The 57,671-nt window shown below is 60.9% G+C and carries 29 protein-coding genes and 1 riboswitch (1 of these 30 running past the window's edge); of the genes, 14 read left to right on the forward strand and 15 right to left on the reverse strand.

Annotation, left to right across the window (positions count from 1 at the left end):
- Positions 1 to 348: 348 nt before the first annotated feature.
- Genes exaC through pedF form a run of 4 tightly spaced genes read right to left on the reverse strand, consistent with a single transcriptional unit; the run spans position 349 to position 4,040 of the window.
- The gene (exaC, locus tag KL786_RS22785; protein ID WP_215519040.1) at positions 349 to 1,869 is read right to left on the reverse strand and encodes an acetaldehyde dehydrogenase ExaC; all 1,521 of its coding nucleotides are present in this window, start codon (positions 1,867 to 1,869) and stop codon (positions 349 to 351) included.
- A 27-nt stretch (positions 1,870 to 1,896) separates the two neighbouring features.
- On the reverse strand, positions 1,897 to 2,823 hold the full coding sequence (locus tag KL786_RS22790; protein WP_215519041.1) for a quinoprotein relay system zinc metallohydrolase 1: 927 nt from the start codon (positions 2,821 to 2,823) through the stop codon (positions 1,897 to 1,899).
- Positions 2,820 to 3,575 carry a quinoprotein dehydrogenase-associated SoxYZ-like carrier gene (locus KL786_RS22795; protein WP_215519042.1) on the reverse strand — a complete coding sequence of 252 codons (756 nt, stop codon included), beginning with the start codon at positions 3,573 to 3,575 and terminating at the stop codon, positions 2,820 to 2,822. The genes KL786_RS22790 and KL786_RS22795 overlap by 4 nt, the downstream gene beginning before the upstream one ends.
- A 3-nt stretch (positions 3,576 to 3,578) precedes the next feature.
- Positions 3,579 to 4,040 (reverse strand): cytochrome c-550 PedF, encoded by a 462-nt coding sequence (gene pedF, locus KL786_RS22800; protein ID WP_029298463.1) that lies wholly within the window; start codon positions 4,038 to 4,040, stop codon positions 3,579 to 3,581.
- Positions 4,041 to 4,294: 254 nt separating this feature from the next.
- On the opposite strand from pedF, the gene exaA reads away from it, so the two are divergent.
- Positions 4,295 to 6,187 (forward strand): quinoprotein ethanol dehydrogenase, encoded by a 1,893-nt coding sequence (exaA, locus tag KL786_RS22805; protein WP_215519043.1) that lies wholly within the window; start codon positions 4,295 to 4,297, stop codon positions 6,185 to 6,187.
- 59 nt (positions 6,188 to 6,246) lie between these two features.
- A complete protein-coding gene (locus KL786_RS22810; RefSeq protein WP_090291438.1) occupies positions 6,247 to 6,894 on the forward strand; it encodes a pentapeptide repeat-containing protein in 648 nt (215 codons plus the stop codon).
- A gap of 20 nt (positions 6,895 to 6,914) precedes the next feature.
- On the opposite strand, the gene KL786_RS22815 is transcribed toward KL786_RS22810, so the two are convergent.
- Positions 6,915 to 7,541 (reverse strand): response regulator, encoded by a 627-nt coding sequence (locus tag KL786_RS22815; protein ID WP_154842929.1) that lies wholly within the window; start codon positions 7,539 to 7,541, stop codon positions 6,915 to 6,917.
- Between the two features lie 275 nt (positions 7,542 to 7,816).
- Here KL786_RS22815 and KL786_RS22820 point away from each other — a divergent pair, with 275 nt between their 5' ends.
- On the forward strand, positions 7,817 to 8,371 hold the full coding sequence (locus tag KL786_RS22820; protein WP_215519044.1) for a PQQ-dependent catabolism-associated CXXCW motif protein: 555 nt from the start codon (positions 7,817 to 7,819) through the stop codon (positions 8,369 to 8,371).
- 27 nt (positions 8,372 to 8,398) lie between these two features.
- Positions 8,399 to 9,064, forward strand: a complete 666-nt coding sequence (locus tag KL786_RS22825) for a response regulator transcription factor (RefSeq protein ID WP_215519045.1) — start codon at positions 8,399 to 8,401, stop codon at positions 9,062 to 9,064.
- Positions 9,065 to 9,123: 59 nt separating this feature from the next.
- On the opposite strand, the gene cobF is transcribed toward KL786_RS22825, so the two are convergent.
- A complete protein-coding gene (gene cobF / locus KL786_RS22830) occupies positions 9,124 to 9,882 on the reverse strand; it encodes a precorrin-6A synthase (deacetylating) (RefSeq protein ID WP_215519046.1) in 759 nt (252 codons plus the stop codon).
- Between the two features lie 47 nt (positions 9,883 to 9,929).
- A complete protein-coding gene (locus KL786_RS22835) occupies positions 9,930 to 10,496 on the reverse strand; it encodes a histidine phosphatase family protein (RefSeq protein WP_215519047.1) in 567 nt (188 codons plus the stop codon).
- 379 nt (positions 10,497 to 10,875) lie between these two features.
- Between KL786_RS22835 and KL786_RS22840 the strand changes: the two genes are divergently transcribed.
- The 5 genes from KL786_RS22840 (at position 10,876) to dkgB (ending at position 19,896) form a co-directional block, all read left to right on the forward strand.
- A complete protein-coding gene (locus KL786_RS22840; RefSeq protein ID WP_215519048.1) occupies positions 10,876 to 15,291 on the forward strand; it encodes a hypothetical protein in 4,416 nt (1,471 codons plus the stop codon).
- A gap of 66 nt (positions 15,292 to 15,357) precedes the next feature.
- Positions 15,358 to 15,562: riboswitch (cobalamin riboswitch) on the forward strand.
- 91 nt (positions 15,563 to 15,653) lie between these two features.
- Positions 15,654 to 17,594, forward strand: coding sequence for a TonB-dependent receptor plug domain-containing protein (locus KL786_RS22845; RefSeq protein ID WP_252193826.1), 1,941 nt, complete (start codon positions 15,654 to 15,656; stop codon positions 17,592 to 17,594).
- A complete protein-coding gene (locus KL786_RS22850) occupies positions 17,594 to 17,953 on the forward strand; it encodes a (2Fe-2S) ferredoxin domain-containing protein (protein ID WP_215519050.1) in 360 nt (119 codons plus the stop codon). The genes KL786_RS22845 and KL786_RS22850 overlap by 1 nt, the downstream gene beginning before the upstream one ends.
- Complete coding sequence (locus tag KL786_RS22855) at positions 17,950 to 18,864, forward strand: ABC transporter substrate-binding protein (RefSeq protein WP_215519051.1); 915 nt, start codon at positions 17,950 to 17,952, stop codon at positions 18,862 to 18,864. The genes KL786_RS22850 and KL786_RS22855 overlap by 4 nt, the downstream gene beginning before the upstream one ends.
- A gap of 228 nt (positions 18,865 to 19,092) precedes the next feature.
- The gene (gene dkgB, locus KL786_RS22860; protein ID WP_215519052.1) at positions 19,093 to 19,896 is read left to right on the forward strand and encodes a 2,5-didehydrogluconate reductase DkgB; all 804 of its coding nucleotides are present in this window, start codon (positions 19,093 to 19,095) and stop codon (positions 19,894 to 19,896) included.
- Between the two features lies 1 nt (position 19,897).
- On the opposite strand, the gene KL786_RS22865 is transcribed toward dkgB, so the two are convergent.
- The 5 genes from KL786_RS22865 to KL786_RS22885 all read right to left on the reverse strand — a co-directional run bounded on the left by KL786_RS22865 (position 19,898) and on the right by KL786_RS22885 (position 27,425).
- On the reverse strand, positions 19,898 to 20,332 hold the full coding sequence (locus KL786_RS22865) for a chemotaxis protein CheY (protein ID WP_215519053.1): 435 nt from the start codon (positions 20,330 to 20,332) through the stop codon (positions 19,898 to 19,900).
- Between the two features lie 121 nt (positions 20,333 to 20,453).
- Positions 20,454 to 24,092: a transporter substrate-binding domain-containing protein gene (locus KL786_RS22870; RefSeq protein WP_215519054.1), complete on the reverse strand. Its 3,639-nt coding sequence runs from the start codon at positions 24,090 to 24,092 to the stop codon at positions 20,454 to 20,456.
- A gap of 1 nt (position 24,093) precedes the next feature.
- Positions 24,094 to 24,720 (reverse strand): response regulator transcription factor, encoded by a 627-nt coding sequence (locus KL786_RS22875; RefSeq protein ID WP_032857524.1) that lies wholly within the window; start codon positions 24,718 to 24,720, stop codon positions 24,094 to 24,096.
- Positions 24,721 to 25,046: 326 nt separating this feature from the next.
- Positions 25,047 to 25,763, reverse strand: a complete 717-nt coding sequence (locus KL786_RS22880) for an MgtC/SapB family protein (RefSeq protein WP_032857526.1) — start codon at positions 25,761 to 25,763, stop codon at positions 25,047 to 25,049.
- Between the two features lie 324 nt (positions 25,764 to 26,087).
- Positions 26,088 to 27,425 carry a lysine N(6)-hydroxylase/L-ornithine N(5)-oxygenase family protein gene (locus KL786_RS22885; RefSeq protein WP_215519055.1) on the reverse strand — a complete coding sequence of 446 codons (1,338 nt, stop codon included), beginning with the start codon at positions 27,423 to 27,425 and terminating at the stop codon, positions 26,088 to 26,090.
- 626 nt (positions 27,426 to 28,051) lie between these two features.
- On the opposite strand from KL786_RS22885, the gene KL786_RS22890 reads away from it, so the two are divergent.
- From KL786_RS22890 to KL786_RS22910, 5 genes are all read left to right on the forward strand, one after another.
- Entirely contained in the window at positions 28,052 to 28,675 is a 624-nt protein-coding gene (locus KL786_RS22890) for a LysE family translocator (RefSeq protein ID WP_215519056.1), read from the forward strand.
- Between the two features lie 271 nt (positions 28,676 to 28,946).
- On the forward strand, positions 28,947 to 29,084 hold the full coding sequence (locus tag KL786_RS29905; RefSeq protein WP_286675761.1) for an SDR family oxidoreductase: 138 nt from the start codon (positions 28,947 to 28,949) through the stop codon (positions 29,082 to 29,084).
- A gap of 458 nt (positions 29,085 to 29,542) precedes the next feature.
- Positions 29,543 to 30,715 carry an efflux RND transporter periplasmic adaptor subunit gene (locus KL786_RS22900; protein ID WP_215519057.1) on the forward strand — a complete coding sequence of 391 codons (1,173 nt, stop codon included), beginning with the start codon at positions 29,543 to 29,545 and terminating at the stop codon, positions 30,713 to 30,715.
- Positions 30,716 to 32,689: a MacB family efflux pump subunit gene (locus KL786_RS22905; RefSeq protein WP_215519058.1), complete on the forward strand. Its 1,974-nt coding sequence runs from the start codon at positions 30,716 to 30,718 to the stop codon at positions 32,687 to 32,689.
- Between the two features lie 7 nt (positions 32,690 to 32,696).
- Positions 32,697 to 34,091 (forward strand): efflux transporter outer membrane subunit, encoded by a 1,395-nt coding sequence (locus tag KL786_RS22910; protein ID WP_215519059.1) that lies wholly within the window; start codon positions 32,697 to 32,699, stop codon positions 34,089 to 34,091.
- 41 nt (positions 34,092 to 34,132) lie between these two features.
- Here KL786_RS22910 and KL786_RS22915 read toward each other — a convergent pair whose 3' ends face one another.
- The 3 genes in view from KL786_RS22915 to KL786_RS22925 are tightly spaced (at most 47 nt apart) and all read right to left on the reverse strand, a layout consistent with a single transcriptional unit that may run on beyond the window.
- A complete protein-coding gene (locus KL786_RS22915) occupies positions 34,133 to 35,092 on the reverse strand; it encodes an alpha/beta hydrolase (RefSeq protein ID WP_215519060.1) in 960 nt (319 codons plus the stop codon).
- Between the two features lie 47 nt (positions 35,093 to 35,139).
- Positions 35,140 to 50,085 (reverse strand): non-ribosomal peptide synthase/polyketide synthase, encoded by a 14,946-nt coding sequence (locus tag KL786_RS22920; RefSeq protein ID WP_215519061.1) that lies wholly within the window; start codon positions 50,083 to 50,085, stop codon positions 35,140 to 35,142.
- Between the two features lie 13 nt (positions 50,086 to 50,098).
- Positions 50,099 to 57,671, reverse strand: the 3' portion of a protein-coding gene (locus KL786_RS22925) for a non-ribosomal peptide synthetase (protein ID WP_215519062.1). 281 nt of this gene lie beyond the right edge of the window; the window shows 7,573 of its 7,854 coding nt (coding positions 282–7,854); the start codon falls outside the window, past its right edge; the stop codon is at positions 50,099 to 50,101.

A 57,671-nucleotide genomic window follows, 5' to 3' on the forward strand; every position in this document is an offset into this window, starting at 1 on the left:
GATGAAGATCAAAGGTGGGAGCTGTCGAGCCCCGGCGAGGCTGCGATAGCGGTGGGTCAGGCGACATCTTCAGTGCCTGTGTCGCCGCCATCGCAGCCTCGCTAAAGCTCGACAGCTCCCACAAGGGATTGGCTGTGGATCCGGGATTTTGGGCTGAATGAAGGTCAAATGTGGGAGTCCCCACTAATCAGCTTTTAGAGGTAATGTTTAACCCTTTAAAATCAGTAGCTTATTTTATATTTGATAAGAGCGGGCTTGCTCGCGATGGCGGTGTGACAGCCAGCAACCCTGTCACTGCTTCACCGCTATCGCGAGCAAGCCCTCTCCCACTTTTTTGACCGCGTTAGATCAGAAGAACCCCAGCGGGTTGATGTCGTAGCTCACCAGCAGGTTCTTGGTCTGCTGGTAATGATCCAACATCATCTTGTGGTTCTCACGCCCCACGCCCGACTTTTTGTAGCCACCAAACGCTGCATGCGCCGGGTACAGGTGATAACAGTTGGTCCACACCCGCCCGGCCTTGATCGCCCGGCCCATGCGGTAGGCGCGGTTGATGTCGCGGGTCCACAGCCCGGCACCCAGGCCGAATTCGCTGTCGTTGGCAATCGCCAGGGCTTCGGCTTCGTCCTTGAAGGTGGTCACACCCACCACCGGGCCGAAGATTTCTTCCTGGAACACGCGCATTTTGTTGTGGCCCTTGAGCAGGGTCGGCTGGATGTAATAGCCGCTGGACAGGTCGCCCTCCAGGTGCTCGGCGGCGCCACCGGCCAGCAGTTCGGCGCCCTCCTCCTGGGCGATGGTCAGGTACGAGAGGATCTTGTCGTACTGCTGCTCGGACGCCTGGGCGCCGACCATGGTCTCGGTGTCCAGCGGGTTGCCGCGCTTGATCTTGACGATCTTCTTCATCACCTCGGCCATGAACGGTTCGTAGATCGACTCCTGCACCAGCGCCCGCGACGGACAGGTGCACACCTCACCCTGGTTGAAGAACGCCAGCACCAGGCCCTCGGCGGCTTTTTCGATAAAGGCCGGTTCCGCCTGCATGATGTCTGCAAAGAAGATATTCGGTGACTTGCCGCCCAGCTCGACGGTAGACGGAATAATGTTCTCCGCCGCCGCGTGCATGATGTGCGCGCCCACCGGGGTGGAGCCGGTAAAGGCGATCTTGGCGATGCGCTTGCTGGTGGCCAGGGCCTCGCCGGCTTCACGGCCAAAGCCCTGGACAATGTTCAGCACGCCGGCCGGCAGCAGGTCGGCGATCAGCTCGGCAAATACCATGATCGACAATGGCGTCTGCTCAGCAGGTTTGAGCACGATGCAGTTGCCGGCGGCCAGGGCCGGGGCGAGTTTCCAGGCGGCCATCAGCAGCGGGAAGTTCCACGGGATGATCTGCCCGACCACACCCAGGGGCTCGTGGAAGTGATAGGCGGTGGTCAGTTCGTTGATCTCGGCGGCGCCGCCTTCCTGGGCGCGGATGCAGCCGGCGAAGTAGCGGAAGTGGTCGGCGGCCAAGGGTACGTCGGCATTCAAGGTCTCGCGTACGGCCTTGCCGTTGTCCCAGGTCTCGGTCACGGCCAGCACTTCCAGGTGCTGCTCGATGCGGTCGGCAATTTTCAACAGCACCAGGGAGCGATCCTGGGCCGAGGTTTTGCCCCAGGCGTCGGCGGCAGCGTGGGCAGCGTCCAGGGCCTTGTCGATATCGGCGGCACTGGAGCGCGCAAATTCAGCGATCACTTCCCCGGTGACCGGCGAGGTGTTGGTGAAGTACTCACCGTTGACCGGGGCCACAAACTCGCCACCGATGAAGTTACCGTAGCGCGGCTTGAAAGTGACGATGGCGCCGGGGGTGCCAGGTTGTGCGTAGATCATGATAAGGCCTCTTTCGGTGTGATGTTGTTATTGATCTATCCGTTGCATCTGCCCGCGTTCGTAGCGGGGATACAGGTGGCTGACACTGCGGATCAGTTCGTAGCGGCTCAAGCTGATGGCCGCGAAACGTTCGGGGATGGGGCTGCGGATCATCTCGCCCATGGCGCTGCCGTTGGCGGCACCGGTGGCCATGAGCTGGTCGAGCCAGCCCAGGTAGTCACGCATTTGCGCGAAGGGTTGGGTGTCGGTTGCCACTGGGCCATGACCGGGCACGATCACCTTCCAGGGCAGGCCTTGCAGGGTGGCGATATCCGCCAGCCATACCGACAGGCCCGGGGTATTGGGGGTGGTCAGGGCGCGCTGGTAAAACACCAGGTCACCGGCAAACAGCACGCCGGTTGTTTCATCGAGAATCGCCAGATCGGCACCCGTGTGCCCACTCAAGGCCAACAGGCGCAAACGATGATTGCCGAAGGTCTGCACGCCGGGCGTGATGGTTTGGCTCGGCAGCAGCACTTCGGTGCCGCGCATCCAGTCGCCGACCATGCGGTACATATTTTGCGCCATGACGTCGCCCTGCTCGCGCAGCAACGTGATGGTGCCTTGCAGGGCACCAATGGGCACGTCCTTGAACGCCTGATTGCCCAGCACATGGTCGGGATGGTGATGGGTCAACAGGACCTGGATCACCGGTTTGTCAGTGACCGTGGCAATTACCTGGCGCAATGCCTCGCCATAGCGCCGGGACGGCCCGGTGTCGATCACCACCACCCCGGCCTGGGTGACGATAAACCCGGTATTGACGATATTGCCGCCGTTGTCCCTGGCGAAATTATCGGTGCTGCCTTCCAGCAGCCAGGTATCGGCGGCGATTTGCCGGGGTTTGAGGGCGTAGTCCAGATCAGCCAGCGCCGGCAGGCTCAGGCCGAGCAATAGCCACAGGAGCAGTCTCATGGGATCGCCCCTTCGAATTGGCTGCCGCTGGTGTCGCGCAGCAGCAGGCGCACCGGCCCTGGGCTTTGCAGGTCAAACGCCAGGTCGGGGTTCTCGCTGACCGCCGCAAACAACTCCAGGCGTGCCAGCACCCGATCCTGGGCGTCGCGCAATTCGGCATGGTTGATATAGAACTCAGGGATGCCGCTGACCATGCCATTGTCCATCGGGTGCGCCACTTGCAGGCGCAACCGGCTGAAGTCGCTGCGTGGGTAACGACCGCCCAACACCTCGCCCAAATGCTCTTCCCAGCCCGGCTGGCTGCGCACCACGCTGGGCGCCGTGCAGCCACCGCCGGCGGCGTCGATCAGGGTCGAGCCGACATGCCACAGACCATCCTTGGTCAATACGGCGGCGCGCAGCGGCGTGGCCTGTTCGATACGAATGCGGATCGCCAACCACGGCAACACGCCCTCTCCCGGCTGGAAATCGACAATTTTCGGCAGTGGATTGAGTTCGGCCCAGGCGATGATTTTCACCACCTCGTCCTTGAAGGCGCGGGCGTCGATTTCCAGCGGTACCTGGCGTGCATCCTCGGCAAATGGCGGCGCCAGCAACTTGACCCGCTCATCAAAGACGAACGGAGCATTGTCCAGATACTGCTTGTGGTAGTAGCTCCACATCACCGACGGCACCGGGTCTTTGCCGGGGTCCATCCCGTAGGCGGCCAGTGGCAACCAGCAGGCCAACAGCCAATGTGCGCGCCAGCCCATGGCTTACTCCTCGACGTGCACGCTATCAAGATAAGTGCGCACCGCCCACAAGGCTTCCTGGCTCAGGTAGTCGGCCATCTTCGGCATATACACCCGGCCATCGCGCACTGCGCCATGGCGCACCCGCTCCACAAACCATTCGTCCCCGGCATCGCCCTCATCAAGCATGCGCAGGTCAGGCGCGATCCCACCGGACTTGGCTTCCAGGCCGTGGCACGCGGCGCAGTTCTGGTTGTAGGCCGAAGCGCCGACTTCCACGGCCTTGTCGCGCTGCGGCGACTGGCGATACGGGTTCACCGCCGCCCAACCATCGGCATCCAGTGTCACGCCGGCATCCTTGACCGGCGTCAGTCCCTTGGTTTCCACGGCCGTGGGTGTCACGTTGCCATGGGCCCAGACGGAGCCTGTACCGATCACGCCGGCCAAGAGGCCAGCCAGCAGCAAGGCGTTGCGTTTTGTTGTCATTGTTTTTCCCTCAGGATTGCACGCAAAACCCCTTTGCAGAGGCTATGGCAACCATCTTAGGAACGCCTCGCCAAGGGCCGTATGCTGCTTTGGTGGCCGGGGTCTACTCCCTTGGTAGTAAGGCTTGCGAGGCACTGCTAAATCAGATGCGGTTCGGGAAATTGTCCCGGCCACACCGGGACATTTTCCGTATCCGGGCGCCCCGTCCACGCAGCAACCTGTGCAGGCCAAAACCTCCACTGGGAACTGCAACCATGACAATAAGATCGCTACCCGCCCTCTCGCCGCTGAGCCTTGCCGTGCAGGCTTTCCTGCTGGTCGGCAGCCTGTCCTTGAGTGCGGCGAGCTTCTCTGCGACCGAACCTTCGAAGCAGACTCGCAACATCACCTGGGAAGACATTGCCAACGACCACCTGACCACCAAGGACGTGCTGCAATACGGCATGGGCACCAATGCCCAGCGCTGGAGCCCGCTGGCTCAGGTCAACGACAAAAACGTATTCAAGCTGACGCCGGCCTGGTCCTACTCGTTCGGCGATGAGAAGCAGCGCGGCCAGGAATCCCAGGCCATCGTCAGCGACGGCGTGGTGTATGTCACCGGTTCCTACTCCCGGGTCTTCGCCCTCGACGCCAAGACCGGCAAGCGCCTGTGGACCTACAACCACCGCCTGCCCGACAACATTCGCCCGTGCTGTGACGTGGTCAACCGCGGTGCGGCGATCTTCGGCGACAAGATCTACTTCGGCACCCTCGATGCACGCCTGATCGCCCTCGACAAAAACACTGGCAAAGTGGTGTGGAACAAGAAATTCGGCGACCACGCCGCCGGCTACACCATGACCGGCGCCCCGGTGCTGATCAAAGACAAGGTCACCGGCAAGGTCCTGCTGATCCACGGTAGCTCCGGTGATGAGTTCGGTGTGGTCGGCCAACTGTTTGCCCGCGACCCGGACACCGGCGAAGAGGTGTGGATGCGTCCGTTTGTCGAGGGCCACATGGGCCGTCTCAATGGCAAGGACAGCACCACCACCGGCGACGTGAAAGCGCCTTCGTGGCCGGATGATCCGACCACCGAAACCGGCAAGGTCGAGGCCTGGAGCCACGGTGGTGGTGCCCCTTGGCAGAGCGCCAGTTTCGATGCCGAGACCAACACCATCATCGTCGGCGCCGGCAACCCCGGCCCGTGGAACACCTGGGCGCGGACCTCCAAGGACGGCAATCCCCACGACTTCGATAGCCTCTACACCTCAGGCCAGGTCGGCGTCGACCCAAGCACCGGCGAAGTGAAATGGTTCTACCAGCACACGCCAAACGATGCCTGGGACTTCTCCGGCAACAACGAGCTGGTGCTGTTCGACTACAAGGACAAGGACGGCAAAGTGGTCAAGGCCACCGGCCACGCCGACCGCAACGGGTTCTTCTACGTGGTGGACCGCAACAACGGCAAGCTGCAGAACGCCTTCCCGTTTGTCGACAACATCACCTGGGCCAGCCATATCGACCTCAAGACCGGGCGCCCCGTAGAAAACGAAGGCCAGCGGCCGGCCAAGCCATTGCCGGGCGAAACCAAGGGCAAGCCGGTGGAAGTCTCGCCGCCGTTCCTCGGTGGCAAGAACTGGAACCCCATGGCGTATAGCCAGGACACAGGCCTGTTCTATATCCCGGGCAACCAGTGGAAAGAGGAATACTGGACCGAAGAGGTGAACTACAAGAAGGGCTCGGCGTACCTGGGCATGGGCTTTCGTATCAAGCGCATGTATGACGACCACGTCGGCACCTTGCGCGCAATGAACCCGACCACCGGCAAGGTGGTGTGGGAGCACAAAGAAGCCCTGCCGTTGTGGGCCGGCGTGCTGGCGACCAAGGGCAACCTGGTGTTCACCGGGACGGGGGATGGTTTCTTCAAGGCCTTCGATGCAAAAACCGGCAAGGAGCTGTGGAAGTTCCAGACCGGCAGCGGCATCGTCTCCCCGCCGGTTACCTGGGAACAGGATGGCGAGCAGTACATCGGCGTGACCGTAGGCTACGGCGGCGCGGTGCCGTTGTGGGGCGGCGACATGGCCGAGCTGACCAAACCGGTGGCGCAAGGCGGGTCGTTCTGGGTGTTCAAGATCCCGAGCTGGGATAACAAGACCGCCCAAAAATAATCCATCTGATGGCAAGAGGGGCTGCTTTGGGCAGCCCCTTCCACCTTCGAGGTCTTGTGATGAAATACCTGCCTTTATTGCTACTGCTCGCGTTGCCCCAGGCCTACGCCGACGAGGGTGACGACCAACCGCTGGTCATCAACGGTTGCACCATCGCGCCCCACAGCCAATGCCCCGGCGCCAACCTCAAGGGCGCCAACCTGCGCAACCAGGACTTGAGCAAAATGAACCTGGCCGGGGCTGACCTGCGCGAGGCCGACCTGCGCCACGCCAACCTCGACTTGGCCAACCTGGAAAAAGCTCAACTGCAAGGTGCCAACCTGACCCGCGCGAGCCTGCAACAAGCCAACCTGCGCCTGGCAGATTTCAGCGGCGCCACATTGATGGCGGTGCAAGGCTGGGGCATGTTCGCCCAGGGCGCACAATTCGAAAACGCCAACCTCAGCGGCGCTTACCTGCAATTTGCGCGCTTGTCCGGGGCCAAGCTGCACAAGGCCAACCTGCGTGCGGCGGACCTGGAAATGACCTGGTTGAGCAAGGCCGACCTGCAAGGGGCGGACCTGAGCGATGCCAACCTGCAAGAAGCCAAGTTCGGTGAAAGCAACCTGGAACGGGCCACCCTCAGTGGCACCCGCCAGCACTATGCCAATTTCCAGGATGCGAACATGGAGGGCTGCAAGGACTGCCCCACCACTTGGGATCGCTGACCGCCAGTGGGCGGTGTGGATCATCCCGCCGCCCGCACCACCCCCAGGTCAATCCCCACATGTACCAATTCGGCATGGGACGTAACCTGCAACTTGCTCTTGAGCAACGTCAGGTAATTGGACACGGTCTTGCTGCTGATACTCAGTTGATCGGCGATCGAACGGGTGGGCGTGCCCTTGGCCAGCATCAGGAAAATCTCTAGCTCACGGGCCGTCATGCCCTGCAACCGATGATCACTCGGATGAAAGGCCAACTCCGTGGCCAGGGCCTGCTCGATATAGGTATGGCCGTCGAGGAGGCGCTGCACTGCTTCATTCATCACCGCAGGCGTTGCGCCCTTGGTGATATAGCCCGATGCACCGGCCTCCAGGGCCTGGCGCACCAGGGGCAACTCATCGTGCTGGCTGAAAAACAACACGCGCAATTGCGGCAGGCGCTGGCGCAGGCGGCGGGTGGTTTCCAGGCCGCTGATGCCTGGCAGGCCGACACCTGTGATCACCAGGTTCGGCACTGCTTCCTGCACCCGCAGCAGTGCATCTTCACCACTGCCCGCCTCGCGCACTTCGACGCCCGGCAACTGCGCCCGCAACAGGCTGGCGTAGCCGAGCCGCACCACCGCGTGTTTGTCCACCAGTAGGATATTCATGGTGCATGCACTTGCATCATCGCAGTGGGCGACGGTCGCGGGCCGTGGAGCTTGTCGACCCCGATCAGGCTGAGGATCAGCAAAAACGGCAAGAGCAGCGCCTTGAGGATTCGCATGATCGTACAACTCCTGGGGATGAGCATTGCGTTCATGCTAGAGCCCTCAGGCAACAGGCGATTTACTACTTTGGTACTGGTTTTGCTGTCTATCGTCGCATTCCCAAGGCAGCTCGACTGGCATGTAATGGGCGCATAACTATAAGGATCGAACCTGCCATGCTGCCCGCCCGCCTGACTCTGGTTGCAGTGCTGTCGCTGACCCCGCTGCTGGCGGCTGCCCAACCGCCAACCGCGCTGTTTTCCCGCGACGGCTACCGCATCAACTTCTACCGCAGCCCCACCCCAGAACACTTGCCGGGCGCGACCATCGTCGATACCCAGGCCTTGCAAACCCTACTGACACAACAGCCGCGCCCGGTGCTGATCGACGTCTACCGCCGGCAATGGCTGCACGGCCAGTTCATCGAAGACCAGCCCCATGCCAACCTGCCCGGCAGCCACTGGCTGGCCAATACTGGCGATGGTGAGCTGACGCCCGAGTGGCAAAGCTATTTTGCCCGCCACCTGTATGCCTACAGTGGCGGTAACCTGGCACAACCGTTGGTGTTCTACTGCCGCTCCGATTGCTGGCTGAGTTGGAACGCGGTAAAACGGGCCAATGCCTTGGGCTATACCGCTGTGTATTGGTATCGCGAGGGCCTGGACGCGTGGGAGGCAGCCGAGCTGCCAGTCGCCGCAGCACACCCTGAGCCCTTTGAACTTGTCCACTGAACAATCACAATAAAAAGGTGAACGGCCATGTACAAAATTCTGATTGCCGACGATCACCCGCTGTTTCGCGAAGCGATCCATAACGTCATCAGCGACGGCTTTGCCGGTAGCGAAGTGATGGAAACCGCCGACCTGGACAGCGCCCTGGCCCTGACCCAGGAACACGACGACCTCGACCTGATCCTGCTGGACCTGAACATGCCCGGCATGCACGGCCTCAATGGCCTGATCAACCTGCGCAACGAAGCGCCGACCATTCCAGTGGTAATTGTCTCGGCCGAGCAGGACAAGCAAATCGTGCTGCAAGCCATTACCTATGGCGCGGTCGGTTTCATCACCAAATCCTCGCCACGGGCGCAGATGACCGAGGCGATCCAGCAGATTCTCAATGGCAACGTCTACCTGCCGCCAGACATCATCCGCACCCAGAAAAACCTCGGCCAGCGGCGCATGCACGACAATCCGGCCTTCGCCCCGGAATTGCTCCAGGCCCTGACACGCAAGCAGTTGCTGGTCCTGGAGCGAATGACCAAGGGCGAGTCGAACAAGCAGATTGCCTACACCCTGGAGATTGCCGAGACAACGGTGAAGGCCCATGTGTCGGCGATCCTGCGCAAACTGAATGTGCACAACCGGGTGCAGGCGATCCTCAGCGCCGGGGATATCGATTTTGGCTCCTACCTGCGGCGCTGATTCCCCTGAGCAGTGAGCTCAATGTGGGAACGGGCTTGATGACCGCGTTCCTACAGCAATCAGGGCTTGCGTAGCAAGTAAGTGTCCATGATCCAGCCATTGGCCTGGCGCGCCGCCTTGCGCACGCGTTCGATTTCCTCGGCCACTTCGGCCACCTTGCCGCTGATCAGGATTTCGTCCGGGGTGCCCAGGTACGCACCCCAATAGATGTCCATCTGCTGATCCGCGACGCGGCGGTAAGAGTCCTCGGCATCCAGCATCACCACCAGCGTATCGGCATCACCGACCTGCCCCGCCGCGAGCCGACGCCCGGTGGTGATCTCGATGGAACGACCGATGCGGTTCAGTGGCACCTTGTGCTGGGCCGCCAAGGCCTGGACGCTGGTGATTCCGGGGATGACCTCAAACTCAAACACACTGCTGCCACTGGCCAGGATCGCCTGCAGGATGCGGATGGTGCTGTCGTACAACGCCGGGTCGCCCCAGGCCAGGAAGGCCCCCACTTCGCCGTCGGCCATCTGTTCGTTGATCATCCGTTCGAAGGTCTGTTGCTTGTCGCGGTTCAGATCCTGCACGGCCGTGGTGTAGTCGATCTCGCCACGCACACGCTCGGGGCAGTCGGCCTCGACAAAGCGGTAGGCATGCCCGGCGTCGATATAGGTCTGGCAGATCTCCCGACGCAGGTCGATCAGTTTGTCCTTGCTCTGGCCCTTGTCCATCAGGAAAAACACATCGGTGCGGTTCAGCGCCTTCACCGCCTGCATGGTGATGTAGTCGGGGTTGCCGGCGCCAATGCCGATGATCAGGATCTTTTTCATGAAGGTGTTCTCAGTGCGGGGCCGGGATTTTGCCATGTTCGCGTGGCTCAGGTCTCGCGCGTTTCCAGGCGCAGGCGCCAGACGTTGTTGAAACGCAGCTCGGTGGAGGACAACGGCTCCACATCAATCCGATTGAACATTGCCAGCGGGCCCTGCGTGACGTATAGCAACGCGGCGCGGATCACAAAGGGGTGGGTCACCGCCAATACATGGCCCGCGGTCTGCTCCAGGGACTGTAGCCACTGCCCTACCCGCTCGCACAGTTGCTCAACGGACTCACCACCATGGGGGGCCGCCGTAGCATCCGTCAGCCAGGCCTGCAAGGCGTCAGGCTCAACCTGCTGGACCTCATCGAGGCCTTGCCCGCGCCATCGCCCCAAATCACAGTCGCGCAAGGCCTCTTCCACCTGCGGGTGCTCGCCAAACAGCAGCGCAGTCTGCCAGGTTCGGACCTCGGGGCCGCAGAGCAAATGGGGGGCGCGCTTGAAACGCTGTGCCCGGGACAACTGCGCCTGCTGCCAAGCCATTTGCAACGGCTCATCCAAGGCAAAACGTGCGCGTTTGCGGTCCTGGATGCTGGCGTGGGCAATCAGGGTCAAGCGAGTGGCCGGCATGGAAAACCCCACGAGTTTCAGGATGAAGGAAGCGTAGACCGGCGAAGTGATTTGAATATGTCACAGCGATCCTGGCACAGAACGCCGACTCAACGCCGGCGCAGCCACGCCACTGTATTCGGCACGCACGCCGTAAGCCAGACCCGGTTACGGTCAAGCTGCTCTCCATTTCTGGAGGTGTAGACCCTGGCTTACATCGCTACAACTCATTCCAAACGTTCACTACCGGCCCCGCACGCCCAGCCTTTGCTGGCCGCTCTTGAAAATACTTACAACCTGCATCGGAACTGATGCTCCTTTCTGCTCACCTACTCATGGCATTGACTGCTGAATAACGCCGTTCAAAAAATCATCCTGCGTTCTCTTCAAGGACATTTTCATGAGTGCTATCGAATCGCGCCGACCTGTCTTTTCCAGTAGCACCCACCCTTTAGCAGAACCTCGGTCGGGTCCAAGCACAGCGGCGCCGCTGAATCGATCCCGACGCGACACCCAGGAGGCGTCCACGGATGACCTGCAAGATGCCCAGTACCTTGTGCAAGAAAGTGACGGTGAACTGGCGAAACAGTACGCCCTCGCACTGGCCTTTCATGACAATTCCAACGCACCTTCCGAGGCCCTGGACCCGAGCAGGCTGACGGTTAACAACATCCCGCCCGACTCCACATTCGCAAGGGTGTGGAAAAAATTCAACGACGCATTAAAAGCAGAACCTTTTGCAACATTTGCCAGAAATAACAACATCAATACGCAAAACTTTACCTGGACCCCCAGTTCAGCCTCGCTGGACTTCGAAATTCGCGGTGAGTCCGGTCACTTTTCAAAATACACCCCTGGCTGGGAAACAGCATCCGCAGCGGTCGCCGCTGCCGCGAGAGCGTTGGAGCCCACACCTGAGTATTCTTTTATTCATACCGGTGAAGACTGCGCGCCTCTGGCCCTGATCGGCGACTTCTACGGCCACTCTGCCTACGCCACCCGAAGCGAGCGATTAGCCTCAATCCAGGACTTGCTGACCCACTCTTCATTTCCCTCCCTGCGCCCCTCAAACTCCAACGACCTGCAATCTGCACATATCATCGAACAGCAACGCCAAACCGCAGAGACCATCGCCAAAGAATTTTCCAGACCGGTCTCCGACCTGCCCCCCGAGCCCCGTGATCAAACGCCGTCCGCGCTGGTGGATAAAGCCGACGGGGAACTGGCGCGCCAAACCGCTTCTGCCCTGCTCAGACTCAGAGACGAAACACGCCCTTCTGATGCCCCGCCCCCCTCCAGGGTCATATTTCTCGAACTTCCCATCCTTTCGACACTTTCCCAAACAGCCAAAGCATTTAATGAAGCACTCTCCAGCGATGCTTTTTTGAACTTCGTAGAAAAAAACAATCTAGTTGTTGCAAACCTCAGAGTAGATCCGATCTCCGGGAACCTGCTGGTCCGCATCCCGAGAGGCTCCAGCGCTCCACCCAAAACCTTCACACTGGATGACTCTTCAGGCTGGTCGGCGGTGGCTCCAGTCATCGTGGCGCTGGCGAAAAAGCTGAGTGCGGGAACCGGGGCACTCGTACCTTGCTTCAACATTGAAACGGCAACCCTGAAGCAGGTTCTGAGTTTCTATGCAGAGCCGCCAGCCGATACCAGCCTGCAAGGTGTGCTCAAGCAAAGCGCGGCCCTTAACCGCAATGGCTTCACCGCACTGACAAGCGCCGCAGTCGACGAGCATTCCCTCACCGTCAAGCAAAACCAACTGGCCGTCAAACAACGACTGGATGAGGAAGCAACCCCAGAGAAACCCGTCAAGGTAAAAACCGTGTACTTCCCGACCGCCGAGATAGTCAGTCGCCAGTTTGCCGGCGAGCCCGGTTTGCACTCGGTCATGGGGCGATTGCTCACTGACGCCTTGAAGAGCGCATCACCCGAACTGGACTTCGATATCAACCACATCGACGTTGCCCAGCCCGACCCGGACAACCCTGGCCAGTTCAAGCGCATGCCCCTAACGGACCTAGCCCTGGACTACCTGACAGACGACGCTGCGCCAGACTTACCCGCCAACAGCAAACTGGTCGATACCCGCCCCGACCTCCTGGCCCATACCGGCAACACCCCGGGCACACCACTCCCCGTCGACATGAGCGTGGTCCAAAGTGCTTTACGCGCCCTGCCTGGCCAACTGAACCAGGCGTTGGCCACAGACGTGCCCAACTACTGGAGCCAGCCCGCCTTCAGCGCCCCCCCTAATGGCGGTATCAGTCCCTTTGCTGGCAGCCATCGCACAGTGATCAGTGACCTGCTACGCGACAACCTGCGACTGGCCGGACTCAAGCAACCCGGCCTGGATGAACAGCAGCGAGAAACGCTGGACCTGGTGGTGCGCTACCCCAACGGTTCAACGCGCGCACGCCACACCGAAAACTCCGAGGTGACGGTATTCAAGCTCGGCAGCCTTTCCGAGCCCAGCCAGAGCTCGCTAGAGTCCACGTCACCGAACTTGCTGATTCAGCGCCATATCGCCGACCGCACGCTCCTGCTGCTGTGCGAACCCAGTGGCAAAGTGACTCCCTATGACTCCTACGTGGCGTTCGACGCAGCGCGGGAGCTACAACTCAAGGCGCAGCCCCCTGAGCAACGTCTTTTCAACACCCTGCGCAAAGTGGACGGCAATGCTTTCGATAGCCAGGCCCAGACCATTATTACTGAGCGTCTGGATGACAGGCTTGTCTCCGATCCTCCCCCTCTCAACCTGGGCAACCTTGATCAGCCTCAACGGAAAATGCCCGGCTGGGTCAGCAAAGCCACCGAGGCCGAGCGCTTTGTCTTGCGTGAGCTCAGCCTGCAACTGGCGAGTATCACCCAACGCAACAAAGAGCGGACCTACAATAGTGATATCCCGGATATCCGCCCCTTTGCCGAAAAAACCTTCGATCAACTGGCGGTGACAGATCATCCGGCGAAAAACCTGGAAGTCGTATTCAAGGTGCCCGTCGGCGGCAACTCCCCGGGCGGTGTGATCAGTGGCAGCATCCATCGCGAACGCATGAGCATGACCGATGTACTCCTGAGAAACCTGTCGGGACTGCCCAGCAGGGCGGTGGAGGTCTATCTCCAGCCAGCTAACACGCGGGTTCCCGAACTGGAAGCGGATGGCGAACTCCAGGCGTTGATCCAGCGGATCGACATAGGTAAGAACTACCCCGAACTGCTCAAGCGCGAACTGCTGGACGATCCCGCCAAAAAGGCCGAACGCCAGTCCTTGTTTGCCCAGCAGGTACCGGTGGAACTGCAAATCAAAGCCCTGGAGCTGGCGGTTCAGAAACAATCAGAGTTCGACACAACAGGGTTCCGTTACGTCCAGGCAGCCGTCAATCCGGAACCCGGCCCAAAGACCGTCGATGGAAAAGAGATCGTCGTACGACCGCTGGCTTTCATCGCCGGGCCAGGCGCCACTCCCGACGTGGTCGATAACATGTACCTGATCGAGCCTGAGGACAGCGCCACCGGCCCGCACATCCTCTATCGCCCATTGATCGCCGACGCACCGCTGCTGCAATTCCCGACCCGCCAGGCTTTGTTGGAAGCTATCCAGAAACCGGGGCGTTTGCAAAAAGACATCCTGGCCTGGTTTCCCAGCGATGCGACCCGGGAATACTACAAGGCATGGAGTTTCCAGAAACCCTCCACCTGGGTAACAAGCCTGTTTGGCGTGGGTGACGGAGAAACCGTACCCGCTGCGCCCACATTGGCCGTGGGTGACTATGCCGCTGCCGATGCGCTGAAGGTGAAACTGCAGGCCGGACAATTGATGAGTCACCTGTACGACGCCAATGCCCAGGGCCTGACCAGCATTGCCCAGCAGCAATCGGTCTCCGATGATGAAAGTCGCTGGGCAACGCTCAAGGAGGGTGGCTATCTGTTGCTCAACGCCGTGCTGCCCGCCCTGCGCGGCCCCGGGGCCGTCATTGGCCTGGCGCTACAGTTCCAGGGCATTCTCAGCGACCTGCAAACACTGGCTGACGATGACAAGCAGAACAAGGAGCCACTCATAGCGGATTTGTTGCTCAATCTGGCGATGCTGGTGACACATTCCCGAACTGGGTCTTTGCCCAGACAGGCCGGTACAGACCCGACTTCAGGGTTGACCAAGACACCTCTGCGTGGTGGCAGCTACAACAGCATCGTAGAGGCGCCCAATGGCGAAAAGGTCCGACGCCTGATCGTCATGAAGGGCAACATGAAAAAGATGCAATTGGTCAAAGGCAACCTTTTTACCTTCGAAGATGAATACAAAGGCAAACCCCGACTCAACATCAACGCCCATGGCCGCGATCTAAGCTTCACAGAGCAACTGTCCGGTAAAAGCTCAACCATTCTCTATGACGGCGCCGAACATACCGCTGAACAACTCCATGCCCACTTACTCGCCAAAGGCATTGACCCCAGCCAGTTCGACAACATTCGTCTGTTGGTTTGCTACTCCGGCAATGGTGCCGAAAACTCCTTTGCCGCCGAGTTCCAGAGGTTGATCAACAAGCCGGTGAAGGCCTTCGTAGGAACCGTGACCGTCACCCCCAGCCCCGAGCTAGTCACCGCCGAGTTCAAGGCCGGCATCCAGATGCACGGGGCGCAAAGCGGGCCAAAACTTGTGAGCGACACCTATGCGCAATACGACAATGTTGAAACCGTCAAGGATCGTACGGGTATCTCCATGATCCGTAATCCTCTGGAATACATTCTCTTCTCCTACTACCCCGTGTATTACCCACCACGCACGGGCACCACTACGACCAATAGCTGAACCCAATCAAACTTGCGGCACTGGACAATCGCGTCGCCACATTGACGAACGGTCCTGCGAATGTTCAGATGCCGTCCTGTTTCAGGTGCCTCATGCCGCCGTGCATGGGGTGAAACGGGAAACCGGTACGCTCGATCGAGCAAGTCCGGTGCTGCCCCCGCAACGGTATACGCGTGACCTCTTCGACACACCACTGTGGCCAGAACGCCATGGGAAGGTGAAGAGTTCGATACGCGTGAGCCCGGAGACCGGCCTGGAATTTCTGTTTGGCAAAATCCTGCGGTGGGCGGGCATGGGCCGGTATTGGCGTGTGCTCAATGCCTTCTCCTGCGTGCTTCTGCGAAGATACTTTCGGGAAGACTATGATTTTTCAACGTTGCGTCACAACAGGTCCTAGCCTGCTGCTGGGTTGCCTGTTCAGCCCCCTGCTACTCGCTGACAACAGTGCCCTGGAACTCAAGCCGCAGACCGTTTCCGCGCCGTCGGTGGAGTCCACCACGGTGGCCGACATGGCCCAGTACGGCAGCAAGGTCGAGATTGTTACCCGCGAGCAGATCGAGCGCGCCGGCCCCAGCGCGGATATCACGCGGGCGATGCAGATGTTCATCCCCGGTTTCTACGTCGCACCGAAAAACGGCCCATTCGACTACGGCACCTACTCCCTGCTGGGCGGGCGCAATGACGACACCCTGATCCTGCTCGACGGCGTGCGCCTGAACAACCGCCTGTACGGGGGCCTGTACCTGGACACCTTGCCGGCCAACGCCGTGGAGCGCATCGAAGTGCTCAAGGGCGGCCAGAGCCTGTTGTTCGGCACCCAGGCCGTGGCGGGGGTCATCAACATCGTCACGCGCAGCCCGCAGACCCGTGACGTATCCGGCGAGACCAACCTGGGCGTCGATACCTTTGGCGGCACCACCGGCGATGCCCGGGCCGAGCGGATTTTCAGCAATGGCCTGGGCGACCTGGGCCTGCTGGCCTACGTCAGCCATAACGTGTCCGAGGGCTACCAGCCGTTTCGCAACCGCGACATGAGCAACGTCACCGACAAGAAACGTTCCTACGAAGTCACCACACTCGGCGCCAAGGCCATCCAGTCCTTTGGCGATGACTCGCGCCTGGAGCTGTTTTACCAGTACACCGACGCCAACCTGGACTTCGCCGGCGCCACCAACAACCGCAAGACCACCAACGACCGCGTGCAGCAGATTGCCACGGCGACCTTCGAGCAACGCCTCAACGAGCGGTTGAGTTACTTCGTCAAGGGCCATATCAACGATTGGGACACCCGCTACTCACGGGTCAACAACACCGCCGACGGCGGCACCCTGGTGCGCAATCACGATGACTACTGGGGCTTCACTGACTGGGGCGTGCAGGCTGAAGGCAAGGCCGAGCTTGAGGGCGGCCATGTGCTGGTGTTCGGCTCTGACAACCAGTGGTTCAAGGGCCAGGACGACGTGATGGTCATCGACAACAACAAGGCCGAGGCCCACGCCTTGTACACCCAGTTGCGCCCGCAGATAGACGCCCTGCCCGACTGGCACCCGAGCATCGGTGTGCGCCACGAAGCCATGAGCGGCGGTGACAGTGCCACCGTCGGCATGCTCACCTCGCTCTATGACCTCAATGCCAACTGGGCCTTGCGCGGCCAGTACGGCACGGCGTACAAGCTGCCGAACGCCGAGCAACTGTTCGTCAACGAACCCGGCGACGAGACCGGCAACCGTAACCTCAAGCCGGAAAAAAGCCGCAACGCCGAGCTGGGCCTGGACTACAAGGGCCTGCTGGCCGATCGCGACTTCAGCGCCAGCGTGACCCTGTTCAAGCGCAAGATCACCCACCTGATCACCGTCGACAATGCCCAGTGGGTCAACGGCCAGGGTCAGATCCAGATGCGCGGTTTCGAGGCCGACGCCAAGCTGGCGCTCAACAAGCAATGGAGCCTGCAGGCCGACATGACCCGCAATCTCACCGAGTCCCGTGCCGGCGTGACCATCAATGATGTGCCGAGCTTCTTCGCCCGTTCACGTGTGGGCTTTGAGTCGCAGAATCGCCTGTGGGGCGCCGGCGCGGCTATCCGCTACATCCACGATGTGATCAGTTCGAAAAAAGTCGAGTACGGCCACTACTCGGTGGTGGATGCCGATGCCTACCGCTACCTCGACAACGCCCATCAACACCGGGTGAGCCTGCTGGTGGAAAACCTGTTCGACCGTGACTACGTCACCAGTCGCTCCAGTAACGTCGACAACCTGGGCCGACCGTTCACTTCCGAGGTGCGTTATACGTATCGCTTCTGATGACTGAGATCACGCAAATCGACGGAGTGGACACCCACCCCGACTGGTCCCGTATCCCCGATCATGCCCGCCATGTGCTGCTGTGTACCGGCCCGCGCTGCACCCAGCGCGGCGCCTTGCAGTTGTGGAAGACCTTGCGCCGGCGCCTGTTGGAACACCAACACATTGAAGTACCCGGCGGTGTACTGCTCACTCGTACCCATTGCCAGTTCCCGTGCAACCTGGGGCCAGTGCTCACGGTCTACCCGGAGCGCTGCTGGTATGGGGTGCGCAGCAAGACCGATGCCGTGCGTTTGGTGGATGTACACCTGGTCGGCGGCGAAGTGCTTGAAGAGTTGCTGATCCGGGAGCGCCCATGAAACGCCTGGGAGGATTTACCATCGCCCTGTTGTGGAGTGCATCGGTCCTGGCTGACGGCTACCGCAATTGTCAGCAGGATTGGCGCCTGCCCCACGCGCCACCGTCGCGGATTGTCGCCCTCAACCAACACGCCGCCGACATGCTGCTGGCCCTGGGCGCCGGCCCGACGCTGGTGGGCGTGGCGTACCTGGATGACAACGGTGCCGCGCATCAGCAGGGTCAGTATTTGGGTGTACCGGTGATTGCGCCGCGCTACCCGGCCAGCGAGGTGCTGTATGGGCAACGGCCGGATCTGGTGGTGGGAGGATTTGCCACGGCCTTTGGCAACGGCATCACCTCACGCACCGGGCTGGCCGGCAACGGTGTAGGCTCCTATCTACTGGAGTCGGCCTGTGCCGGGCATTCCCTGGACTTCTTCGGCCACATTCGCAATGACCTGCTGACGTTGGGCAACCTGCTGCATAAACCGCAGCGGGCCCGCGACCTGATTGACGCGCTGGACGCCGACCTCGCCCGCGCACAGGCACTCGCCAAGCCGGCAAAACCCTTGTCGGTGTTTTACCTCGACAGTGAAGTCAACGGCCTGGACAGCGAAGGACGACAAGGCTTTGTCACCGCCCTGCTGGCCGCCGCCGGGGCGCGTAACCTGTTGGCCGGGATCAATCAATACCGGGTCACGGTCAGCAGTGAAACCCTGATGATGAGCGACCCGGACGTGATCCTGCTGGCCGATGCCGTATGGTCCCCGGCCAGCCGCAAACGCCAGTTGCTGACCCGCGACCCGGTGCTGTCGCGCCTGCGGGCAGTGCGGGAAAACCGCATGATCAATATCCCGTTTACGCACCTGGTGCCCAACGTCGGCAGTGCCAAGGTGGTGCTGGACCTGGCGCGCGAACTCAACGCCCTGTAGGAGCGAGCTTGTCTCCGGGCGGCGTTCCGACGAAAAACTTACAGGCGCCGCATTCATTCAGTAAGCACGCGTTATCGTTGACGTTTTTCGCGAGCAAGCTCGCTCCTACTGGAGGTCAGGCCATTCATGACGTGTGGTCAAGAGTCATTTGAACAATCGTGGGTGTTTCCCCTGGTGTCCCCGGCCGATACTCGATGCCATTGTTCACACCACCACAGGAGTCATTTCATGTCTATTCCCGCATTCGGCCTTGGCACTTTCCGCCTGCAAGGCCAGGTGGTCATCGATTCCGTCAGCGCCGGCCTCGATCTGGGCTACCGGGTCATCGATACCGCGCAGATCTACGAGAACGAAGCGGATGTCGGCCAAGCCATCGCCGACAGCGGTATCCCTCGCGACGAGTTGTTCATCACCAGCAAGATCTGGATCGCCAATTTTGCCGAAGGCCAGTTGATCCCCAGCCTTAGGGAAAGCCTGCGCAAGCTCAAGACCGACTACCTGGACCTGACCCTGATTCACTGGCCCTCCCCGGAAAACCAGGTGCCCGTCGCCGAGTTCATGGGGCAATTGCTCGAAGCCAAGCGCCTGGGCCTGACCCGTCAGATCGGCATCTCCAACTTCACCGTCGCACTGATGAAAGAAGCCATCGCCACAGTTGGTGCCGAGCACATCGCCACCCACCAGATCGAGCTGCACCCGTACCTGCAAAACCGTACTGTGGTGGATTTCGCCACGCGCCACGGTATCCACATTACGTCCTATATGACCCTGGCCTACGGTGAAGTGCTGAAAGACCCGGTGATCCAGGCGATTGCCGAACGCAACCACGCCACACCGGCACAGGTGGCCCTGGCCTGGGCGATGCAGTTGGGGTATGCGGTGATTCCGTCCTCGACCCAACGCGCCAACCTGCAAAGCAACCTCAAGGCCGTGCAACTGACCTTGAGCGAAGCCGATATGGCGCAAGTCGCCGGCCTGGAGCGTGGTCATCGCCTGACCAGCCCCAAGGGCATTGCGCCGCAGTGGGACTGAGCTAAACCGCCGGGCTGCGCGCCAGCTCCCGCAGCCAGGGCAAGACCCGCAATCCGTTGGCGGGTGACGGCGGGTCAATGATGTCCATGAAGTGCTCCAGAGTGACGCTGTCTAGCGATCCCGGCAAGCGCATCAGGACCAGAGGCGCGGGGGATACTGGCGACTCCAGGTCCTGGTCGTCATATACCAGCACATGTCGCACCTGCGGATGTTGTTTCTGGAACGCCAGCGCTCCCCCCGTACTGGCGAACAGGCCAGAATGGATAATCAACACGTCGAATGGCTCGGCGGGAATAGCGGTCAGGATCAACACTTCGTCGAAGGTCTGCACCGGGACGATCCGATAGTAGCCCAACTGATTGAGCATTTTTTCGATATGCAACCGTTGCAGGTGCTGTTCATCGGCAATCAGGATGGTCAGTGCTTTGGTTGGCATGGCAAGTCCCTGAGCAGGCAGCTTTCGTAGAAAGCAGGAGGGGCCTACTTTTCCAGACATAATTGGACGAAAAAATCAGCGGAGTTCCCCTGACGTGTAGGAGTTCTCCCAAATCCTACCGTTATGCATGATCGCAGTAGTCCGTCAGGGCCTGATGCAACTGATCAATGGCTTGCTGCACACCCGTCACCGCCGAGGCCAACGCCTGAGGGTCGCGCAGTTCACTGGCGGCTTCCAGCGCCTCACACTGGCTGACCAATGCCTCAGCTTCGACCAGGCGCGCGCCCCCCTTGGTACGGTGGGCCAGATCATGCAACTGGGCATAGTCGTTTTGTTCGAGCAAGTCCTGCAGTTGCGTGCGGTCTGCGGCGAGGCTGTCGAGCAGTTGCGTCAGTAACTCCTTGATCGCTCCAACATCGGAGCCGGTCAATTTCAGCAGGCGGCTCAAGTCCAACCCCGATACCGCGCCAGCTTCCCCCCCGGCATTGACCGAAGGCATGGCGGTACGTGACGCCAACGCAGCATGCAGGTCCTCCAACCCCGTGGGTTTGAACAGGCAACCGTCCATCCCCGCCGCCAGGCAACGCTCGGTTTCCTCCGGCTGAGCATTGGCGGTGAACCCCAGCAGCAGGCAAGGCGCCAAGCCACGGGCGAGCTCATCGGCACGGATTTCACGGGCCAGGTCATAGCCATTTTTCAACGGCATATTGCAGTCGGTGATCACCCCGTCGAAGCGCTCGGCCCGCCAGCATTCCAGGCCCTGTACCCCATCGTTGGCGGTGGTGATCCGGTGCCCCAGGAAACTCAGTTGGCGGGTCAGCAATAGACGGTTGGCGGGATAGTCGTCCACTACCAGGATATTCAACACATGGGCTGGCGGTGCCTCCAGGGCAACTGGCTCGGGAGGTGCGCCGGCCGAGGCCGCCACAGCCAGGGGCAGTGTGACCTCCACCCGCGTGCCCTGCCCCAGCACGCTGCTCAATTTCAGCTGGCCACCCATCATTTCGCACAGGCTACGGCTGATCACCAACCCAAGTCCCGAGCCACTGCGCGCCGACTGGTCGGTGTTGCGCCCTTGAATAAAGGGGTTGAACAGACGCATCTGATCCTCGACGCTGATGCCCACCCCACTGTCCTCTATCACCAGCCGCAAGCTCAAATAGCCATTGGCAACGGCGGGGGACCCACTGGCACTCAAGCGCACATGGCCCTGGGCCGTAAACTTGATGGCATTGCTCAACAGGTTCGAGACCACTTGTTTAAAACGCAGTGGATCGATCAACACATAACGATCGACCAACGGGTCCAGCGCCACCTGCAAGACCAGGCCCTTGGTGCGTGCCAGCCCTTCGAAGATGCGCGCTACCGAAGCCAGCAGCTCGCGCAGGTTCGAGGGTTCCAGGGTCAGGGACAAGTGACCGGACTCGATCCGGGCGATGTCGAGAATATCGCCGATCAACTCCAGCATGCCGCGCGAAGCGTCGGAGGCCACCGCCAGGGCGTCATGATCGATACGTCCCTGCTCGGCATTTTTCAGCGCCAGTTCGATCATGCCAATCACTGCATTCATCGGCGTACGGATCTCATGGCTCATGGTTGCCAGGAAGGTAGTCTTGGCACGGTTGGCCGCATCTGCCCCCTCCTTGGCCTCCTGCAATTGCCCCAGCAAGCGCTGGCGTTCGCTGACATCTACCCAGCCGGCAATCATGCCCACGACCTTTTCGTTAGCATCACGGTACGGCAGCATCCAGTGGTAAATCGTCAGGGTCGCGCGCCCTGGCACCTTGAGTACACGGTCGTGAATCTGCGGTTCGCCGCGCTCCATCAGGCGCAAGTAATCTTCATGGTAGGACTGGGCCTGAGGTTGATTGCCAATATCGATCTCAACCACGGTCTTGCCGATCACGTCTTCAAGATGAAAGCCAAATACATTGAGATAGGCACTGTTGCACGCCATCAAGCGGCCCAAACGGTCGCGCACATAGATCGGGTGCGGCGTGCCGTCGATCAACACGCTCATAAAGCGCATCTGGTCGCTCAGGGCGCGCTCGGCCTGGGCGCGCTTGCGTATCAGGCTGCGCAAGTAAATGGCCCAGCCCAGGGTGATCAGCAATAGCACCGCAGCCAGCGAGAACCCCTGGATAATCGTGTTGCGGTTACGTAGCCAATAGCTGTCTTCAATCACTAACTCGCTGCGCCAGCGATTGGTCAGCTCATCCATTTCCTGGGGGGTAATGCTCAAAAGCGCCTTGTCCAGGATCGAGTACAACTCCAACTGGCCGCGACCAACGCCAAAGGCGATTCGCGCCGGCTGCGAGCCGACCGTACTGGTAATGCGCAGGCGGTCACGGTATTGATGGGCGATCATGTAGCGCGCAATGATCAGAGCGTTGACCGATGCGTCAACACTCGCGTCGGCGACCAATGCCATGGCCTGCGCGGAATTCTCCACGTCCACTAGCACAATTTTTGGGTAGCTGCGGCTGATAATTTCCCGCTGCACGCTACTGCCGATGACTGCCAGGCGCTTGCCTGCCATATCGTCCAGAGTGATCGGGCTGCGGTCATCGTCGCGCGTGACCAGCACAAACGGGTTACTCAGGTAAGGTCGGGAAAAGCGGATCTTTTCCTCGCGCTCCATGCTCGGCGTGATGAGGGCGATCATGTCGGCCTCGCCCTCACTGACCTGCTTGAGCTGGCGGGGCAAGGAACCTCCGCGCACCACATCGAATTTCAAGCCGGTACGCAAGCTGATCTGGGCCAGCACCTCGGCACTCAAGCCTTGCCATTGCCCTCGTTCATTGAAAAATGACAATGGCAGGAATTTGTCCAGCGCCGTCACCTTGACCCGTGGATGCTTATCCAGCCAGCGCTGCTCACTGGCGCTCAGGCGCAGGCGTTCGCGACCAACAACCCCCAGGTTGCCGGCGCTCCAGCGCCGCAGGATCTCCATTTGTTCGTTGGCCGGGATCACCGCCAGCCCCGCGTTGATGATCCGCAGCAGCCGGACATTTTCCCCGGTAACCGCGAACGCAAAAGGGTTGACCTCCAGGCTGGAAAAATCAGCCATGCGCACGTTATTGAGGTGGTTTTTGTTAATCAGATAGTTGGTACTGATCGCATCGCCCAGATACACGTCCGCCTGGCCAAAGGCCACAGCGCCAATCGCCTCGATGGTCGACGAATACAACTGCAATGAGGCGTCGGCGTAATAGGCCGCCACCATCTCGGGCTGCATATAGTGATAGAGCATGGCCAGGCGCTTGCCCGCAAGCTCCGCACTCAGGGCCTGGCTGTCATCGATACGCGTCACCAGGGTTGGCTGGTCGTTAGCATACGAGCGCGAAAGACTTAGCTGCCGATCCGCCGCCTCGTAGCCATTGGCCGTACCCAGGAAGTCCACATCGCCGCGCTTGAGGGCCGCGATGACTTCGTCTCGATGCTCGTAGCGCTGCACCTGAATGGTGACGTTCAACACTTGAGCGATCAACGCCGCATAATCGGCGGTGATCCCCTCCAGATCGTCGTTGTTGTTCGTCAGATCGAAGGGGGCATAATCGGGGGCGGAAACACCCATTACCAGAGTGCGGCGCTCGCGGAGCCAGCGCCAGTCCGCTTCATTGAGGTGCACCTGCGCAGCATCAAGGCTTGAATGCCCCAGCAAGTGCAAGGGCTGTGGCTCTCCCAGAGCCACGTTGACGGTGAGTGACAGGCCCGCCAGCCAGAAGGCTGCGAGCCACTTACCCAGAACTGTCGACATATCAGATCAAATGATTGCGCTGGGCGAACTTGGACAAGTGCACCACCGAAGACATACGCAGTTTCTCCTTCAACCGGGTCTTGTAAGTACTGATGGTCTTGTGACTCAGCAGCATGTCCTTGGCGATTTCATTGTTGCCCAGGCCCAGTGCCAGCTTTTGCAGGACCATCAGTTCGCGGTCGGAAAGCGCTTCTACCAGTTGCTGTTCCGTGGTCTGCAAGTCGTCCTTGCGTACCGAACTGGTCGGCAGGCTGGGGAAGCAACTGTAGTTGGACATGACGGCCTTGATGGCTTTTTGCAGCTCATCCAGCTCACCGGTTTTCGCGACAAACCCCATCGCTCCGGCGCGCATGCAGCGCGTCGAGAAAAACACCGCCAGATAGGAGGTCAGCACCAGGATTTTGCAGGGCAGGCCCAATGCCTTGATCCGGCTGATGACCTCCAGCCCGCCCAGTTTGGGCATTGCCAGGTCCAGGATGACCAGATCTGGCCGCTCCTCCCTGGCAATCTGTAAGGCATCAGCCCCATTGGCAGCTTCGAAAATCGTCTCGAAGCCCTCTTGACGCAACAGATACTTAACAGTTGCACGAATAAACGGATGATCATCCACGATTAACGCTTTGCTCATGCGACTCCCTGGGAAGACACCACGACTGGTTAGTTGCTTCATTGGCGACCACTCATCTCATGAGGTGCCAACACCCTTACACATCACACGAAACCCCTGTACCTGTGAGAAGTACCAGTTGCGACCAACGGCACAATTTACACAGAACGTTTCAACGGACTTTGGTTAGGTGCAACGACGCAACACTAACAACGCAGCAATGTTTCGACCGAAGGGAAAATCCGGCACTTACGTAGGATTAATCCTCACTAAGCCGTAGTCAATTTCACTGAAAAAGCCGCCACCCAGGATGGGAGACGGCTTTTTGGGTCCGACAAGGAATGCCATCAATCGGTAGTGCTGGGGCTCCAGAAGGCCTGCACCACCAGCGCCGATTGGGAGACCCGCGCCACCAGGGCATCCAGTTCGTCACCATCGACCGAGTTGGCCGCCAGCGTGGCCTCGATCTCCACTTCTTCACTGCCAAAGGGCCGTACGTCGACATCGCTGGCCGGGTAGTTACAGCGCGCCAGTTCCGACTCCAGCAAGGCCATCACGGCCTGCTGCTGGGTACGCCGGGTGATCACATAGAGGATATTGGTGACCTCGGCGGACACCACATCCAGGGGCTGGCGGTTGATGTTGTTGACGATCGGTCGCAGCAACGTATTGGCCGCCAGCACAAACATCGTGCCCAGGAACGCTTCGAGGATCAGGTCGGCACCAGCGCAGGCACCCACGGCGGCAGAAGTCCACAGTGTGGCTGCGGTATTGAGCCCACGTACATTGCCCTCCTCCCGCATGATCACCCCGGCGCCGAGAAAGCCAATGCCTGATACCACGTACGCCACCACCCGTACGGCACCTTCGGCCCCCGCCAGGCGGTTGGCCATGTCGACAAAGATCGCCGCCCCCACTGCCACCAGCACGTTGGTGCGCAGCCCCGCCGTGCGCTGGCGGAACTGACGCTCAAAGCCGATCAGTCCACCCAGAATAAAGGCCGCGCTGAGGCTGACCACGGTGTCGATCAAGGAATCAAGATTGATGTTATTGAGGGCTTGCATGATGAATCTCCCTTTGTCTGCCCGCAGGATCCGCGTCGAGAAAAGGGGGATAAAGCAGGAACCAGAATGGTTCGCCACCGAAATACCGCTTCTCGCTTTATCGGCGAGGCAACGGCATGGAGATGCGCGTCAGCTGGCCAAGCCTGGTCGACAACTGTCACTCGAAAGTCTGTTCACGAAAGTCTGCGCTATGGATGAAAACCGGCGCAGCTTACGCCCGCAGTCTGAGGGAGGAAAGTGACAGGACGGCGAATCGGCAAGTTCTTCAGCCAGGGTTCAGCCAGCAATCGCCCCCACAGGCGCGGGAGCGATCAGTCGCTGGTATCAGCTCGCGGTTGCCAGCAGCAAATCACGCACCGAGCGCCCCTGGCCCAGGCGCCGATCATGTTCATGCAGCGACGCGGCAATCTCATCGGCGCGAATCGGCAGGATCGACAGCAACGTATCGCTCAAGCCATGGCTGGCCTGGCTGAAGCCCTGCATGTAGATGCCCGCCTTGCAGCGCTCGTCGGTGACCACGCGGTAGTCGCGGCTCACTTCAAAGTCCCCCATATAGGCTTCGAGCGGCGCCAGCAACTGGCGATGCATCTGGCGCTCATAACCAGTGGCCAACACGACGGCGTCGTAGTGGTTGATCACGGTCTCACCGGTGGCGTTATGGCGTACCAGCAACTCGATGCCCAGGGGCCCGGCGCTGGCTTTTTCCACGGTGGTCAGGGTGCGGAATGCGTGACGGGCGATGCCGGAGACTTTCTGGCGGTAGAAGATCCCGTAGATACGCTCGATCAGGTCCAGGTCCACCACCGAATAGTTGGTGTTGTGGTACTCGTTGACCAGGCGTTCGCGCTCGCTGCTGGGCTGTTGGAACACCAGGTCAGTGAATTCCGGGGAGAACACTTCATTGACGAACGGGCTGTCATCGGCCGGCTTGAGGGCCGAGCCACGCAGGATGATATCCACCTGCACCGAGGGGAAGCTGTCATTCAGATCGATAAACGCCTCGGCCGCGCTCTGCCCTCCGCCAATGATCGCAATGCGCATCGGCTTACCCTCCACGCACGGCTGCTGGGCCATACGCGCCAGGTACTGGGAATGGTGGAACACCCGGCCGTCATCCTTGAGCGCCTTGAACGCTTCGGGAATCCGTGGCGTACCACCGGCACTGACCACCACCGAGCGCGCGGTGCGCACCAGTTGCTCGCCCTGGGCATTGCGGGAGATCACCCGCAGCGCCTCGACCTGCTGCTGATGCAGGATCGGCTCGATGGCCAGCACTTCCTCACCATAGCGGCTTTGCTCGGTAAATTGCCCGGCGACCCAGCGCAGGTAGTCGTTGTACTCCATGCGGCACGGGTAGAACGTGCCCAGGTTGATAAAGTCCACCAGGCGCCCGTGGGCCTTGAGATAGTTGACGAACGAATAAGGGCTGGTGGGGTTGCGCAGGGTCACCAGGTCCTTGAGGAAAGAAATCTGCAATTCACTCTGGCTCACCAGGGTATTGCCGTGCCAGCGGTAGTCGGCCTGCTTGTCGAGAAACAGTACATCGAGCTTGCCCTGGGCTTTCTCGCGCTCTTGCAGGGCGATGGCCAGCGCCAGGTTCGAAGGACCGAAACCAATACCGATCAGGTCGTGAACCGCGGGCGATGCAATTGCCTGTGTCATTCCAGTGTCCTCTGGATAAGCCCCGTGGCAGTGGGGCGGAAAGCCTGGGCGGCCTGCTGAACAACAGGCCATGTGTTGATAGGAAACGAGGACAATGAAAAAAAATTTAAGGCGTGCACCTTATTCAGTGGCGCTCCCACTCGCCCATTCAGCAACGCTTCATTGCCCAGACCATGTACTGCTCGACCCCGGCGGGGAATAGCCCGGGGTTCGGCAATCTTCGAATGAGACACACCTTGAACTTTGCGCAACAGGAAGCTTGCATGACACATGCGGTGACGAGCTTTTGGCTATTGAGCAAATCTACGCAAGGTGCATCTTGAAATTCGCCGCCCCCACTACCCTCGGCCTTGATCTGCTGAAAAAGTACTTTGGTACTTCTGTGGTTGGGCTTCGCTAGGAACGAATCGGCTTTAAGAGTATCCAGCGCGTGTTTGCTTACCCTAACCAGTATATTTTGAAGGCGAAATATTTCAATCTAGGACACCTCCCTCAATCCCGTAAATACAACACCGTTTTTTTCAACAATCGCAAAAAAACTGGAATAATGCCTCTTGACATAGGCCGCAACCGATTGTAAAAAAAACAAAGATTAAATTTGCATATCTTCACAGGTGGGTTAACAAATGGATTTGTCGACACTCATGCTTTTTGTACCGGCTTGCTTCGCTTTAAATCTAGCGCCCGGTCCAAACAACCTTCTCTCAATTAATAACGCGGCCCACCATGGCTTCTCGGCATCTTGTTTTGCCGGAATTGGGAGGCTGATTGCATTTGCGATAATGATTGCCTTGGCTTCTGTCGGACTTGCCGCCGTTATCTTCGCATCGGAAACAATCTTCACGATCATAAAAACTATCGGAGCTGTATATTTGATTTATCTGGCCTATAAATTATGGACCAGTGAAGGTTTTACCGTTGCGCAAACAGAAACTGGAGCCAAGGTAAGAATTTTTACACTAATACGCCAGGAATTTCTTGTTGCAATCGGAAATCCAAAAGCGATTTTAATCTTTACAGCATTCCTACCTCAATTCATTGTGCCGGACCAACATATTTCTGCACAATTTATAACGCTAGGAGCCATGTTTCTAGTCCTCGAATGGATCGCCATTGCGATTTATGCATACCTTGGGCTGCACCTCCAGCGCTGGCTTGCCGGTGCCAAAGCAAAAAAACTATTCAATAGAGTCTGTGGCTCACTTCTTGGAGGGGCGGGCCTAGCCCTCCTGGTTGCGAGAAATGCCTAAGTCACCAGACTTCCAGAGCAATCATCTAATTGATAACGCTCCTGCGAAATAAGTTTTTTATAGCCTGACTGCTGTCGCATAGCGTCAAGGGGATCTATATAGATCCTCGCATTTATTGGCATGAAGCCACTACTGCCCTCTTTTAATGGATTAAAATCATGGGTTTCCTCGGCACTTCAAACTGCATTGCGCTGCTCAGTGAGCATATTGCGACGCACACCGATATGAGACTACAAGACCCTCGGGCATCTAATTGGCCAAGCGTTATAAATTGCTACCCGCAGCAATACCCTCGATTGATGAAATCTTAAATGTTGCAGTTTTCTTGATTTCTGACTTGTCGACAGGTGTAAGCGGTGAGCGAATTTTTGTCGACGGTGGCTTTCACAATATGTCAGCTGCAATATAGCGTGCGACTTTGGAGTAACGCTGAAACCCCGTTGCCTGTCATTACTACGGCGTGAGCAGTTCTCCGCTCATTTTTCGTGAACATCCGGCGGGCACTCATGCAGTGCCCGAGGGTGTACGAATTGGTGCGTATGTTGGGTCGCGAAAGTGTCCAGCGACAGGTGATGGCACTACAGGCCACCTGAGCGCAGACGCGGCTGCCCAGGCATCCAGTGATAGCAGTTTGAGGCTGTCTAATTTATAGTGATTCTCATATAGATTTGAAGACATCCGTAGTGCTTGCCATTGAGGAGTTGCCATTCACGCAGCTGTAACTGCGCGTGAGAGCACTTAAATTTCAGGGCAAATACCTCGTTTACCTGACAGCTTCCCGCAGTTGTCGTCACCTCGGCTGGCCTCATGCCCACTACCGGTGCTCGACTGAACTGCGGTCCGAACTTTCCTGGCTGGAACCCGTGCATGAACCGTCCCCGACACACCCGGCGCGCGCTGCTGGCAGCACTTTGCCTGATCCCAGTGGCCGCCTTCGCCGCCTGGCAACTGATCCCGCCCGGCCGGGATAAATTTGCCACCCTGCAAGTACACCGGGGCGATATCGAAAGCAGCGTGACCGCCCTCGGCACACTGCAGCCACGACGCTACGTCGATGTCGGTGCCCAGGCGTCCGGGCAGATCCGCAAGATTCACGTTGAAGCCGGCGCCCAGGTCAAGGAAGGCGACCTGCTGGTAGAGATAGACCCCGCCACCCAACAAGCCAAACTCGACGCCACCCGCTACTCCGTCGCCAACCTGCAGGCACAACTGCAAGAGCAGCACGCGCAAAACCGCCTGGCGCGGCAAAAGTACCAGCGCCAGCAACGCCTGGCTGCCGGTGGCGCCACCCGCGATGAAGACGTACAGACCGCCCAGGCCGAACTGGATGCGACCCAGGCGCGCATCGACATGTTCAAGGCCCAGATCAGCCAGGCCCAGGCCACGTTGCGGGTCGACCAGGCCGAGCTTGGCTACACGCGCATCTATGCGCCGATTTCCGGCACAGTGGTGGCCGTGGATGCCCGCGAAGGCCAGACCCTCAACAGCCAGCAACAGACGCCGCTGATCCTGCGGATCGCCAACCTGTCGCCCATGACCGTCTGGGCGGAAGTCTCGGAAGCGGATATCGGCCATGTCAAACCCGGCATGCAGGCGTATTTCACCACCCTGAGCGGTGGCAATCGGCGCTGGACCAGCACCGTGCGCCAGATCCTGCCGGTGCCCCCCAAGCCCCTCAACGAAACCAGCCAGGGCGGCGGCAGCCCTAGCAGCTCCAGCAAGAGTGGCAGCGGCCGCGTGGTGCTCTACACCGTGCTGCTGGATGTCGACAATGCCGATAACGCGTTGATGGCGGAAATGACCGCCCAGGTGTTTTTCGTCGCCAGCCGCGTCACCGATACCCTGACCGCGCCGGTCGCAGCCCTGCAAGGTGGCACCCGCCCCGACATGCAACTGGCCCGCGTGGTGGCCAAGGACGGCAGCATCGAAGACCGTGAGGTGCGGGTCGGTATCAGTGACCGCCTGCGCATCCAGATCCTCGACGGCCTCAACGAAGGCGATCACCTGCTGATCGGCCCCGCCCAAAGCAGCGGAGGCTGAATGTTGACGCCGCTGATCGAACTTCGGGACATCCGCAAATCCTACGGTGGCGGTGATGCGCCCCAGGTCGACGTACTGCGCGGGATCGACCTGTCGATCCATGCCGGGGAATTCGTGGCGATTGTCGGGGCCTCCGGCTCCGGCAAGTCGACCTTGATGAACATCCTCGGCTGCCTCGACCGCCCTACCGTCGGCCAATACCTGTTCGCCGGGGAGAACGTCGCCCAACTGGACACCGACGAACTGGCCTGGCTACGCCGCGAGGCCTTTGGCTTTGTGTTCCAGGGCTATCACCTGATCCCGTCCGGCTCGGCCCAGGAAAACGTCGAGATGCCGGCAATCTATGCCGGTACTCCCGCCGCTGAACGTCATGCCCGTGCTGCCGCCCTGCTTACCCGGCTGGGGCTGGCCGAGCGCACCGGCAACCGCCCGCACCAACTGTCCGGAGGCCAGCAACAACGGGTGTCGATTGCCCGCGCCCTGATGAATGGCGGGCATATCATTCTTGCCGACGAACCCACCGGCGCCCTCGACAGCCATAGCGGCGCCGAGGTCATGACCCTGCTCGACGAATTGGCCAGCCAGGGTCACGTAGTGATCCTGATCACCCACGACCGCGAAGTGGCAGCCAGGGCCAAGCGCATCATCGAGATCCGCGACGGCCTGATCATCAGCGACACCCCGAACCCCGGCAACCAGCCCGCCACTGAAGCCAACCCCAAGGCCCTGCAAGCGGTAGACCTGCGCCAACGCCTGGCCGACGGCGCCGAGCACAATGGTGCCTGGAAAGCCGAACTGCTGGACGCGGTGCAAGCGGCCTGGCGGGTCATGTGGATCAACCGCTTCCGCACGGCCCTGACCCTGCTGGGGATCATTATCGGCGTGGCCTCGGTGGTGGTAATGCTCGCCGTGGGCGAAGGCAGCAAACGCCAGGTCATGGCGCAGATGGGCGCCTTTGGCTCGAACATTCTCTATGTCAGCGGCTCGGCGCCCAACCCGCGCACACCGCCCGGCATTATCACCATGAACGACGTCACCGCCATGGCCGCCCTGCCCCAGGTCAAGCGCATCATGCCGGTCAATGGCGCGGAGGCCGGGGTGCGTTTCGGCAATGTCGACCACATGGCCTATGTCGGCGGCAACGACACCAACTTCCCGGCGATTTTCAATTGGCCGGTGGTCGAGGGCAGCTACTTCACCGAAGCGGACGAACGCGCCGCCGCGACCGTCGCGGTGATTGGCAAACGGGTGCGCGACAAGCTGTTCAAGGATCTGCCCAGCCCCATCGGCCAGTACATCCTGATCGAAAACGTGCCCTTCCAGGTGATCGGCGTGCTCGCCGAAAAAGGTGCCAGCTCCGGTGACAAGGACAGCGACGACCGTATCGCCATCCCCTACTCCGCCGCGAGTATTCGCCTGTTTGGCAGCTACAACCCCGAGTACGTGGTGATTGCCGCCGCCGATGCGCGCAAGGTACACGAGGCCGAAAAAGCCATCGACCAGCTGCTGCTGCGCCTGCACAACGGCAAGCGTGATTTTGAACTGACCAACAACGCCGCAATGATCCAGGCCGAAGCACGAACCCAGAACACCCTGTCGCTGATGCTCGGCTCGATTGCCGCCATCTCGCTGCTGGTGGGCGGCATCGGCGTGATGAATATCATGCTGATGACCGTACGCGAACGCACCCGGGAAATCGGCATCCGCATGGCCACCGGTGCGCGGCAGCGGGACATCCTGCGTCAGTTCCTCACCGAAGCGGTGATGCTCACAGTGGTTGGCGGGGTGGCCGGGATCGGTCTGGCCCTGCTGGTCGGCGGCGGGCTGATCCTCAGCAGCGTGGCCGTCGCCTTCTCCTTGCCCGCCGCCCTTGGCGCCTTCGCCTGCGCGCTGGTCACTGGCGTCATCTTCGGCTTTATGCCGGCCCGCAAAGCAGCCCGGCTCGACCCGGTCACGGCCCTTACCAGTGAATGATCGCCCTATGAAAGCGCACTTGACCCTCATCGCCGCCAGCCTGCTGCTGGCCGCGTGCAGCAGCCCGGCACAGCGCCCGGATAGCGGCCTGCAAGCACCTGCCACCTGGGACACGGCAAGCCAGGCCAACGCCCTGGCAGTCAACCGGCAATGGTGGACCGCCTTCGCCAGCCCGCAGCTCAACCAACTGATCGAACAGGCCCGTAGCGGGAGTCATGACCTGGCTAGCGCCATGGCCCGAGTACGCCAGGCCCAGGCCGACGCCGTTGTCGCCGGCGCACCACTGCTGCCCGAGCTCAAGGGTGGACTCAACGCCAGCCGGCAGAAACAGCTGCGCGGCACGGGCAATAGCCAACAAAATAGCAATAGCAACAAAGACACAGTGGACTCCTTCAGCGCGAACCTCACCGCCACCTACGAAATCGACTTCTGGGGCGGCAAGCGTGCCGCACGCGACAGTGCCGAACTGGCAGTGCGCGCCAGCGAATTCGACCGGGCCACGGTAGAACTGACCCTGCTCAGCAGCGTCGCCATGGCCTACACCCAATTACTGGCGCTGCATGAACAACAACGCATCGCCGAATTGAACCTGGGCAATGCACAGAGCGTCCTCAAGCTGGTACAGACCCGTCATGACGCCGGCTCTGCCACCCTCCTGGAGCTGGCACAGCAAAAGAGCCTGGTGGCCGCACAACAACGGCAACTGCCGCAAGTGCGCCAACGCGCCGAAGAAACCCGAATCAGTCTGGCTGCCCTGCTCGGCCAACCCGTGCAGACCCTGCGGTTCACAGATCAACCCTTTGACCAACTGCGCTGGCCAAGCATTACCGCCGGAGTGCCCAGCGACCTGCTCAGCCGCCGCCCGGATGTCGCCAGTGCCGAGGCGCAACTGGCTGCTGCCCAGGCCGATATCATCGTCGCCCGCGCCGCCATGCTGCCCACCCTCACCCTGACCGCCAACCTTGGCTCTGGTGCCAACCGGGCGGCCGATATGTTGCGCAACCCGTTCTACAACCTCGCGGGCGGGCTGATCGCGCCGATTTTCAACAATGGCCGCCTCAGCGCCGGACGCGACAAGGCCACTGCGCGCCAGGATGAGCTGCTGCACACCTATCGCGCAGCGATCATCAATGGCTTCGCCGACGTGGAAAAAGCCCTGAGCAGCATTCGCCGGCTGGACGAACAGCGCCAGTGGCAGCACGAGGAATTGAGTGAGGCGCTCACCGCTTTTCGCATCGCCCAGAGCCGCTATGAGGCCGGCGCAGAAGACTTGCTGACGGTCTTGGAGACCCAGCGCACACTGTATGCCGCCCAGGACCTGAATGTGCAACTGCGTCAGGCGCGACTGGGGGCAAGCATTGCACTGTACAAGGCACTGGGAGGCGGCTGGCAGGCACTGTAGGCGCCGGCTTGCCGGCTCCTGCCAGGGAGTCCCGTACTAAATCAGTGGCGCGCGAAAGCCACCCGTAACGATTCGGCGATCCACTCCAGAGCCTCTTCAGCCTCGTCGATAATCGCCCCCATACGCATAAAGTCATGGGTCATACCCGCATAAACCTTTACATCAACCGCCACGCCGGCCTGTTTCAAATGGGCGCCATACGCCACCCCTTCGTCGTGCAACGGATCGCACTCAGCCACCGCCAGCAACACCGGCGCCACGTTAGACGGAACCTGCGCCAATAGCGGTGAAAAACGCGGGTCCAGACGATCACTGTGCTCGCCAGCGTAATGCTGGTAGAACCAGCTCAACGTGTCCTTCTCCAACAGATAACCCGAGCCATAACGCTCCAACGAAGCGGTCGGGCGGCTCGCATCGGTCACCGGATAGATCAACACCTGCAAGCACGGCTGGACCTGGCGCCCATCAGCCGCCAACTGGTTGCAAAGAACCGTGGCCAGGCTGGCGCCAACACTGTCGCCAGCTACGGCCAGACGCGCCGGATCGATCCCCAGGGCACCAGCCTCCTGTACCAACCAGTGCCATGCATCCTGTGCATCGTGAACCGCCGTGGGAAACACCCACTCCGGAGCCAGTCGATAACCCACGGAAATCACTACACAACCGGCCCGGGCCGCCAACGAGCGGCACAGCGCATCGTGTGAGTCGAGACTGCCAACCACATAGCCACCACCATGAAAATACAACAGCGCGGCACGGGTCGAGCCAGGCGGCGTAGCGCTGTACAAACGCGCCTCCAGTCGGTTGCCATCACGTACCGCAATCGACAGGGTTTCAACCCGTGGCAGCTCCTCGCAGTCAGCCATCATCAACTGGGAGGATTGATCAAACTGTTCACGAGCGGCTTGTGGGGTCAACTGATGCATGGCCGTGCGCTTGCCGCTGTCACGGCCGGCACCGACCAGTTCAAGAAATGCGGCAATATCAGGGTTTAACGACATGAAACAACTCCATGCTGGCCAGGCGATTCGCCCGGCCAGGTTCAGGTTCAAGCGCTGATTGGGGTCAGCAACCGGGTAAGTGCCTGATCCAGGCTTTCAAGGAAACGCGAATTGCGAGGGACTTCGAAGTGCCCGCAAGACAAACTCGGCCCGGCAGCGTCCTGGCCTATTTGCAGGCCTAGTGCCTGGGCAGCCGCTTCATGGCCTGCGGCCCACCAGCAATGAGGTGCTGCCTGAATCTGCGGGCAACGGGCCAGCGCCAGGGACAAACGCTTGAGACGCCGAGCCACGCTGAAGATATGCCCCAGCTCATCCGCCCCCAACACCTGGGACAGCGAGCCCACAGCGACCGTCTGCTGCGCCAGCAAGCCAGCGAACAGTTGACGCAAGCCCGCCGGGGTTTCATCCAGGGTGACCGGCAGTATCGCCTGCACGCCAGGCATCATCACCTGGATAAACGAATGCAGATCCTCCAGGCCGTCATCCATCTCGCCAGCAGGCTCGGTGCCCGGAACGAAACTGTCCATCAGACCAAGGAACTCGACCTGCTGGCCCTGACGCTCCAGCTCTGCCGTCATCAATATCGCCAGCGTCCCGCCCAGGGACCAGCCCAGCAAATGGTATGGCCCATGGGGTTGTCGGGCGCGCAGGTCATCGACGTAATCCACGGCCATGCGCTCCAGCGACGAGTCCTGCCAGTTGGCGTCAAGCAGCATCCGGCACTGAATCGCCTGCACCGAGCGGCGCCCGGCTAACAGCCGCGCTACGGGCTCGTAATCAAATACCGTGCCAAACCCTGCGTGTACACAGAACAAGGGGGCCGGCTCAGTCTCGGCTTGATTCATCGTCAGTATCGACATAGGTTTTGCCGCAAGCGCCGGTGCTTCACCACTGCCGGTCAGTTCGCCAATCGTCGGTTTTTGCATCAGGTCACGCAGTTTCAGACTGAAGCCATGCACCTTCAGCGCACGCGACTTGGCCACGACTTGCAGGCTTAGGATCGAGTCGCCACCCAGCTCGAAGAAGTTGTCGCCCAGCCCGACCTGCTCGACCTTGAGTACGGTCTGCCAGATCTGCGCCAGGGCTTTCTCCAGCTCGGTACGCGGTGCTACATAACCGCGCTGCTGTTGATTGACATCAGGGTCTGGCAGGCCTTTGCGGTCGAGCTTGCCATTGGGGGTCAACGGCATACGCTCCAGCACCATCAAGTGCGCGGGCACCATGTAATCCGGCAACTCGCCTCTGAGTTGTTCGCGCAGGCGGTCGCACCAACCGCTGTCAACGCCACTGTCCTGGGCCACCACATACCCGACCAATTGCTTGCCGCTGCCACCCTCGCGGGCGACCACCACGGCATCCCGCACCCCGGCACAGCCCTTGAGACGCGATTCGATCTCGCCCAGTTCGATACGGAATCCGCGGATTTTCACCTGATTGTCGATGCGCCCCAGATAATCGAAGACGCCATCCTGGCGTTCGCGCACCAGGTCGCCGGTGCGGTACAAGCGCCCACCGTCGAGGCTGAACGGATCGAGGACAAAACGCTCGGCCGTCAGTCCCGCACGGTCCAGGTAACCCCGGGCCATGCCATAGCCGCCCAGGTACAACTCACCCGCTGCGCCTTTGGGCAATGGGTTCAGGTCGCTGTCCAGTACATAGGTGCTGCGTGCACCAACCTTGCTGCCAATCGGCGCGTAAGCCGCGCCGCAGGTGTCGTCTGGCCCCGCCTTCCAGATCAGCGGAGTGACCACGGTTTCGGTCGGGCCGTAGCCGTTAATGATGAACTGGGGCTGCAAGGCGCGTTGCGCCAGCGCCAGGCTGGCTTGCGGTACCGCATCACCACCAAAGCAGTAGATACGCACCGCCGGTGGGTTACCTTCACGCTCGGCGTGCTCGGCCAACTGTTGCAGATAAACCGGCGGGAACGCCGCGACTGTTACGCCATGCTGGTGCAAGGCCTCAAAGGTCTGTTCCGGCGTCCACAGGTTGTCATCGCGAATCAGCAGGCGCCCACCGTGAGTCAGCGTGGTCAGCCAACGCTCATGGGCACCGTCGAAGGCAAAGGACATAAACAGCAATTCGCAGTCCTCAGGGCTCATGGTGTAACGCTCGCCAATCGCCCGGCAATGCATGGCCAGCGGACCATGTGCCACTGCCACGCCTTTGGGCAGGCCGGTGGATCCCGAGGTGTAGATCACGTAGGCCAGGTTTTGCGCTTGCAACCGCACCTGTGGGTCTGTCACGGGCTGGTCAGCGAGGTCCAATTGATCGAGTTCCAGCACGCGCACGTGCGCCAACGCTGGTAATGTCTCGCGCAACGAGGTATCGGTAAGCAGCAAGGCAATCCCTGAGTCTTCCATCAAGTAGGTCAGACGGTCCTTTGGATAGCCGGTGTCCAGCGGCACATAGGCGCCACCGGCCTTGAATACCGCAAGCAAGGCCACGATCAGCGACTGGCCGCGTGGCATGGCCACGCCCACTCGCACTTCCGGCCCCACGCCTTCGGCGACCAAGAGGTGAGCCAGGCGGTTGGCGGCTGCGTCCAGTTCGGCGTAGGAATACACCGTCTCACCAAACAGCACCGCGGGCTGCTGCGGTGTACGAGCGGCATACTGGGCAATACGCTGGTGAACATACAGGCCATCGAACTCACGCTCGGCTGGCTGCACCTCACCAACCAGAGCCTCAGGCAGACCGATATTGCCCAAAGGCTGAAGCGCATTGCTGGCCAGTTGTTCCAGCAGCCCTTCCATGTTGCGGCGAATGCTCTGTACCGAGGCTTCGTCGAAATGCTCCTGCAAGTACATGTACTCGATGACCAAGCCGTCCTCAAGCGTCACCATCAGGTCCATCGGAATGTTAGTGCGTCCATAACTGCCGGTATCGCCAAAGCGCAGCAGTGGATCGTTGACTGCGTTGAGGGCCTGATCGACCGGATGGTTTTCGAACACGATAATGCTGTCGAACAAGCCCTGGCCACTCTGCCCGGCCCAGCGCTGAACATCGGACAACGGCGTGTATTCGCGCTCACGCAGTTGCAGGTTGTAATCCTGAATGTCGCGTAACCAGTCCCCCAGTTGGCGCGACGGGTCGATCACTTGAATCACGGGCAAGGTGTTGATGAACAACCCCAGCATGCGTTCGGAATCGGCCAGTTGCGCAGGACGCCCGGCGACAGTGGCGCCGAAAGCCACGCTGCTCTGGCCACTGTAGCGACTGAGCAACATCAGCCAAGCGGCCTGCACCAGGGTATTGAGCGTGACGTGCTGGGTTTGCGCAAACCCCTTCAAGCGCTCGGTCGCAGCCTCACCCAGCCGGCTGTAAAGCGCATGATGACCTTGGCCGCGCTGCTTGCCTGCAAACGCATTGGCCAGGTAGGTCGGCTCGTCCAGGCGGACCAACTGCTGGCTCCAGAACGCCTGGCTGGCCTGCGGGTCTTGCTGGCGCAGCCACGCGATGTAGTTGCGATAAGCCACAGGATCCGGCAACGCTACGCCCGAGTAGTGCTGCAAGATTTCACCCAACAGTTGCGACACGCTCCAGCCATCGATCAGCAAGTGGTGATAGGTCCAGACCATCTGGTAGCTGTCCGCACCCAGACGGGCCAGGACAATGCGCTGCAACGGCGGGCGCTCCAGATCGAACCCACGCTCACGCTCATCGCGGGCCAGTTGCTCCAGGCGTTGGGGCAAGTCGTGGGCACCTTGCAGGTCCAACTCGACCATTGGCAGCTCAAGACAGTCCATGACAAATTGCAGCGGTTGTTCCAGGCCTTGCCAGACAAAGCCGGTGCGCAATATGGCATGGCGCTCGCAGGCCGCACCCCAGGCGCGTTTGAAGCGCTCCACATCCAGCCCCTGCACCGCAATGCTCAACTGGTTGATGTAGAGCTCTGCATCTGGCGCGTTCAGGCCCAGGAACAACATACCCTGCTGCATTGGCGACAAGGGATACAGATGCTCGACCCGCGCCAAAGGCAGCCCCAGGCCATGCAACTGTTCATCACTAAGCCCGTGCAACGGTTGTTCACCGAGCGCGCTATCAGCAGCAACCGCCGGTACCGCCCAACGGATATGCCGGGCCAGGACCTCAACGCTACGGTGCTGGAAAATATCCCTTGGGCTCAACTCAAGGCCGGCCTGACGGGCGCGGCTGACTACCTGGATCGAACTGATGGAGTCGCCACCCAAGGCAAAGAAGTTATCCGTTACCCCGACCTGACGGAGCCCCAGCACGTCTTGCCAGATATCGGCCAGGATACGTTCGACCTCACTGCCCGGCGCGACGAAAGCCTGTTGGGCCAGTGCCTGATCCGGCACTGGCAGCGCCTTGCGGTCCAGCTTGCCGTTGGGGGTCAACGGCATACGCTCAAGCAGTACCAGGGAGGATGGCACCATGTAGTCGGCCAGGTGGATGCTTAATTGCTCGCTCAACTGGCTGACGAAATCCGCCTGGCGCGGCTGTTCGGCCGCCGGCAACAAGCGGTCCTGTGGGACCACATAACCTACCAGGCGCGGCCCGGTGGGGCCGGGAACGGCAACCACCACAGCCTCGACGACACTGACCTGCTCCAGCAAACGTGCTTCGATCTCCCCCAGTTCAATCCGGAAACCACGGATCTTCACCTGATGGTCGATCCGGCTGATGTAGTCGATCACCCCGTCCGCGCGATACCGCGCCAGGTCGCCGGTACGGTAGAAACGCCCGCCCGGCTCGCCATACGGATTGGGCAGGAAGCGCTCGACGGTCAATGCCGGACGTTCGAAATAACCCCGCGCCAGGCCATCGCCACCGATCAGCAACTCACCGGCCACCCCCACCGGGTTGGCCGACAGGTCTTCACCGAGGATGTACAGCGAGGTGTTGTGGATCGCCTTGCCCAGGTACGGGTGGCTGTGTTCGCTGCTCAACGGCTGCAAGGCCGACCAGATAGTGGTTTCGGTCGGGCCATAGAGGTTCCAGGTTTGCGCACCCAGGGCCGTCATGCGCACTGCCAGTTCATCGGCCAGCGCTTCGCCGCCGCACAGCAAGCGACGACCCGCCAGGGCGCCCGCGTTAGGGCTTTCCAGCAGCATGCGCCAGGTCGATGGCGTGGCTTGCAGCAGCGTGATGCCCTGCGCTTGCACCTGTTGCAGGATCAGTTCCGGATCACGCTGGGTGTCCTGGCTGGCCAGGACCACACGCCCGCCGACCATCAATGGCGTGTACAGCTCCAGGCCGAAGATATCGAAGGAGAACGTGGTCAGCGACAGCAGGCGATCCTGCGCACCGATCCCCGGCGCGGCAGCCATGCTGACAATGAAGTTGGTCAGCGCGCCATGGCGCACCATCACGCCCTTGGGCTTGCCGGTGGAGCCGGAGGTGTAGATCGCATAGGCGAGGTTTTCCGGGTCCAACGCCACCTGTGGGTTTGCGCTGCTGTAGCCGCTCAGGGCCTGGCCCAGGTCCAACGCCTGTACGTGAGCCGGGATTGGCAAGGCCAGATGAGCCTGGCTCAGCAGCAGCTTGAGGCCGCTGTCTTCGATCATGTAGCCCAGGCGGTCCTGCGGGTATTCCGGGTCCAGCGGCACATAGGCGCCACCGGCCTTGAGCACCGCCAGCAAACCGACGACCATTTCCAGCGAACGCTCAACCGCCACGCCCACCAGCACGTCCGGGCCGACGCCCAGTTCCAGCAGGCGGTGCGCCCACTGGTTGGCGCGGGTGTTGAGTTCGGCGTAGCTCAGTTGCTGTTCGGCAAACACCAGCGCCACCGCATCAGGGGTGCGCGCCGCCTGTTCTTCGATCAACTGCTGGATGCACTGCCCGGCTGGGTAAGCTGCGGCGGTGCGGTTCCAGTCATGCAGCATTTGCTGCTGGCTGGTCTCAAACAGCTTGAGCTCGCCCAGCGGACTGTCCGCCGCTACCTCAAGCATCTGTTCGAGCACTGCCAGCAGTTGCTCACTCACCTGAACGATGGTCGAGGCCGCAAAGTGCGCACACTGGTAGCTGAAGTTGAACGCCAGGGTCTGCCCCACACCGATCATCACGGTCAACGGGTAGTTGGTCCGCTCGAAATAACTGACGTTCTTGAACACCAGTTCCTTGGGCGCTTCCTGCTGCAGCACCTCGGACACCGGGTAGTTCTCGAACACCAGCAGGCTGTCGAACAGGTCACCGCCGTCCTGCGCGGCCCAGCGCTGGATGTCGAACAACGGCGTGTATTCGTACTCACGCAGGCGCAGGTTCAACTGCTGCACACTGTGCAACCAGCTTTCCAGGCTTTGTTCAGGTTGTGGGCTGGCAATCACCGGCAGCGTATTGATGAACAGGCCGATCTGTTGTTCGACGCCCTTGAGGTCGGCTGGCCGCCCGGACACAGTAGCCCCGAACGCCACGCTCGATTGACCGGTATAACGCTTCAACAGCAACAGCCAGGCCGCCTGGACCAAGGTGTTGAGGGTGACTTTGTGAGCCTGGGCCAGGCTGCGCAGACGTTGGGTGGTAGGTTCGTCCACAACTTGGCGCTGTTCGCCATAGAGCGCCTGCGAACCAGCGACGGGTGTGTGTGCGATAGCACGGGCCAAATGGGTCGGCTCATTGAGCGCCAGCAGTTGCTCTTTCCAGAATCGCTCGCTGGCCTCGGCATCCTGGCGTTGCAGCCACTGGATGTAGTCACGATAGCGGCCGGCATTCAACGCCAGCGTTTCACCGCTGTAGCGCTGCAACACCTCCCCCATCAATTGCGAAGCGCTCCAGCCATCCATGAGGATGTGATGGTTGGTGTAGATCAGGTGATAACGCAGTGCATCGACGCGTATCAGCACCAGACGCAATAACGGTGCCTGCGTCAAATCAAAGCCCTGCGCACGCTCAGCCAAGGCTCGGGCGTCCAACTGCGCCATGAGATCGGCGCGACCTTGCCAGTCCAATACCGTGAACGGCACGCTGACGTGTGGGTGAACCACCTGCACCGGTTGCTCCAGGCTGCCCTGCCAGACAAAACTGGTGCGCAGTACATCGCGAGCATCCATTGTGGCTTGCCAGGCGGCCAGAAAACGTTGCGGATCAAGCCCCTCGACATCCAGCCGCACCTGGTTGGTGTAACTGCCACCCTGAGGCTCATACAGGGTATGGAACAACATGCCGCGCTGCATCGGCGACAAGGCATACACATCCTCAATCGCACCAGCACTGGCCGGCAATTCGTCCAGTTGCTGCTGGGTCAAAGTCGCCAGCGGGAAATCCGAGGGTGTCAGGCCACGATGCCGGGACTGGCAACAATGCTCGATCAGTTGCTCAAGTTCACGGGCGTACTCATCGGCCAGGCGCTGAATCACCGGCTCACTGAACATCTGCTCACTGAAGGTCCAACCCAGGCTCAACTCACCGCCATACACCTGGCCATTGAGCGACAACCAATTGCCCAATGACGCCAGCGGGCTGTGCTCGGCGCCTTTGGTTTCAGAGGCCGGAACAAACAGCACACCGTCCTCGGCATCGAAACTGCCGTCGAACTGCCCCAGGTAGTTAAAGGTAATGCGCGGCACTGCTTGTTGGCTCAGGGCCTGGCGCGTCGGCTCATCGCCCAGGTAACGCAACAGGCCAAAACCGATCCCGCGATCGGGTACCGCACGCAGTTGCTCCTTGATCTGCTTGATCGAATCGGCGATAGCGTCAGCTGGCGTCAGATTGACCGGGAACATACTGGTGAACCAGCCCAGGGTGCGGGTCAAGTCCAACTGTTCAAACAACTCCTCACGACCATGCCCCTCAAGCTGAATCAGCGTTGAGTCCTGCCCGGTCCAGCGGCAGATCACCCGCGCCAACGCAGCCAACAGCAGGTCGTTGATCTGGGTCCGGTAGGCCACGGCCGTGTCCTGCAACAACTGACGGGTCAGGGTTGAGTTCAATCGCGTATAGACAGTCTGGGCATGACAGTTTTGCAGTGAGCCTTGCGGGTTGTCGCAAGGCAGTTGTGCGGCATCGGCCAGCCCCTGGGCTTGCCAGTACGGCAACTGTTGCAGTAAAGCGGCGCTCTGGCCATGAACCTGCAAGTGCTCGACCCAGCGCTTGAATGACACCGTCTTGAGGCCGAACGTGATCACCTGCCCTGCCAACAGCTGCCTATAAGCCTCTTGCAGGTCCTCCAGCAGGATGCGCCAGGACACACCGTCCACCACCAAATGGTGCACCACTAACAACAGGCGTTGCTCGCCTCCGGGCAATTCGAAGAGCACCGCACGCAATAGCGGCCCGTGCTCCAGGCCGAGACTGCCCTGAGCCTGGTCGGCAAGCCATTCAAGCTCGCCCAGGTCAGCCACCGTTTTGTGCCAGAGCGGCGCGGGCAACAGCTGCTGTTGCTCCAGGGAGCGATAGCTTGCCGTCAGGCTCTGTGGGTCAAAGCTCAGGCGCAAGCCGTCGTGATGACTGATCAGTGCCTGCAATGCCTGTTCAAGGCGTTGCGGATCCAGAGGGTTCAACGGCTTGAGCAACACCGATTGGTTCCAGCGCTGACGCTCGGGGATTGCCTGCTCAAAGAACCACTGCTGCACCGGTAACAGGGCGCAGGCCCCGCTGACCGGGCCTTGTTCAACGAGCCCATGCGGTTCGCCGACCTCAGCCACCCTCGCCAGGCGCTGGACTGTTTGTTGCTGAAACAGATCTTTAGGGGTAAAGCGAATACCCACCTGGCGCGCCCGGCTGACCACTTGGATCGAAATGATCGAGTCGCCACCCAGGGTAAAGAAGTTATCCGTGACACCGACCTGCTCAAGCTTGAGGATGTCCTGCCAGATCGCCACAAGCTGGCGCTCCAGGGCATTGCCCGGGGCGAGATAAGCCCGCAGGTTCTGGGTCAGGTCTGGCACCGGCAAAGCCTTGCGGTCGAGCTTGCCATTGGGGGTCAGCGGCAACTGGTCGAGGAACACCACGTGCGCCGGCACCATGTACTCCGGCAAGTGCTCCTTGAGCTGCGCCTTGATCGTCTCGCCCAGGGCTGCCGCCCCTTCGCTGGCACTGGCGGAGGCCACCAGATAGGCCACCAGTTGCTGACCGCTGGCCCCTTCGATTGCCAACACCACGCCTTCGCGCACGGACTCAAGGGCCAGCAACCGCGCCTCGATTTCACCCAGTTCGATACGGAAGCCACGCACCTTGACCTGATGGTCGATACGCCCCACGTATTCGATCACGCCATCGGCGCGGTAACGGGTCAGGTCGCCGGTACGGTACAGACGCTCGCCCGTGGTCGAGAATGGGTTGGGCACATAACGTTCGGCCGTCAGGCCTGGACGGAACAGGTAGCCACGGGTGATACCCTCGCCCGCCAGATACAGCTCGGCGGCGACGCCTATCGGTACCGTTTGCAGCTGTTGGTCCAGCAAGTAGCTGGCGGTGTTGTCCAGGGGCCGGCCAATATTGGCCGACGCCCCGATGGCGCGCCGGGTCCAGGTCGAATAGGTAGTGTCTTCCGATGGACCGTACAAGTCGTAGACATGCTCCACCGTGGGCTGCGCATAGAGAACCTCTACCAACGACTGCTTCAGCGGTTCACCGGCCAGGTTGATGATGCGCACACTCGCGGGAATCTGCCCGGCCCGTTGCAGGGCGGCAATCGCCGACGGCACGGTGTTGATCAGGCGCACTTGATCCCGGGCCGCCAGGTCAGGCAGCTCCAGGGCATTGCGTGCCATGACGATTGAGCCGCCACTGGCCAGGGTGACAAAAATCTCCCACACCGACAGGTCGAAACACACGGACGTCGAGGCCAGGACACCTTGCAGGTCATCCTGGCTGTACACCTGCTGCGACCAGTGGATCAGCGCCAGCACGTTACGGTGGGCAATCGCCACACCCTTCGGCTTGCCCGTGGAGCCGGAGGTGTAAATCACATAGGCCAGGTTCGACGACTGCCCACGGTGCCCCGGGTTGTGCTGCGGATACCCGGCAAACGCGTCGCCACCGGCCTCCACCAGCATGACCTGGGCATTACCCTGCGGCAGTTGCTCCAACAGGCTGGCCTGGGTCAGCAAGACCTTGGCCTGGCTGTCTTCAAGCATGTAGGCCACACGGTCCTGCGGGTAATCCGGGTCCAGCGGCACATAGGCGCCACCGGTCTTGAGTACCGCCAGCAAGGCAATCACCAACTCGCTGGAGCGCGGCATCGCCACGCCCACCCGGACTTCCGCCGCAATACCCAGCTCGATCAGCCGGTGCGCCAACTGGTTGGCCCGCGCATTGAGCTGGGCGTAACTCAGGGTTTGCTCGCCCGCCACCAGGGCCAAGGCATCCGGCTGTTGCTTGGCGCGCGCTTCGATCAGCTGCTGGATACCTGGCTGATCGGCAAAGGTCGAACCGTTGGCATTCCAATCGTGAGTGATCAACTGCGCTTCGCGGATGCTCAGTAGCGGCAGCTCGGCCACCGACTGCTGCGGGTCACTGACGATCCCCTGCAACAGGGTTTGCCAATGCAAGGCCAGGCGCTCGATGCTCGCGGCCTCGAACAGGTCAGTCGCGTAAATCAAGGACGCCGACACCCCGTCCTCGGATTCGAAGGTGTTCAAGGTCAGGTCGAATTGCGCCGTGGCGCTCTCCCAGCTCAAACCTTCGACATGCAACGCGTCCAGCCGAATGCGGGTGCTCAGGTGCTGGGGGTCCTGGCTCTGATGGTTGAACATCACCTGGAACAACGGGTTATGGCTCAGGCTGCGCTCGGGCTGCAAGCGATCGACCAACTGCTCGAACGGCAGGTCCTGCCAGGCCTGGCCGGCCAGCGCGGAACGGCGCACCTGGCCCAGGAAGTCGCGAAACGACAAGCCCTCGCTGAACTCAGCCTTGAGCACCTGGGTATTGACGAAGAAGCCAATCAGGCGCTCGGTCTCCAACCGGTTACGGTTGGCGATGGGCACGCCGACGCGAATATCGTTTTGCCCGCTGTAGCGGTGCAACAAAGCCTGGAACGACGCCAGCAACAGCATAAACAGCGTGACCTGTTCGCGCTGGGCCAACTGTTTCAACGCCGCGCCCAGCTCTGCGCTCAACGGGATCTGTACTTGCGCGCCACGGTAACTCTGCTGGGCCGGACGCGGATGATCGGTCGGCAACTCCAGCACGGGCTGCTCACCGCCCAGTTGCTCCAACCAATATGCCAGTTGACGCTCGCGCTCGCCGCTGTCCATCCACTGGCGCTGCCACAGTGCGTAGTCGGCGTATTGGATCGGCAAGGCCGGCAGTTGCACGTCCTGGCCCTGGCTGTAACCGGCATACAGTTCAATCAACTCATCCACAGTCACTTTCATCGACCAACGGTCGGAGACGATGTGGTGTTGAGTCACGATCAGCACGTAGTCGTCGGCCGCCAATTGCAACAATTTGGCCCGCAACAACGGACCTTGATGCAGATTGAACAGTTGGCTTATTTCCTGGTCGACCCGGGCCTTGAGCCGCGTATCGAAATCTGCTGTCGGACCGAAGGGTTCGACGGCGAGAGTCAGCTTCATCTCGGGCTGAACCACCTGCACGGTGCCCCCGCCTTCTTCGATGAACTGTGTGCGCAGGCTCTCATGACGCGCCAGCAGCGCGTTGAAACTGCGCTCCAGCGCAGCGACATCCAGAGTGCCACGCAGGCGCAGCGCCGTCGGAATATGGTAAGCGGCGCTGTCCGGGTCCAATTGCCAAAGGAACCATTGACGCTCCTGGGCATAGGACAGTGGTAGAGATTGATCGCGCCCGATCCGAATCAACGCGGGGGCTTGTAACAGCGGTTCCTGGCCCGAAGCATCTGGTTCCAGGGCCTGGACAAAGGCCTGCAAGGTGCTGTGTTCAAACAACGTACGCAGCGGCACTTCAGCGTTCAACAACTGCCGCACCCTCGACATGACCTGGGTAGCCAGCAACGAGTGCCCGCCCAGTTCGAAGAAATTGTCCGTCAGGCCCACCTGCGTAAGCTTGAGCACGTCTTGCCAGATCTGCGCCACTTGCCGCTGCCGTTCGGTGCTCGGCGCCACATAGGTCTTCTGCACCTGGCTGGCGTCCGGCTTGGGCAGGGCCTTGCGGTCCAGCTTGCCGTTGGGCGTCAGGGGTAGGCGCTCCATGAACAGCCAGTACTGCGGCACCATGTAGTCCGGCAGTTGTTGGTGCAGGCTGTGTTTCAGCGCTTCGCGCAAGCTGTCTTCTGACGCCTCGGGCGCCACCAGGTAGCTGACCAGCACCGGCCCTTGCGCACCGTCCTGGGCCACCACCACCGCTTCGCGGACCTCGGTGTGTTCCAGCAAACGCGCTTCGATCTCACCCAGTTCAATCCGGAAACCACGGATCTTCACCTGATGGTCGATCCGGCTGATGTAGTCGATCACCCCGTCCGCGCGATACCGCGCCAGGTCGCCGGTACGGTAGAAACGCCCGCCCGGCTCGCCATATGGATTGGGCAGAAAGCGCTCGGCGGTCAGTGCCGGACGTTCGAAATAACCCCGCGCCAGGCCATCGCCACCGATCAGCAACTCACCCGCCACCCCCACCGGGTTGGCCGACAGGTCTTCACCGAGGATGTACAGCGAGGTGTTGTGGATCGCCTTGCCCAGGTACGGGTGGCTGTGTTCGCTGCTCAACGGCTGCAAGGCCGACCAGATAGTGGTTTCGGTCGGGCCATAGAGGTTCCAGGTTTGCGCACCCTGGGCCGTCATGCGCACTGCCAGTTCATCGGCCAGCGCTTCGCCGCCGCACAGCAAGCGACGACCCGCCAGGGCGCCCGCGTTAGGGCTTTCCAGCAGCATGCGCCAGGTCGACGGCGTGGCTTGCAGCAGCGTGATGCCCTGCGCTTGCACCTGTTGCAGGATCAGTTCCGGATCACGCTGGGTGTCCTGGCTGGCCAGGACCACACGCCCGCCGACCATCAATGGCGTGTACAGCTCCAGGCCGAAGATGTCGAAAGAGAACGTGGTCAGCGACAGCAGGCGGTCCTGCGCACCGATCCCCGGCGCGGCGGCCATGCTGACAATGAAGTTGGTCAGCGCGCCATGGCGCACCATCACGCCCTTGGGCTTGCCGGTGGAGCCGGAGGTGTAGATCGCATAGGCGAGGTTTTCCGGGTCCAGCGTCACCTGTGGGTTTGCGCTGCTGTAGCCGCTCAGGGCCTGGCCCAGGTCCAACGCCTGTACGTGAGCCGGGATTGGCAAGGCCAGATGAGCCTGGCTCAGCAGCAGCTTGAGGCCGCTGTCTTCGATCATGTAGTCCAGGCGATCCTGCGGGTACTCCGGGTCCAGCGGCACATAGGCGCCACCGGCCTTGAGCACCGCCAGCAAACCGACGACCATTTCCAGCGAACGCTCAACCGCCACGCCCACCAGCACGTCCGGGCCGACGCCCAGTTCCAGCAGGCGGTGCGCCCACTGGTTGGCGCGGGTGTTGAGTTCGGCGTAGCTCAGTTGCTGTTCGGCAAACACCAGCGCCACCGCTTCTGGGGTGCGCGCCGCCTGTTCTTCGATCAACTGCTGGATGCACTGCCCGGCCGGGTACGCTGCGGCGGTGCGGTTCCAGTCTTCGAGGATCACACGCTCGTCCGACGTGGCCAGCAACGGCAATTGCGCAATACGTTGCGTAGGGTCAGCCACCACTGCCTGCAACAGGTGCTGCCAGTGTTGCGCCAGGCGCTCGATGGTGCTGGCGTCGAACAGATCCGTGGCGTACTTGAGCACCGCTTCGATGCCATGGGCATGCTCGACCGTGTTAAGCACCAAGTCGAACTGGGCGGTCTGGCTTTGCCATTCCAGGCGTTCAACGTGCAATTCGCTCAGGCCGGTTTGCGCATCGCTGCGGCTTTCGGCCTGGTGGTTGAACATCACCTGGAACAACGGGCTGTGGCTCAGGCTGCGGCCTGGCTGCAGCGCTTCCACCAGTTGCTCGAAGGGCAGATCCTGATGGGCCTGGGCATCCTGCGCGGTCTGGCGAACCTGGCGCAGCAACTCGATGAACGAGCCCTGGCCATCGATATCAGCCTTGAGCACCTGGGTATTGACGAAAAAGCCGATCAACCGCTCGATTTCAGCGCGACCACGATTGGCCACTGGCACACCGACGCGAATGTCTTCCTGACCACTGTAACGGTGCAACAGCACCTGGAATGACGCCAGCAACAGCACGAACAGCGTAGTGTTTTCCCGCTTGGCCAGGGTTTTGAGGCTTTCAGCGAGCGCCTCATCAAGAATCAGGCGACAACTGGCCCCAGCAAAACTCTGCAGCGCCGGCCGTGGGAAGTCGGTGGGTAATTCGAGCACCGGCTGTTCGCCGCCAAGCTTGTCTTGCCAGTAGGCCAGTTGCCGCTCCTGCTCACCCGCCTCCATCCACTGGCGCTGCCATTGCGCATAGTCGGGGTACTGGATCGTCAACGCCGGCAATTGCACTGTTTGGCCCTGGCTGAAGCCGGCATAAAACTGCACCAGTTCCTCGACCATGACCTGCATCGACCAGCCATCGGAGATGATGTGGTGCAAGGTCACCACCAACACATGGTCGTCAGCAGCCAGACGCAGCAGACGTGCGCGCATCAGCGGGCCCGCCTGCAAATCAAAGAGTTTGCCTGTTTCTTGTTCGACAAATGCCTGCAAGTACGCTTCCAGAGCCTCCCCCTGCGGCAGGTGCAGTTCATCGACATCCAGTGCAAAAGGCCCTGCTGGCAGGACCACTTGCAAGGGCTGATCATCTTGTTGAGTAAACACGCTGCGCAAGCTTTCGTGTCGATCGACCAGGGCCTCGATGCTGCGTTGCAACGCAGCGACATCCAGCCGGCCCTTGAGTCGCAGGGCCGTGGGGATGTTATAGGCCGTGCTCTGCGGCGCCCACTGCCAGAGGAACCACTGCCGTTGCTGGGCATAGGACAGCAACAACGGTTCTTCGGCCGCGCGCTGGAAAACCGGGGCAATCGTGAAAAGGTTCAGGCCTTTCTGTTTGAGCAGAACTGCCAGCGCCTTTCTTTGTTTGGCCGAAAGTTTCCCTACCGACTCGATTAACTCTTGCACGCGTTGTCCTCACTCAAGAAATCAGTTTTTCAAGATCATCGAGAGATAGACGTTTGAGGGCCTCCAGAGATTTAGCCAATTCATCCTGAACCGGCGACAAATCGGCGCGCAGGGCTTCGATGCGATCACAGAACTGTTCCAGGGTATCTGCGGCAAACAACTCCTTGAGCGGTACCTGGTCACCCAGGCGTTCGCTGATCCGCGTGACCACCAAAGTCGCCAACAACGAATGACCGCCGAGATGGAAGAAACTATCGTTCAGACCAACCCGCTCGACTTCCAGTACTTCCTGCCAGATAGTCGCCACCTCCCATTGCAAGTCGGTGCGCGGCGCTTCGTAAGCCAGTTGCCGCGGGTTGCCGCCCAGTGCCAGCAGGACTTTGCGGTCGAGCTTGCCATTGGGTGTCAAGGGCAAGGCGCCGATCAGATGCAAATGGCTTGGCACCATGTGCGCCGGCAGGCTGGTCGCCAGACGGCTGCGCAGACTGTCCAGCAGATCGGGCTGGTCGCCAGCCTCCGGTTCAGCCACCACATACGCCAGCAACTGCTTGCCGCCAGCGCCGTCCTGAGTCAGCACCACCGCCTCGCACACCGCAGGATGTGCCAGCAGATGGGCTTCGACTTCGCTCAGCTCAATGCGGAAACCGCGGATCTTCACTTGGTGATCGGCTCGCCCGATGTACTCGATGTCACCGTCTGCGCCCTGGCGTACCAGATCACCGCTGCGGTACAGCCGCTCCCCCCCCGTGGAAAACGGGTCAGGTACATAACGCTCGGCAGTCAGCCCCGGACGCATCAAATAACCGCGAGTGACCCCGGCGCCTGCCAGGTACAACTCAGCCGCAACGCCCGCTGGCAAGGTTTGCAACTGCGAGTCCAACAAGTAGGCCGTGGTATTTTCCAGCGGTCGCCCGATATTCGCCTGGCCACCCGGCACACGCAGGGTGAAGGTCGAATAGGTGGTGTCTTCCGATGGCCCGTACAGGTCATAGACGCGTTCCACCGCCGTGCTGGCGTACAAGCTGTCGACCAGCGCCTGCTTGAGCGGCTCGCCCGCCAGGTTGATGGTTTGCACCGAGGCCGGAATCTGCCCGGCCCGCTGCAAGGCGGCAATCGCCGATGGCACGGTATTGATCAACCGTACACGCTCGCGTGCCGGTAACTCAGGCAAGGCCAGAGCGTTGTCCGCGAGCACCATGAAACCACCGCCGGCCAGGGTGACGAAGATCTCCCACACCGACAGGTCGAAGCAGATTGAAGTCGAGGCCAACACGCCTTGCAGGGCTTCGCGCGGATAGGTCGCCAGCGACCACTGGACCAGTGCCGTGACATTGCCATGGGTGATGGCCACGCCCTTGGGCTTGCCGGTGGAGCCGGAGGTGTAAATCACATAAGCCAGGTTGGCCGCGCAGGTCTGCGACGCCGGGCAGGTCTGCGGCCAGTCGTGCAGCCATTGCGGCCCTTGATCGACCAACAATACCTGCGCCTGCAACACCGCGGGCAGTACATCGCGCAACGGCGTTTCGGTCAGCACGACGGTGGCGTGGCTATCGTCGAGCATGTGCAGCAAACGTTCCTGCGGGTACTCCGGATCCAGCGGCACATAAGCCCCACCCGCCTTGAGAATCGCCAGCAGGCTGATGATCATCTGCGGGGTACGACGCAGGCAGACACCCACCCGAACTTCCGGGCCAACACCCAGCGCTCGCAACTTGTGCGCCAACTGATTGGCACGGGCATCAAGGCTGGCGTAATCCAGTTGCTCCTCGCCAAACAGCATCGCCAGCGCTTGCGGATCACGTCGTACCTGGGCTTCGATTTGCTCGACCACACTCGTAGCAATCACGACACGCCCCGGCGACTGCCCCCAAGCCAATGCGACCTGGCGCTGGTCTGTGCGCAACAACTCCAGCATTCCCAGCGGCTGGCTGGCATCAGCCACGAACTGGCCCATCAGGTGCTCCAGTTGCTCGGCCAAACGCCGGATACTCGCCGCATCGAAACAGGCTTGGTCAAAACTGCAACCCAGGGCCAACTCGCGACCCGCCACAGCCACCAGGGTCAGCGGGTAGTTGGTTTGCTCCTGACGACGAATCGGCGAGAACACCAGGCCACTTCCCTGCCCTTGCTGCAAGGCTTCGGACATCGGGTAGTTCTCGAACACCAGGATACTGTCGAACAACGGGCCAGCCCCCAGTCCGGCCCAGCTTTGAATGTCATACAGCGGTGTGTGTTCGTGTTCACGCAAGGCCAGGTTAAGGTCCTGGACTTGCTGGATCCACTGCGCCACGGTCAGTTGCGGCGACGGCGTGGCAACCACTGGCAAGGTGTTGATAAACAGGCCAATCTGCTGCTCGACCCCAGGCAAGTCCATCGGTCGCCCTGCCACCGTGGCACCGAAGGCAACCGTGGCCTGGCCGGTATAGCGCTGCAACAGCAACAGCCAGGCGGACTGCATCAAGGTGTTGAGGGTGACTTTTTGCTCACGGGCAAAGCCGTTCAACTGCGCGGTCAGCTCGGCGCTGAATAGATGCTCATGGTCCGCATAACCATTGCCCAGTCTCTGTTGCGGCCCCACGGCGTCAGCCAGGCGAGTCGGCTCCTGCAAGTTACCCAGGGCCTCACGCCAGAACCCTTGGCTGGCCTGGACATCACGCAAGCTCAACCACTCGATGTAATCGCGATAACGCCCCTGTGCGGCAACCGGCGCCTGCCCGGCGTAACGCTGGAGTACCTCGCCAAACAGCTGCGAGGTACTCCAGCCGTCCATCAGAATGTGATGGCTGGTGTAAATCAGGTGATAAGTACTGACACCGGTACGCACCAGGATTACCCGTAGTAACGGCGCACGATCAAGCTCGAAGCCGGCTTGCAGATCCTCATGGGCCAACTGATCAAGGGCCGGCTCAAGATTCGCCCGGCCCTGCCAGTCGTGAATCACCAGAGGCATGGGCACGCTACCCAGTACGATCTGCACCGGCGCACTCATCTGCGCTGGCCAGACAAACGCCGTGCGCAAAATGTCGTGGGCGTCCAGGGTCTGCTGCCAGGCTGCGCGAAAACGCTCGGCATCCAGTTGCTGGATGTCGACCCGCAACTGGTTGGTGTAGGCCGGACCATCCGGCTCATGCAGGTTGTGAAACAAAATCCCCTGCTGCATGGGCGACAACGGGTAGAGGTCGACGATGTCCTGTGGCGCCACTGGCAACCGCTCCAGTTGCGCCTGGGTGAAACTCACCAGGTTGAAGTCCGACGGCGTCACGCCACTGTGCTGCGCGCTGCTGCAATGCTCGATCAACGCCGCCAGCTCAGCCGCGTAATCGTCGGCCAACGCCTGCACCGTGTGCGGGTGATACATGCCGGTACTGAACGTCCAGTTCAGTTGCAGTTCGCCGCCGTATACCTGGCCGTTGATGCTCAGCCAGTTGCTCAACTCCCCCAGCTCACTGCGTGCGGCGCCGTCGGATTCCGGCGCCGGCACAAACAACGCGCCCTGGTCGGCGGCAAAGTCGCCGTCGAACTGGCCCAGATAGTTAAAGGTAATACGCGGTTCACCAAGGGTCGCCAATGCCGCCTGGCTGGCGGCATCAGCGCAGTAACGCAGCAGGCCGTAGCCAACGCCTTTGTTTGGCACTTGGCGCAGTTGTTCCTTGACTTGCTTGATCGAAGCATCGAACTCGGTGGCCGGAGTCAGCTTCACCGGGAACAAACTGGTGAACCAGCCCATTGTCCGGGAAATGTCCAGTTCATCGAACAAGGCTTCACGGCCGTGCCCCTCCAACTGGATAGCCACTGCAGGCTGTTGACTCCAGCGGCACAGCACGCGGGCCAGGGCGGTCAGCAACAAGTCATTGACCTGGGTCCGGTAGGCCGCTGGCGCGACCTTCAGCAGTTTGTGCGTCGTTGCCTGGTCCAGGCGGGTCGATACTCCATGGGTTTGAGACAGGCTCAAGCCGCCGTCCGGGTTGTCACGGGGCAAGTCCACCGCGCAGCCCTGCAAGCAATCCTGCCAATAACGCAACTGGGCCTTGAGCTCATCGCTCCGGGCATAGCCCTGCAAACGCTCGCCCCAGGCTTGCAGCGAAGCCCCCTTGTCTGCCAGTTTGACCGGCTCACCGCGAGCCGCCTGGGTGTAGGCGCTTTGCAAATCTTCCAGCAACACCCGCCAGGACACCCCATCCACCACGGTGTGATGAATCACCAGCAGCAGGCGTTGTTGCCCCTCGGGCAGCTCCATCAATACCGCACGCAGCAACACGCCTTGTTCCAGGTTCAAGCTGCGCTGGGCCTGATCGGCCAAGGCCTGGACCTCATCAGCCGCCGCCAGGGCCGGCGGCGTCCACAGCAACTCACCAGGCACGCTGGCCTGATAGTCGGCGCGCCATTGCTCGCCTTGTCGCGTGAATGCGAGGCGTAGCGCATCGTGCTGTGCGTACAAGGCTTGCAATGCCTGGCTCAACGCGGCCACATCCAGACGGGCATGAGGGTGCAGCAGGATCGACTGGTTCCAGTGATGACGCTGGGGAATATCCATGGCAAAAAAACGTGCCTGGATCGGCAACAGTGCTTGGGCTCCACTGACCTGCTGGGTGCTGGTCGGCGCCGCCGGGGCCTTGACCTCCACCCATTTGGCCACTTGCGCCAACTGGGCAATGGTCTGTTTTTCGAACAACTGCTTGGGGGTCAGCTTGATGCCACGACGCTTGGCACGGGCAATGATTTGCAGGCTGAGAATCGAATCGCCGCCCAGTTCAAAAAAGTTATCGCCAATGCCTACCTGTTCAAGCTTGAGCACCTGCGCCCAGACTTCGGCCAGCACTTGCTCCAGCTCATTGCTGGGGGCCACGTAGGCTTGAGCCTGTGCATCCGGAAGCGGCAGGGCCTGGCGATCCAGTTTACCGTTGGCCGTCAGTGGCAAGCGTTCGAGCACAATAATCCGCGCCGGCACCATGTAATCCGGCAACAATCCCTGCAACTCTCGGGTCAGTCGTTCGGCATCGGTAGTGGTCGTTGATGCCAGTACGCAGTAGGCAACCAATTGCAAACGCCCGGCATCGCTTTCCATCGGCAACGCCAGCACTGCTGCATCTTGCACGCCATCCAATTGCCGCAAAATTTGCTGGATCTCACCAGGTTCAACCCGATAGCCACGGATTTTCACCTGATCGTCGCCGCGACCGAGAAACTCCAGCACGCCGTCGACACTGCGCGCCCGGTCACCGGTGCGGTACACCCGCTCCCCCGTGCCCCCTTGTGGGTCCGGGACGAAACGCTCAGCGGTCAACCCAGGCTGATTCAGGTAACCCTGAGCCACACCGGCACCGCCCAGATACAGTTCACCCGCCACTCGTCCTGCGACCGGGTTGAGATAGGCATCCAGCAGGCGTGCGCGGGTATTGGCCAGCGGTTGACCGACGGGCACGCTCAGGGTCGCGGGCCGCTCACCGGTGACTTCATGGGTCAATACGCCGACCGTGGTTTCTGTCGGGCCGTAATGGTTGATGATCCGGCAATCCGGTGCCAACTGCGCCACCTGTTGCACCAATGACCAGGGACACGTCTCGCCCCCCAACACCAGCACATGGGCCGGCAGGACACCTGCCGGGTTGCCGGCCTGCAACAGGCTGTGCAAATGGCTGGGCACGACCTTCAGCGCACCGACCCGGTGCTCGCTCATGTAGCGGGCGAAACGGTCCGGATCGAACGCATAGGCCTGCGGCACCAGATGCAACAGGCGCCCGCTGGCCAGCGCCGCAAACAGCATGGTGTGCCCCAGGTCCGCCGCGAGGGTGGAGATCATCGCCAGGCTGGCATCGGTCGGCAGGCGCAGGCGCTGCAAAACCGCTTGCACGTAGTTGCCCAACGCCTGATGGCTAACCAGTACACCCTTGGGCTGACCGGTGGAACCCGAGGTGAAGATCAGGTAGGCCGGTTGCTCGGGGGCTACTTCAAGGTTCAGCGGGGCAGCGTTGCACGCGGCAAACTGCGCCTCGTCATAGTCAAGCACCCGGCACTGGCAATCGATACGCAGGTCCCCCGCCGTGCGCAATAGCCAGGCCGCGCCACTGCAACTGAGCACCTGCTGCAAGCGCTCGGCAGGTTGTTGCACATCCAGCGGCAAGTAGACGCCACCGGCCTTGAGTACAGCCAGCAGGCCTACGGTCCAGGCCACGCTGCGCTCCAATGCCAGGGCCACTACCTCGCCACTGCGCAAACCTTGATCGAGCAAGTGCCGGGCCAGACGGTTGGACTGCTGCTCCAGCTCGGCAAAACTGATGAGTTCCTGCTCGCAGCGCACGGCGCCGGCATCTCCACGGGTTTGCCCGTTGGCTTGCCACAACGCCAGGAAATGCTTGTGCGCAAAATCTTGCGCAACCTCTTCGCCAGCCACCCCGGCCACGGCAGGCCGTTGATGAATCAGAGCAGCAGGCGCCGCAACCATGTCCTGCAATACCGCCTGCAACGACTCGGCAATCGCCTCTACGGTGCGACGCTCGAACAGATCGGTCGCGTAACTGAAGCTGATCTGGATCCCCTGTTCAGTGTCGGTGAAATCCAGCGCCAGGTCGAAGCGCGCGTCATTTTCCGCGATCTCGAAGGCTTCAATACCCAGCGCGGAAAAACTCCCCTGGCCGCTCTGGCCCAGGCCGCTGGCCGCCAGGTTTTGGTTGATTTTTACCTGGAATAAAGGGTTGTGACTCAGGTTGCGCTCAGGCGCCAGGGCATCCACCAACTGTTCGAAGGGCAAGTCCTGATGTGCCTGGGCACCGAATACGGCTTCTTTGACCTGAGCCAGCAATTGCTCGAAGCTCTGCTGCTCATCGACTTCGACCCGTAATACCTGGGTGTTGATAAAGAAGCCGATCAGGCCTTCGGTTTCACTACGATTGCGCCCAGCGTTGGGCGCGCCGACGCGGATGTCGCGCTGCCCACTCTGGCGCGCCAACACCACCGAAAACGCCGCCAGCACCAGCATGAACAAGGTATAACCGCGCTCGCCGCCAAGGTTTTTCAGGGCCTGGGACAAAGCCTTGGAGCAATCGGCGGTGAACGCCGCGCCCCGGTAACTCGGCACCGGTGGACGCTCGCGGTCCAACGGCAACGCCAGCACCGGCTGCTCGTCGCCCAGCATCTGTTTCCAGTACTGCAGCTGGCGCTCGCTTTCACCCGCCTCCATCCAACTGCGTTGCCACAATGCGAAGTCCGCGTACTGGATCGGCAATACTGGCAACTGGGACTCACGCTGGTGGGCGATAGCGTCATACAGGTGGACAAACTCCTCGACCATCAACTGGCTCGACCAGCCATCGGAAACGATGTGATGCACCGTCACCACCAGCACATGTTCACGGGCATCAAGACGATAGAGTTTGACCCGCAGCAACGGGCCGTTGATCAGGTCAAAGGGCTGCGCCAGCTCTTCGGCGACCAGCGCCTTGAGCCCGGCCTCTTGCGCTTGCAGGGCCGCAGCGGGCACGTCGATGCATTGCAGGTTCACTGGCGCGCTATCGTGAATTTCCTGATAGAAAGCACCGTCTTCAGATACGAAGCGGGTGCGCAGCACTTCATGGCGCTGCACCAACGCA

This window comes from Pseudomonas sp. TAE6080 (genome assembly GCF_018732265.1).
GTDB classification, from domain to species: Bacteria; Pseudomonadota; Gammaproteobacteria; order Pseudomonadales; family Pseudomonadaceae; genus Aquipseudomonas; species Aquipseudomonas brenneri.

Bases quoted from the DNA above. Each gene is read 5' to 3' on its own strand.
- KL786_RS22900 (WP_215519057.1), top strand. From the start codon at position 29,543: ATGAACCGTCCCCGACACACCCGGCGCGCGCTGCTGGCAGCACTTTGC.
- KL786_RS22870 (WP_215519054.1), bottom strand. From the start codon at position 24,092: ATGTCGACAGTTCTGGGTAAGTGGCTCGCAGCCTTCTGGCTGGCGGGC.
- KL786_RS22910 (WP_215519059.1), top strand. From the start codon at position 32,697: ATGAAAGCGCACTTGACCCTCATCGCCGCCAGCCTGCTGCTGGCCGCG.
- exaA (WP_215519043.1), top strand. From the start codon at position 4,295: ATGACAATAAGATCGCTACCCGCCCTCTCGCCGCTGAGCCTTGCCGTG.
- pedF (WP_029298463.1), bottom strand. From the start codon at position 4,040: ATGACAACAAAACGCAACGCCTTGCTGCTGGCTGGCCTCTTGGCCGGC.
- KL786_RS22840 (WP_215519048.1), top strand. From the start codon at position 10,876: ATGAGTGCTATCGAATCGCGCCGACCTGTCTTTTCCAGTAGCACCCAC.
- cobF (WP_215519046.1), bottom strand. From the start codon at position 9,882: ATGAAAAAGATCCTGATCATCGGCATTGGCGCCGGCAACCCCGACTAC.
- KL786_RS22865 (WP_215519053.1), bottom strand. From the start codon at position 20,332: ATGCCAACCAAAGCACTGACCATCCTGATTGCCGATGAACAGCACCTG.
- KL786_RS22820 (WP_215519044.1), top strand. From the start codon at position 7,817: ATGCTGCCCGCCCGCCTGACTCTGGTTGCAGTGCTGTCGCTGACCCCG.
- KL786_RS22810 (WP_090291438.1), top strand. From the start codon at position 6,247: ATGAAATACCTGCCTTTATTGCTACTGCTCGCGTTGCCCCAGGCCTAC.
- KL786_RS22825 (WP_215519045.1), top strand. From the start codon at position 8,399: ATGTACAAAATTCTGATTGCCGACGATCACCCGCTGTTTCGCGAAGCG.
- KL786_RS22880 (WP_032857526.1), bottom strand. From the start codon at position 25,763: ATGCAAGCCCTCAATAACATCAATCTTGATTCCTTGATCGACACCGTG.
- KL786_RS22795 (WP_215519042.1), bottom strand. From the start codon at position 3,575: ATGGGCTGGCGCGCACATTGGCTGTTGGCCTGCTGGTTGCCACTGGCC.
- KL786_RS22905 (WP_215519058.1), top strand. From the start codon at position 30,716: ATGTTGACGCCGCTGATCGAACTTCGGGACATCCGCAAATCCTACGGT.
- exaC (WP_215519040.1), bottom strand. From the start codon at position 1,869: ATGATCTACGCACAACCTGGCACCCCCGGCGCCATCGTCACTTTCAAG.
- KL786_RS22835 (WP_215519047.1), bottom strand. From the start codon at position 10,496: ATGCCGGCCACTCGCTTGACCCTGATTGCCCACGCCAGCATCCAGGAC.
- KL786_RS22855 (WP_215519051.1), top strand. From the start codon at position 17,950: ATGAAACGCCTGGGAGGATTTACCATCGCCCTGTTGTGGAGTGCATCG.
- KL786_RS22885 (WP_215519055.1), bottom strand. From the start codon at position 27,425: ATGACACAGGCAATTGCATCGCCCGCGGTTCACGACCTGATCGGTATT.
- KL786_RS22850 (WP_215519050.1), top strand. From the start codon at position 17,594: ATGACTGAGATCACGCAAATCGACGGAGTGGACACCCACCCCGACTGG.
- KL786_RS22890 (WP_215519056.1), top strand. From the start codon at position 28,052: ATGGATTTGTCGACACTCATGCTTTTTGTACCGGCTTGCTTCGCTTTA.
- KL786_RS22875 (WP_032857524.1), bottom strand. From the start codon at position 24,720: ATGAGCAAAGCGTTAATCGTGGATGATCATCCGTTTATTCGTGCAACT.
- dkgB (WP_215519052.1), top strand. From the start codon at position 19,093: ATGTCTATTCCCGCATTCGGCCTTGGCACTTTCCGCCTGCAAGGCCAG.
- KL786_RS22915 (WP_215519060.1), bottom strand. From the start codon at position 35,092: ATGTCGTTAAACCCTGATATTGCCGCATTTCTTGAACTGGTCGGTGCC.
- KL786_RS22845 (WP_252193826.1), top strand. From the start codon at position 15,654: ATGATTTTTCAACGTTGCGTCACAACAGGTCCTAGCCTGCTGCTGGGT.
- KL786_RS22790 (WP_215519041.1), bottom strand. From the start codon at position 2,823: ATGAGACTGCTCCTGTGGCTATTGCTCGGCCTGAGCCTGCCGGCGCTG.
- KL786_RS22815 (WP_154842929.1), bottom strand. From the start codon at position 7,541: ATGAATATCCTACTGGTGGACAAACACGCGGTGGTGCGGCTCGGCTAC.